The 57,671-nt window shown below is 58.8% G+C and carries 55 protein-coding genes, 3 tRNA genes and 2 pseudogenes (1 of these 60 running past the window's edge); 17 read left to right on the top strand and 43 right to left on the bottom strand.

The annotated features are described in order from the left end of the window. Together L8V22_RS08985 and L8V22_RS08980 are read right to left on the bottom strand one after the other, a co-directional pair. Positions 1-434, bottom strand: the 5' end (the start) of a protein-coding gene (locus tag L8V22_RS08985) for an MsnO8 family LLM class oxidoreductase (RefSeq protein WP_238801140.1). 523 nt of this gene lie to the left of the window's left edge; only the first 434 of its 957 coding nucleotides appear in the window; its start codon is at positions 432-434; its stop codon lies beyond the left edge, outside the window. A gap of 29 nt (positions 435-463) precedes the next feature. Further along, entirely contained in the window at positions 464-1,690 is a 1,227-nt protein-coding gene (locus L8V22_RS08980) for a L,D-transpeptidase (protein WP_238801139.1), read from the bottom strand. A 211-nt stretch (positions 1,691-1,901) separates the two neighbouring features. Between L8V22_RS08980 and L8V22_RS08975 the strand changes: the two genes are divergently transcribed. Then, positions 1,902-1,974, top strand: a tRNA-Lys gene (locus L8V22_RS08975). Positions 1,975-2,148: 174 nt separating this feature from the next. Here the strand turns inward: L8V22_RS08975 and L8V22_RS08970 are convergent. The 5 genes from L8V22_RS08970 to L8V22_RS08950 all read right to left on the bottom strand — a co-directional run bounded on the left by L8V22_RS08970 (position 2,149) and on the right by L8V22_RS08950 (position 6,817). Further along, positions 2,149-2,910, bottom strand: a complete 762-nt coding sequence (locus L8V22_RS08970) for an ABC transporter ATP-binding protein (protein ID WP_238801138.1) — start codon at positions 2,908-2,910, stop codon at positions 2,149-2,151. After that, positions 2,901-3,956, bottom strand: a complete 1,056-nt coding sequence (locus L8V22_RS08965; RefSeq protein WP_238801137.1) for a FecCD family ABC transporter permease — start codon at positions 3,954-3,956, stop codon at positions 2,901-2,903. The genes L8V22_RS08970 and L8V22_RS08965 overlap by 10 nt, the downstream gene beginning before the upstream one ends. Next, on the bottom strand, positions 3,956-5,119 hold the full coding sequence (locus L8V22_RS08960; RefSeq protein WP_238801136.1) for an ABC transporter substrate-binding protein: 1,164 nt from the start codon (positions 5,117-5,119) through the stop codon (positions 3,956-3,958). The genes L8V22_RS08965 and L8V22_RS08960 overlap by 1 nt, the downstream gene beginning before the upstream one ends. Before the next feature lie 90 nt (positions 5,120-5,209). Further along, positions 5,210-6,487 carry a glutaminase gene (locus tag L8V22_RS08955; RefSeq protein WP_238801135.1) on the bottom strand — a complete coding sequence of 426 codons (1,278 nt, stop codon included), beginning with the start codon at positions 6,485-6,487 and terminating at the stop codon, positions 5,210-5,212. Positions 6,488-6,538: 51 nt separating this feature from the next. After that, positions 6,539-6,817, bottom strand: a complete 279-nt coding sequence (locus L8V22_RS08950) for a DUF3618 domain-containing protein (protein WP_238801134.1) — start codon at positions 6,815-6,817, stop codon at positions 6,539-6,541. A gap of 96 nt (positions 6,818-6,913) precedes the next feature. Between L8V22_RS08950 and bcp the strand changes: the two genes are divergently transcribed. Then, positions 6,914-7,381 (top strand): thioredoxin-dependent thiol peroxidase, encoded by a 468-nt coding sequence (gene bcp / locus L8V22_RS08945; protein WP_005327287.1) that lies wholly within the window; start codon positions 6,914-6,916, stop codon positions 7,379-7,381. Here the strand turns inward: bcp and L8V22_RS08940 are convergent. Next, positions 7,378-7,572 carry a hypothetical protein gene (locus tag L8V22_RS08940; RefSeq protein ID WP_238801133.1) on the bottom strand — a complete coding sequence of 65 codons (195 nt, stop codon included), beginning with the start codon at positions 7,570-7,572 and terminating at the stop codon, positions 7,378-7,380. The genes bcp and L8V22_RS08940 overlap by 4 nt on opposite strands. A gap of 87 nt (positions 7,573-7,659) precedes the next feature. Between L8V22_RS08940 and L8V22_RS08935 the strand changes: the two genes are divergently transcribed. Then, positions 7,660-8,646, top strand: a complete 987-nt coding sequence (locus tag L8V22_RS08935) for an HNH endonuclease signature motif containing protein (protein WP_238801132.1) — start codon at positions 7,660-7,662, stop codon at positions 8,644-8,646. A gap of 21 nt (positions 8,647-8,667) precedes the next feature. On the opposite strand, the gene bioD is transcribed toward L8V22_RS08935, so the two are convergent. Together bioD and L8V22_RS08925 are read right to left on the bottom strand one after the other, a co-directional pair. Continuing rightward, a complete protein-coding gene (gene bioD, locus L8V22_RS08930) occupies positions 8,668-9,327 on the bottom strand; it encodes a dethiobiotin synthase (RefSeq protein ID WP_238801131.1) in 660 nt (219 codons plus the stop codon). Then, on the bottom strand, positions 9,324-10,580 hold the full coding sequence (locus tag L8V22_RS08925; RefSeq protein WP_238801130.1) for an adenosylmethionine--8-amino-7-oxononanoate transaminase: 1,257 nt from the start codon (positions 10,578-10,580) through the stop codon (positions 9,324-9,326). The genes bioD and L8V22_RS08925 overlap by 4 nt, the downstream gene beginning before the upstream one ends. A 43-nt stretch (positions 10,581-10,623) precedes the next feature. Here L8V22_RS08925 and L8V22_RS08920 point away from each other — a divergent pair, with 43 nt between their 5' ends. After that, positions 10,624-12,054 (top strand): peptide MFS transporter, encoded by a 1,431-nt coding sequence (locus L8V22_RS08920; RefSeq protein WP_269966469.1) that lies wholly within the window; start codon positions 10,624-10,626, stop codon positions 12,052-12,054. Between the two features lie 128 nt (positions 12,055-12,182). Here L8V22_RS08920 and L8V22_RS08915 read toward each other — a convergent pair whose 3' ends face one another. The 4 genes and pseudogenes from L8V22_RS08915 to pflB all read right to left on the bottom strand — a co-directional run bounded on the left by L8V22_RS08915 (position 12,183) and on the right by pflB (position 17,861). Further along, positions 12,183-13,301: an SPFH domain-containing protein gene (locus L8V22_RS08915; protein ID WP_238801128.1), complete on the bottom strand. Its 1,119-nt coding sequence runs from the start codon at positions 13,299-13,301 to the stop codon at positions 12,183-12,185. Between the two features lie 59 nt (positions 13,302-13,360). Beyond that, positions 13,361-14,599, bottom strand: a complete 1,239-nt coding sequence (locus L8V22_RS08910) for an alpha/beta fold hydrolase (RefSeq protein WP_238801127.1) — start codon at positions 14,597-14,599, stop codon at positions 13,361-13,363. Positions 14,600-14,610: 11 nt separating this feature from the next. Then, positions 14,611-15,480: a pyruvate formate-lyase-activating protein gene (pflA, locus tag L8V22_RS08905; protein ID WP_238801126.1), complete on the bottom strand. Its 870-nt coding sequence runs from the start codon at positions 15,478-15,480 to the stop codon at positions 14,611-14,613. Positions 15,481-15,482: 2 nt separating this feature from the next. After that, positions 15,483-17,861: pseudogene (pflB, locus tag L8V22_RS08900) on the bottom strand (formate C-acetyltransferase). A gap of 315 nt (positions 17,862-18,176) precedes the next feature. On the opposite strand from pflB, the gene L8V22_RS08895 reads away from it, so the two are divergent. Continuing rightward, entirely contained in the window at positions 18,177-20,087 is a 1,911-nt protein-coding gene (locus tag L8V22_RS08895) for a solute carrier family 23 protein (RefSeq protein WP_238801125.1), read from the top strand. On the opposite strand, the gene L8V22_RS08890 is transcribed toward L8V22_RS08895, so the two are convergent. From L8V22_RS08890 to L8V22_RS08880, 3 genes are all read right to left on the bottom strand, one after another. Continuing rightward, the gene (locus L8V22_RS08890; RefSeq protein WP_269966468.1) at positions 20,088-20,381 is read right to left on the bottom strand and encodes a hypothetical protein; all 294 of its coding nucleotides are present in this window, start codon (positions 20,379-20,381) and stop codon (positions 20,088-20,090) included. Next, the gene (locus L8V22_RS08885; RefSeq protein WP_269966467.1) at positions 20,372-20,677 is read right to left on the bottom strand and encodes a hypothetical protein; all 306 of its coding nucleotides are present in this window, start codon (positions 20,675-20,677) and stop codon (positions 20,372-20,374) included. Before L8V22_RS08885 ends, L8V22_RS08890 begins: the two co-directional genes overlap by 10 nt. Positions 20,678-20,755: 78 nt before the next feature. Beyond that, a tRNA-Leu gene (locus tag L8V22_RS08880) sits at positions 20,756-20,837 on the bottom strand. A 90-nt stretch (positions 20,838-20,927) separates the two neighbouring features. On the opposite strand from L8V22_RS08880, the gene L8V22_RS08875 reads away from it, so the two are divergent. Both L8V22_RS08875 and L8V22_RS08870 read left to right on the top strand, forming a co-directional pair. Further along, positions 20,928-21,350: a hypothetical protein gene (locus tag L8V22_RS08875; protein WP_238801123.1), complete on the top strand. Its 423-nt coding sequence runs from the start codon at positions 20,928-20,930 to the stop codon at positions 21,348-21,350. A 2-nt stretch (positions 21,351-21,352) separates the two neighbouring features. Continuing rightward, positions 21,353-21,697: a DUF3817 domain-containing protein gene (locus L8V22_RS08870; protein ID WP_238801122.1), complete on the top strand. Its 345-nt coding sequence runs from the start codon at positions 21,353-21,355 to the stop codon at positions 21,695-21,697. Here the strand turns inward: L8V22_RS08870 and rdgB are convergent. The 8 genes from rdgB to clpS form a co-directional block, all read right to left on the bottom strand. Then, on the bottom strand, positions 21,694-22,302 hold the full coding sequence (gene rdgB, locus L8V22_RS08865; RefSeq protein ID WP_238801121.1) for an RdgB/HAM1 family non-canonical purine NTP pyrophosphatase: 609 nt from the start codon (positions 22,300-22,302) through the stop codon (positions 21,694-21,696). The genes L8V22_RS08870 and rdgB overlap by 4 nt on opposite strands. Next, on the bottom strand, positions 22,296-23,024 hold the full coding sequence (gene rph / locus L8V22_RS08860) for a ribonuclease PH (RefSeq protein ID WP_005323955.1): 729 nt from the start codon (positions 23,022-23,024) through the stop codon (positions 22,296-22,298). The genes rdgB and rph overlap by 7 nt, the downstream gene beginning before the upstream one ends. Positions 23,025-23,039: 15 nt before the next feature. Continuing rightward, entirely contained in the window at positions 23,040-23,801 is a 762-nt protein-coding gene (locus tag L8V22_RS08855) for an MBL fold metallo-hydrolase (RefSeq protein WP_238801120.1), read from the bottom strand. A 72-nt stretch (positions 23,802-23,873) separates the two neighbouring features. Further along, complete coding sequence (gene murI / locus L8V22_RS08850) at positions 23,874-24,653, bottom strand: glutamate racemase (protein WP_238801119.1); 780 nt, start codon at positions 24,651-24,653, stop codon at positions 23,874-23,876. Next, entirely contained in the window at positions 24,653-25,306 is a 654-nt protein-coding gene (locus L8V22_RS08845; RefSeq protein ID WP_238801118.1) for a rhomboid family intramembrane serine protease, read from the bottom strand. Before L8V22_RS08845 ends, murI begins: the two co-directional genes overlap by 1 nt. A 13-nt stretch (positions 25,307-25,319) precedes the next feature. Continuing rightward, a complete protein-coding gene (locus L8V22_RS08840; RefSeq protein ID WP_238801182.1) occupies positions 25,320-26,246 on the bottom strand; it encodes a P1 family peptidase in 927 nt (308 codons plus the stop codon). Beyond that, on the bottom strand, positions 26,246-26,782 hold the full coding sequence (locus tag L8V22_RS08835; RefSeq protein ID WP_238801117.1) for a DUF2017 domain-containing protein: 537 nt from the start codon (positions 26,780-26,782) through the stop codon (positions 26,246-26,248). Before L8V22_RS08835 ends, L8V22_RS08840 begins: the two co-directional genes overlap by 1 nt. A 4-nt stretch (positions 26,783-26,786) precedes the next feature. Beyond that, positions 26,787-27,113: an ATP-dependent Clp protease adapter ClpS gene (gene clpS / locus L8V22_RS08830; protein ID WP_080971233.1), complete on the bottom strand. Its 327-nt coding sequence runs from the start codon at positions 27,111-27,113 to the stop codon at positions 26,787-26,789. Positions 27,114-27,235: 122 nt separating this feature from the next. Between clpS and L8V22_RS08825 the strand changes: the two genes are divergently transcribed. Together L8V22_RS08825 and L8V22_RS08820 are read left to right on the top strand one after the other, a co-directional pair. Further along, positions 27,236-28,564 (top strand): nicotinate phosphoribosyltransferase, encoded by a 1,329-nt coding sequence (locus tag L8V22_RS08825; RefSeq protein WP_269966466.1) that lies wholly within the window; start codon positions 27,236-27,238, stop codon positions 28,562-28,564. A gap of 18 nt (positions 28,565-28,582) precedes the next feature. Continuing rightward, positions 28,583-30,562, top strand: coding sequence for an ATP-dependent DNA helicase (locus L8V22_RS08820; RefSeq protein WP_238801116.1), 1,980 nt, complete (start codon positions 28,583-28,585; stop codon positions 30,560-30,562). Here the strand turns inward: L8V22_RS08820 and L8V22_RS08815 are convergent. The 4 genes from L8V22_RS08815 to nrdF form a co-directional block, all read right to left on the bottom strand. Next, the gene (locus L8V22_RS08815) at positions 30,528-31,259 is read right to left on the bottom strand and encodes an aminoacyl-tRNA hydrolase (protein ID WP_238801115.1); all 732 of its coding nucleotides are present in this window, start codon (positions 31,257-31,259) and stop codon (positions 30,528-30,530) included. The two genes, L8V22_RS08820 and L8V22_RS08815, sit on opposite strands and share 35 nt — an antisense overlap. After that, a complete protein-coding gene (serB, locus tag L8V22_RS08810) occupies positions 31,252-32,433 on the bottom strand; it encodes a phosphoserine phosphatase SerB (RefSeq protein ID WP_238801114.1) in 1,182 nt (393 codons plus the stop codon). The genes L8V22_RS08815 and serB overlap by 8 nt, the downstream gene beginning before the upstream one ends. A gap of 109 nt (positions 32,434-32,542) precedes the next feature. After that, a complete protein-coding gene (gene ctaD, locus L8V22_RS08805; RefSeq protein ID WP_238801113.1) occupies positions 32,543-34,237 on the bottom strand; it encodes an aa3-type cytochrome oxidase subunit I in 1,695 nt (564 codons plus the stop codon). Between the two features lie 342 nt (positions 34,238-34,579). Beyond that, on the bottom strand, positions 34,580-35,569 hold the full coding sequence (gene nrdF, locus L8V22_RS08800; RefSeq protein WP_023020854.1) for a class 1b ribonucleoside-diphosphate reductase subunit beta: 990 nt from the start codon (positions 35,567-35,569) through the stop codon (positions 34,580-34,582). Between the two features lie 142 nt (positions 35,570-35,711). Here nrdF and L8V22_RS08795 point away from each other — a divergent pair, with 142 nt between their 5' ends. After that, positions 35,712-36,407 (top strand): FadR/GntR family transcriptional regulator, encoded by a 696-nt coding sequence (locus L8V22_RS08795; protein WP_238801112.1) that lies wholly within the window; start codon positions 35,712-35,714, stop codon positions 36,405-36,407. Positions 36,408-36,462: 55 nt separating this feature from the next. Here L8V22_RS08795 and nrdE read toward each other — a convergent pair whose 3' ends face one another. The 6 genes from nrdE to L8V22_RS08765 form a co-directional block, all read right to left on the bottom strand. Beyond that, positions 36,463-38,625 (bottom strand): class 1b ribonucleoside-diphosphate reductase subunit alpha, encoded by a 2,163-nt coding sequence (nrdE, locus tag L8V22_RS08790; protein WP_238801111.1) that lies wholly within the window; start codon positions 38,623-38,625, stop codon positions 36,463-36,465. A gap of 54 nt (positions 38,626-38,679) precedes the next feature. After that, positions 38,680-39,111: a class Ib ribonucleoside-diphosphate reductase assembly flavoprotein NrdI gene (nrdI, locus tag L8V22_RS08785; protein WP_238801110.1), complete on the bottom strand. Its 432-nt coding sequence runs from the start codon at positions 39,109-39,111 to the stop codon at positions 38,680-38,682. Positions 39,112-39,133: 22 nt separating this feature from the next. Further along, the gene (gene nrdH / locus L8V22_RS08780; protein ID WP_269966465.1) at positions 39,134-39,373 is read right to left on the bottom strand and encodes a glutaredoxin-like protein NrdH; all 240 of its coding nucleotides are present in this window, start codon (positions 39,371-39,373) and stop codon (positions 39,134-39,136) included. 304 nt (positions 39,374-39,677) lie between these two features. After that, positions 39,678-40,346 (bottom strand): lipase family alpha/beta hydrolase, encoded by a 669-nt coding sequence (locus tag L8V22_RS08775; protein ID WP_238801108.1) that lies wholly within the window; start codon positions 40,344-40,346, stop codon positions 39,678-39,680. A 401-nt stretch (positions 40,347-40,747) separates the two neighbouring features. Next, positions 40,748-40,870: a type B 50S ribosomal protein L36 gene (gene ykgO / locus L8V22_RS08770; protein ID WP_003847162.1), complete on the bottom strand. Its 123-nt coding sequence runs from the start codon at positions 40,868-40,870 to the stop codon at positions 40,748-40,750. A gap of 120 nt (positions 40,871-40,990) precedes the next feature. Beyond that, on the bottom strand, positions 40,991-42,346 hold the full coding sequence (locus L8V22_RS08765) for a sugar porter family MFS transporter (RefSeq protein WP_238801107.1): 1,356 nt from the start codon (positions 42,344-42,346) through the stop codon (positions 40,991-40,993). A 27-nt stretch (positions 42,347-42,373) separates the two neighbouring features. Here L8V22_RS08765 and nadE point away from each other — a divergent pair, with 27 nt between their 5' ends. Further along, on the top strand, positions 42,374-43,195 hold the full coding sequence (gene nadE / locus L8V22_RS08760; protein WP_238801106.1) for an ammonia-dependent NAD(+) synthetase: 822 nt from the start codon (positions 42,374-42,376) through the stop codon (positions 43,193-43,195). Here nadE and L8V22_RS08755 read toward each other — a convergent pair. Both L8V22_RS08755 and L8V22_RS08750 read right to left on the bottom strand, forming a co-directional pair. Further along, positions 43,192-43,917 (bottom strand): fructosamine kinase family protein, encoded by a 726-nt coding sequence (locus tag L8V22_RS08755; protein WP_238801105.1) that lies wholly within the window; start codon positions 43,915-43,917, stop codon positions 43,192-43,194. The two genes, nadE and L8V22_RS08755, sit on opposite strands and share 4 nt — an antisense overlap. Positions 43,918-43,947: 30 nt before the next feature. Then, complete coding sequence (locus L8V22_RS08750; RefSeq protein ID WP_238801104.1) at positions 43,948-44,322, bottom strand: DUF805 domain-containing protein; 375 nt, start codon at positions 44,320-44,322, stop codon at positions 43,948-43,950. Positions 44,323-44,400: 78 nt separating this feature from the next. Here L8V22_RS08750 and L8V22_RS08745 point away from each other — a divergent pair, with 78 nt between their 5' ends. Continuing rightward, positions 44,401-45,309: an NAD(P)/FAD-dependent oxidoreductase gene (locus L8V22_RS08745; RefSeq protein WP_238801103.1), complete on the top strand. Its 909-nt coding sequence runs from the start codon at positions 44,401-44,403 to the stop codon at positions 45,307-45,309. Positions 45,310-45,362: 53 nt separating this feature from the next. Here L8V22_RS08745 and L8V22_RS08740 read toward each other — a convergent pair. From L8V22_RS08740 to pgm, 4 genes are all read right to left on the bottom strand, one after another. Continuing rightward, positions 45,363-45,435, bottom strand: a tRNA-Ala gene (locus L8V22_RS08740). A gap of 76 nt (positions 45,436-45,511) precedes the next feature. Continuing rightward, positions 45,512-46,243, bottom strand: coding sequence for a DsbA family protein (locus tag L8V22_RS08735; protein WP_238801099.1), 732 nt, complete (start codon positions 46,241-46,243; stop codon positions 45,512-45,514). A gap of 54 nt (positions 46,244-46,297) precedes the next feature. Next, positions 46,298-46,762: a MauE/DoxX family redox-associated membrane protein gene (locus tag L8V22_RS08730; RefSeq protein ID WP_238801098.1), complete on the bottom strand. Its 465-nt coding sequence runs from the start codon at positions 46,760-46,762 to the stop codon at positions 46,298-46,300. A 16-nt stretch (positions 46,763-46,778) separates the two neighbouring features. Then, entirely contained in the window at positions 46,779-48,395 is a 1,617-nt protein-coding gene (pgm, locus tag L8V22_RS08725) for a phosphoglucomutase (alpha-D-glucose-1,6-bisphosphate-dependent) (RefSeq protein WP_238801097.1), read from the bottom strand. Between the two features lie 133 nt (positions 48,396-48,528). Between pgm and L8V22_RS08720 the strand changes: the two are divergent. The 5 genes and pseudogenes from L8V22_RS08720 (at position 48,529) to L8V22_RS08700 (ending at position 54,178) form a co-directional block, all read left to right on the top strand. Further along, positions 48,529-49,949 (top strand): annotated as a pseudogene (locus tag L8V22_RS08720) (alanine/glycine:cation symporter family protein). Positions 49,950-49,959: 10 nt separating this feature from the next. Next, entirely contained in the window at positions 49,960-50,262 is a 303-nt protein-coding gene (locus L8V22_RS08715; RefSeq protein WP_238801095.1) for a fluoride efflux transporter family protein, read from the top strand. After that, positions 50,259-50,618, top strand: a complete 360-nt coding sequence (locus tag L8V22_RS08710) for a fluoride efflux transporter FluC (protein ID WP_238801094.1) — start codon at positions 50,259-50,261, stop codon at positions 50,616-50,618. The genes L8V22_RS08715 and L8V22_RS08710 overlap by 4 nt, the downstream gene beginning before the upstream one ends. Positions 50,619-50,679: 61 nt before the next feature. Further along, complete coding sequence (locus L8V22_RS08705; RefSeq protein ID WP_238801093.1) at positions 50,680-51,882, top strand: alpha/beta hydrolase; 1,203 nt, start codon at positions 50,680-50,682, stop codon at positions 51,880-51,882. Beyond that, positions 51,869-54,178, top strand: coding sequence for a bifunctional lysylphosphatidylglycerol flippase/synthetase MprF (locus L8V22_RS08700; RefSeq protein WP_238801092.1), 2,310 nt, complete (start codon positions 51,869-51,871; stop codon positions 54,176-54,178). Before L8V22_RS08705 ends, L8V22_RS08700 begins: the two co-directional genes overlap by 14 nt. Positions 54,179-54,232: 54 nt before the next feature. On the opposite strand, the gene L8V22_RS08695 is transcribed toward L8V22_RS08700, so the two are convergent. After that, the gene (locus tag L8V22_RS08695; protein WP_238801091.1) at positions 54,233-56,776 is read right to left on the bottom strand and encodes an ABC transporter permease; all 2,544 of its coding nucleotides are present in this window, start codon (positions 56,774-56,776) and stop codon (positions 54,233-54,235) included. Then, complete coding sequence (locus tag L8V22_RS08690) at positions 56,777-57,505, bottom strand: ABC transporter ATP-binding protein (RefSeq protein ID WP_200288678.1); 729 nt, start codon at positions 57,503-57,505, stop codon at positions 56,777-56,779. Between the last annotated feature and the right edge of the window lie 166 nt (positions 57,506-57,671).

Genomic DNA, 57,671 nt, shown 5'->3' with positions numbered 1-57,671 from the left:
TCTTCGCCACGCAGGTAGCGCAAGAGTGTGGTCAGCTCCGCTTCGAAGCGCTGCTTCACCTCGTCCGGCTCCCCCTGGCGCAGCGCCTTTCGCACCGGTGCAGTAAACCCGACGGAGGAGCCAATCCCTATATCAATGCGACCGGGATACAGCGCCTCGAGGAGATTAATCTGCTCGGCCACTAGAAACGGCGGGTGATTTAACAACATAATGCCGGCCGTACCCACCCGAATGCGCTGCGTGTGTGCCGCAACGTGTGCCGCGAGCATCCCTGGCTGACCCGCTGGTATTCCCGGCACACCGTGATGCTCGGCCACCAGAAAGCGCCGAAAACCCAACTTCTCTACGTGCCGGGCATGCTCAGCCACCTGATCCAGTGGGCCGGCTGCCCCGCGGTCTAAAACAGAAAAGCGCATGGCCACCACTGTAGCCATGCGCTTCTGCCTTGTGCGGCCGTTAGGCGCTACTGATTAGCGTCCGCGTTGCCCTTGGACCACTCATCCCAGGACATATTCCAGTCACCGAGGCCATCCATCGCATTAAGCGTCTCGCCGTAGGTATTGAATACGCGCACCACATCGCCACGTTTCATCGTCTCCTGAAACCACTGTGCAGCTTCTGGTGTCACGTTGATGCAGCCGTGCGAGGTATTGGTATTACCCTGCGCCCACACGGACCACGGAGCGGAGTGAACATAGATGCCGGAATAAGACATCTGCGTAGCCCAGTCCACGGTCGTGCGATAGCCGCCCGCGTCATGGGCTAAGCCAAAGGTTTCCGAGTCCATGAGCAGCTGCTGGTGCTCATCGCCAATAACATAGCGGCCATTCGGCGTATCGTACTGATAATCGCGGCCCAGCGAGACCGGGATGGCACGCAAGAATTTCTTATTCTTAAAGACCTTCATCGTCTTGGTGGCGTTATCGATAATCGCCACCGTGCGGTCACCAATGGTGAAATTGGTCTTGGCATTCTCACCGCCATAGATGCCGCCGCCTAGGTCCTGGCCGTACTGGTCGACCTTCACCTCAACCTTGGTGCCAGGCTCCCAGTAATCCTTCGGGCGCCAGCGCACTTCCTGGTTATTGACCCAGTAGAAGGCCCCCTTCACCTCAGGATTGGTAGTGACAGTAATGGTCTTTTCGGCCGCCTTGCGGTCCGTAATTGGCACACCGAAATTCACCCCAATAACCTGACCAACGCCGACCTCCGAATCCGGGATAGGAGTAAGCGAGACCTCGGCGACACCCGCTGCTTGCGGAGTGGAAAAACTGAGGTTCTTCTTATTGCCATCTACATCGGAGGCCACGATGGAATAAGTGTGGTTATAGCCCAAGTCCTCCGCGGTAGACCACGTCTTGGCGTCTTTAGAGAGCTTTTCTTTGACTTCCACGCCCATTTCATTGGTCATGGTGACGCTCTTGAGCTTGCCCGTGGTCTCCACGGTGACAGGCTTGGACGGATCCACATTCTGTGCTCCGTCTTTCACGGAGACCGAAAGGCCGCTCTTCTTTTCGGACTCTGTGCCGCTATCCTTCTCCGCACCTGCACCTGCGGCGGCGGTGGATTCTTGATCGGCAGATTGATTCTCGGCTGAGGAATCAGAAGAGCAGGAGGCGGCGGCTAGGGAAATGCACGCAACGCCCGCGGCCGCTACGAGGCGGCGCGCAATAGGGAGGGAATTTTTCACTGAGTTGCCCTTAAACACGTAATTGCTGCTTTCAAAGACCAACCTAGATTAGCGTCTCCCTCTGCCAATTACCAGAAGCAACTTCAGGCATTAACCAATTTGTTATATACCCCCCAGAACCGCTCTGACCTGGCGATTTTACACTTTTAAAGAATGACTGCTAGAGTATCTACTCGTTGCACAGAGAGCCACACGGCAGGAAGTCAACAATGCGCCATTAGCTCAATTGGCAGAGCAACTGACTCTTAATCAGTGGGTTCGGGGTTCGATTCCCTGATGGCGCACAACTTAAATCTCGAGGCATTGTTCTTGGAACGGCGCCTCGAGATTTTTCGTTTTGGAAGCCAGTTACCGTCACCGCAGATGCGCATGACTTATTTGCTAGCGATGCCCTGGACATCAACCGCCCGATGGCGCACCATTTAAAAAAATAGGCCGGGCACTTGCCCGGTCTTGTGCTACCGCACCCGCAGCGGGGCGATAAGCGGAGCACCGCCATGCTGGACGACGTCCGCCTCTACCCCATACACACCTTCCACGAGCTCCCCCGTAAGGACGTCCGCAGGCCTACCTTGGGCGCGTATGTGGCCCTGTTTGAGCACCACCAACTGGTCACACATGCGCGCGGCTAGGTTGATGTCATGGATGGCTACAAGGCCTAGGCTGCCGTCGCGCTGTGCTTTGGCCCGCACCTCATCCAATACAAAAATCTGGTGATGGAGGTCGAGGGCGGAGGTGGGTTCGTCGAGAAGCATGAGGCCCGGATTGCCCACCAGCATCTGTGCCACGGCGACAAGCTGGCGCTGGCCACCAGAAAGCTCATTGAGGTAGCGCGAGGCAATCGCGTCCAGCCCCAAGGAGTGCAGCACCTCTCCCGTGCGTGTAATCGGGTCTTCGCAGGCCTCCCGGCGTGCGGAAATCAGCACGGCTTCAAAGGCCCGCAGCGCGGCCGTGCTGGTGAGGTCCTGCGGCACGTAGCCGATAAGCTGGCGGCGTCGCTTGCCGCGCGGCGCCGTAGCGTCGACGCGGAAATCCACCTCGCCGTCGCAGCCGCGGTGCACGCCGGCCAGGGACTTAATAAGCGTTGTCTTACCGGAGGCATTCGGCCCTAATAGACCAACTAGCTGCCCGCCATGGAGCTTTTCCACATCTACAGATTCCAGCACGCGGTGCTTTCCGTAGGCCGCACTTAGCCCTGAAATTGTCAGTTCTACGTCCACAGTGCCCTCCTTCGGGTCATGACGATGGCGATAAAGAATGGCACGCCCAGCAGCGAAGTAACGATGCCGATAGGAATAGCCAAGCCGGGTTTAATCATCAGGCTCACGGCATGCGCTGCACACATCACGGCCGCGCCCGCCGCCATGGAGGCCGGCAGGAAGTAACGCTGGTCCTCGCCTACCAGCATGCGAGCGATGTGCGGGCCCACTAAGCCAATGAAGCCAATGATGCCGGCAAAAGCCACGGTCGTCGCCGCGACCAGCGAGACCACAATGAGCACCACAACGCGCAGGCGCGAGGTATTGATGCCCATGGCGGTAGCGCGGGCATCGCCAAGCCGCAAGGCCGTCAGCCGCCAGCCCAGCGCCCATAGGATAGGCAAGGCGATAATGAGCACGGCCGCCAGCACACCATTGGCTGCCCAGTTGGCGCGGGTAAGAGAGCCCATGGACCAAAAGACGATCTGCTGCAGCGCCTCGGCCGAGGACTGGTACTGGATAAGCGCCAGCATAGCTTGGAAGAAGAACACCAAGCCGATGCCCAGCAGCACCATTGTCTCCGCCTTTGCGCCGCGGATAACGGCCGCAATCACGATGATCGCGGTGGCCACCGCGGCCGAGAGCCACGCCACCAAAGCGAGGTTAAACTGCGGCTGCGTAATCAGCTGCCATTTGAGCACGATGGAGGATGCACCGCCGAACGCGGCAGCCGCTGAAATGCCCAGCGTGAACGGCTCGGCCAGCGGGTTATTAAGGATGGTCTGCATCTCCGCGCCGGCCAAAGACAAGGCCATGCCGATGAGCACGGCCATCACGGCCATAGGCAGGCGCAACTGCCACAGCACCGTGCGCGTTTGGTCATCGAGCCCCGCGGGATTGACTATGCCCTTAATGACCTCGCCCGGGCTGATATCGATCGCGCCCACGAAGTTGCTGATAATAAAAGCCACGGCCGCGATCAGGGTCAGGCCCGCAACAATGCCGATGCGTTGCCACGTTAACTTCTTGTGCTGCCGCGCCAGGGCGGCTACCTCTGCGCCCTCCATTAGTTGGTGCTAAAGAAGGTTCCCTCGCCAGAGACCGGCGAGTACTTTTCTTGCGCGTCCATCCACTGCTTGGCGACGTCCATATCGGCATACGCCTCCGGGTTAATCCATTCCGCCACCTGCAGCAGCGCCAGGTAATTAAACGGCGAATCATAGAACTGGTGCCACATACTGTGCAGGTTGTGATCCTTGACCGCACGCAGTTTATCGAAGCCGGCCTGCTTGCTCGGCAGCTTGGCGACGCTGCCCTTGGCTTCCTTTTCATCAATGCCATAGCCCACTGCCGCATAGCCAACAGGGTGGCCTTCATCGTCCTTCATCTCAGACCAATCGCCGCCGGTGGCAATAATCATGTCTGGGTCAGATTCTAGAACCTTCTCCGGGGTGATTGTGCCGGATTCGCCTGGGATGATTTCATCGGCAATATTCTCGCCGCCGGCCGCGTTGACCAGCTGGGAGATATTGGAATCGTTCCAGGAACCACAGCAATCGGACACACCGGCCGCGCGCCAGACGAAGGTCTTTGGCTTATCCTTTACCTTCTCTGCACGGTCCTCAACCAGATCCACCGTCTTTTGCCAGTCCGCGTTGAATTCCTCAGCGCGATCCTCTTGGCCAAAAATCTCGCCGAAAATATCCATGGTCTTCGGCGTATTCTCAAGCGGGTCGCGGCGGAAGTCGGTGATCGCATACTTCAGGCCAGCCTGGTCCATCTTGTCGGTCAGGCCAGCTTCGCGGGAGGCGTCGTATTGATCTAGCGAGAGCACAATGAGGTCCGGGTCCAAGCTCACGAGCTTCTCCACGGTGACATCGCCCTTGGTAAAGCCGCCGATTTCCGGAACCTCATTGACGGCCGGCAATTCCTTTTCCAGCGCGTTGTAGTAATCCGGCACGTTCTGCTTGAGGTCCGTGCCGATACCGACGACCTTATCCAGCGGATTCTCGGTATTGAGCACGCCGGTAGCAAAAAGCGATCTGCCCTCCCCCAAAATCACCCGGTCGGGGGCCTTATCCAGTTCCACGTCACGGCCGGTGATATCGGTGAAAGAAAACTCAGCGTCGCTGTCGGCGCCGCCTGTTACTTCCTCAGCTGCACCACAGCCGACGAGCGCGGTTGCCGACGCCGCCACAACTGCTATCACTTTGAAGGGGGTATGAGCCATTTTTAGTCCTTGGTCGTTGGATGCCCTCGCGGCAGCCGCGATGAGCCTTACATAGGACATCCTAACCTGATTAACTAAGGTAACCCAAAGCTAAACAGGCTCGCCGTTGATCGTGTAGTCCTCCGGCTCGCCCTTGGGCACCTGCGTGCCGTCCGACATGGTGCGATCCTCGAGCTCTCCATCCGGATCCACGATCGCGATATCGAAGCCAGACTCGCGAATCCGGCGCAGCCCCTCCTTCAGCATCCGCCGGCCCACGCGGTTTGTACCGGTGATATGCGATAGCTCGAGCACCACCGTGCCTTCGCCAAAATCCGACTCCATCAGCTCATACAAAATGGTCTCGGCCGCGTTGAAGTTAATCAAGCCCTGCAGATAAATGACGGTCAGCTCTGCATCCTGCTCTACCTTGCGCACCGGGTTCACGCCATAGCGCTCATCCGTAGACATCAGGTGCAGGCCCATGTCCTTCGACATCAGCTTGAACGCATCCACCCCGCGCACCGAGTTGCCTTCCTTATTCAACCGAGGCGAGAACGTCGCCACACCCAGCTGGCCAGGCAGAGTACCCAGGAGGCCGCCTGAAACACCCGACTTCGCCGGGATACCCACCTCGGCCATCCATCGGCCGGCGCCGTCGTACATGCCGGCCGAGCTCATCACCGACAGCGTCAATCGGCACACATCCGCATCCAAAATTTTGTCGCCCGTTACCGGCTGCACGCCACCATTGGCCAGAGTTGCCGACATCACGGCCAAATCCCGCACCGTCACCACAATCGAGCACTGCTCGATATACGTCGAGACCGCATCATGGGCCTCGTCTTGAATGATGTCGTAATTGCGCAGCATGTGCGCCAGCGAAAGGTTTCGTTCGCTGACATCGAGCTCGGAGGAGCGCATGGCGTCGTCGATATGCAAGTCGCGGCCCGCCAGGCGGGAGAAGTAGCTGCGCAGTCGTTCGACGCGCGCGGCCGGCTCCGAATCCACACCATTAATTAATTGTGTGACCGCAATCGCGCCCGCATTAATCATGGGGTTGACCGGCCGGTGGTCATCGCGGTTGAGCGAAAGTTCGTTGAAGGCCTCTCCCGAAGGCTCCATACCCACGATCTTGCGCACCGCGGAGAGGCCCAGCTCCTGGAGCGCCAACGCGTAGACAAACGGCTTGGAAAGGGACTGGAGGGTAAATTCCACCTCATCATCGCCCGCGGAATAGACGTGGCCGGTGGTGGTGCACATCGCGGCACCGAGGTACTCGGGCTCCGCCTTGGCCAGGTCCGGAATATAATCCGCCACGGCGCCGTCGCGATTATCGCGCACCTTAGTGAGGATTTCCTGCAAATAAAAAGGGATTGGTGTTTTCATCCCAACCCAGCCTACGAAAAAAGTCCCCGCAATGTGCGGGGACCTCCTTAATTAGTGGCGCTCGGACAGCAGACGCTGCAGCTCCTTCAAGTCGCTCTTGCGACGGCGGGAGCGGAAGACTGAGAAAGCAATCAGGCCAACCACAGCGGCACCGACGCCACCGAGGACCATCTGCACGTTGCGGTCCTGCAGCTTATCGGTGGCCGCGGTCTTAGCCTCGTTGGCAAAGTTCTGCGGCTTGCTGCGCTCTGCCAGCTCGTCTAGGGTGCCGGCCAGCTGGCGGCGAGTGCGCTCGATATCGCGCTGAATATCTTCAATATTGCGTGCCACGAAGTTCTCCTCTTAACTTAGGTTCGCTCTTAACGGGCTCATTCTACCCCGCCGGCCCAGCAGCGTGCAGCCTGGGCGGTAAGTAAGGTGGGGACCATGACTGAAAACCGATTGAACGTTGGAGATACCGCCCCTGCCTTTGCGCTTGCCGACGACGCCGGAAACACCGTTTCCCTCGCCGATTACGCAGGCCAGCGCGTACTCGTCTACTTCTACCCCCGCGCCAATACCCCAGGCTGCACCAAGGAAGCCTGCGATTTCCGCGATTCCCTAGAACAGCTCAATGATCTAAATATTGCCGTTGTAGGAATCTCGCCCGATAAGCCGGAAGCACTGGCGAAGTTTCGCGCGGACCATGAGCTGAACTTCCCTCTCCTGTCTGATCCGGATAAGTCCGTCATGACCGCCTACGGTGCCTTTGGGGAAAAGAAGAACTACGGCAAGGTCGTCCAGGGCGTTATCCGCTCCACCTTCTTGGTCGAACCGGATGGCACCATCGGCCAGACTCATTACAATGTCAAGGCCACCGGCCACGTCGCCCGCGTGATGAAGGGCCTTAGCTAGCGCGTGTAATCCTCCGCCACCGCGGCGTCGCCCAACGCAATGACGAATGCATTGACCAGGCTGGCCTCTTTATCCACAGCCTGTCCGTACGGCGCAATTGCGCCACTGCGGGCGACTGGAACGACTTTGATGCCGTGGTCGTAGAGATTAACTGCGCGCTCGATTCGCACCTTTTTGTCATCGCGGCCCACTGGGCCAGTTGACGCTTAAACAAGTTATCCACAGCTACGGCCATCTGCACCTCGGCTCGCCCGCAAACTTTGCTTAGGGTTGCAGCCATGAGTGCACTGCAGGCCTATGCCACCCACATAGCCTCGGCGATGGATATTCTCGCCGAGGCCCACGGCATGTCTGAGCGCGCCCTCATCGATCTGGGCTTGCCGGATGTAGAAGCCCACGACCTCCGCGCGCTTGCCGCGGTCTATTTCGGCCCGACCCACTTCAGCCGGAAGCAACGCCACGCCACCACGGCCGCCCGCTACCACGACCTCGTAACGCTCAAGCTGATTGAAAAGTACGTCTCCCGAGTGCGCACAAAACGCGATGCCTGGAACCTTCGCATTGAGCTGTGCCGTCTGCGAGGCCCCGCCTCTGAAATCGCTCGCCGCGCCAAACAGCGCCTCCGCGACCTCCGCCCGCGCCGCACGCCACCCCGCGAGGGCGTGCAACTCCTTCGCCGGCCGAACGGCCCGTGGACCATGCGAATAACCGCTCCCTCGGCCTTCCTCGCAGAACTCGACGCCGCGCTTAACCCCGCGCGCCCACTCGATTCCCTGCGGGATCTCCTTCGCGACACGGCTGCGCCTTCGGCGCGCACCACGACCAATGTCATCATCCCGCTCAACGCGCTGGACCGCATCTTGGACGGCGACGGTGAAGAAGTCACCCTGCGCCTGACAAATGGTGCCACCATCACCGGCGCCAAGCTGGTCGAACGCACCTTCACCGAGCACGGCCTCGCCACCCTTATCCACCCTGTCAAAGGCCCAGTCAACCTATATCGCACTTCGCGTTACGCCACCGAGAAACAACGGCGGATGGCCGCGGCCGAGAATCCCACCTGTCCGTGGCCGCCATGCAACCACCCGGCGGACAAGGCTCAGATCCATCACCTCAAGGCATGGAAGCACGGCGGATTGACCAATATGGACAACCTCACCGTGTGCTGCCCCTATCACAACGGGGTGAACCAAGACGACCCGAATGCTCCGCCGCTGCGCGGGCGCCTTGCCCGAGTCAATGGCAAGGTCCGCTGGGTCCGTTAGCGCTGCCTCTGCGAGGTAGCGCTACTCGGCGTGCTCTACAAAGTCCGCATAGACTTCCGCGGCTACCCGCGCGAATTCGGCCGGTGTCATGCGCGCCATACCCTCCGGTAGGCTGCCCCACAACGGACAGCCGGTCACCTCCGGCATCTCCTCCAGGTTCAGGCGAGTAGCCAGGTCCGGGTCGGCCGGCAGCGAACCACCAACCAGCCCCAGCACCTCAATTCCGCGGCGTTGGGCCTCACGCACGGTCAGCTCGGCCGCGTTGAGGCTGCCCAGGCGCAGAGAGGTGACGATGAGGAGCCTATCGGCGACGTCGGCAAGCGTATAGGCGTCCGTCAAGCGCACAAGCAGCCCGCCGGCGCCTTCCACCAGCACCACGCGGCCGGGCGTGTCAAGGGCAGCAATCCACTCTTTGAGTTCATGTAGGCCGGGTTGGGGCAAGCCAGCCCGGCGCGCGGAGAGATTTGGCGCCAGCGGTTCTGGAAAGCGCACCATCTCTGCTACCTTCACCCCCGCCAGCTTGCCGACGGTCGCTGCATCCCCCTTCCCCTCCGGCTCCCCCGTCTGCAGTGGCTTAGCGTAGACCACCTCACGGCCGCGCTGCTTAAACGCGCTGGCAAGCGCGGCCGTGGCCACAGTCTTACCGACGTCAGTATTCGTCCCCGTCACGTAAATTATCACTGTCGTCCTCCCGCCACCGCGGCGCGCACGCCGCGGCACATCTGCGCTACTTCCTCCGCGGTGCTAATAAACGGCGGCATGATATAAATCAGTCGGCCGAACGGACGCAACCACACGCCCTGGCCCACAGCCGCGGCTGTCGCTGCGGCCATATTTACTTCGCGTTCCATTTCCACCACTCCAATGGCACCAAGCACGCGCACATCCGCTACTCCCGGTTCTTGGGCCAGCCCGTCAAAGCCACGTTGCAGCTGCTTTTCGATGCCCGCTACCTGCTCGCGCCACTGCCCCTCCAAAATGAGAGCAGTTGCCTCGGCCGAAACGGCGCAAGCGAGCGGATTAGCCATAAACGTCGGTCCGTGCATCAGCGCGCGTGGGCGCATTCCCGCAGCGACCTTCGCGGTGGCGAGCGTAGCAGCCATGGTCATAAACCCGCCGGTCATCGCCTTGCCCACGCACATAATATCCGGCACAACGTCGGCCGCTTGGGTGGCGAAAAGGTCGCCAGTTCGGCCGAAGCCGGTGGCGATCTCATCCGCGATGAGCACGATACCGTGGCGGTCACAGATATCCCGGGCCCCACGCACCAGCTCATGGTCGTGAAAGCGCATCCCGCCCGCGCCTTGCACTACGGGTTCTATGACCAAAGCTGCAACCTCCTCGGTCACGCACGCTTCCAGCTCGCGCAGATAGTGTGCGCGTTCGGCCGAGCTAGCTCCGCGGGTAGGCGGGGCTGGGGCGAAAATCTGGCGCGCTAAGGTGCCTGTCCACATCGAGTGCATGCCGCCTTCAGGGTCACACACGCTCATCGCCGCGAAAGTATCGCCGTGATACCCCGACCTCCACGTCAACATTTTGGTGCGCTCCGGGTGCCCTTGGCCGCGGGCATACTGTAGCGCCATTTTGATGGCTACTTCTACCGATACGGATCCGGAATCGGAATAAAAGACCTGCTCGAAATCACCCCGCGTCAATTCCATGAGGTTGCGGGTAAGCCGCGCGGCCGGTTCGTGGGTAAGTCCACCAAACATGACGTGGCTCATCTTCTCGATTTGTTCGGCCGCTGCCGCCTTGAGCCGCGGGTGGCCGTGGCCATGGGCGGCGGCCCACCAGGAAGACATGGCGTCGATAAGCGTGGTGCCATCCGCGAGTGTTAAATAAACTCCGGCGGCCGAGTCCACCACAAGCGTTGGCTCGCCCGGCTCGGCATAGGGGTGCCAAATGTGGCGGGCGTCGAGAGCAGCAATATCCATGAATTTAGGTCTATCACAGACTTTCGGCCGTTATAGTGCTTTTATGACAATTATTAAACATCGTTCAATTCGGCGCTTACCGGTGGCTTTGCCAGCGATCGCCGGATTGGAAATGTGGGAGCGCTTTAGCTTCTACGGCATGCAGGCCATCCTCGCTTACTACCTGTACTCCACCTCCGGCGGACTCGGTATGGACCAGGGGCAGGCCACAGCGCTCGTCGGCGCGTACGGCAGCCTGCTCTACTTGTGCACCTTCGTCGGCGGGTGGGTCAGCGACCGGTTGCTCGGCGCCGAACGCACGTTGCTGGCCGGCGCAGGCCTGCTCATATGCGGACACTTTGCGCTGTCGCTGGTTCCCGGCCCGCCGGGTCTAGTGTCTGGGCTTTTGCCGCTTGCGCTGGGATCAGGGCTCCTTAAAACAGCGGCAATCACCATCCTGGGTGCGGCTTTCCCTCCCACCGCTGGCGCGCGCGACGGAGCCTTCCAGATTTTTTATCTAGGGATTAATATCGGTGCTTTGCTCGGGCCGATGCTCACCGGCTGGCTGGCACAAGAGTACGGCTACCATGCCGGCTTCCTCGCGGCCGCAGGCCTCATGTGTTGCGGGTGCGTTAGCTACGGGGTGTTACGCCGGCGAGTAATCACCGAATTCGATTCACAGCCTCCCAACCCCACCTCCACGCCGGGCAAGGCCGCAGCGGTAGCACTGGCGGCTGTGGTGGGCAGCGTCATCGTCGCGGTGGCGGTCTCCCCGGACCAGCTGGCTAGGCTTCTGCTCTTTACGACGATCGCGGCCGCCCTCGCCCTCTTCGCCAGCATGCTGCGTTCCCCACGTGTCAACGGGCCAGAGCGACGACGAGTCGTAGCATATATCCCGCTCTTTTTCTGCTCTACGGTCTACTGGACCCTCCAGCCGCAAATTTACGGCGTGCTAGCTGTGTACTCGGATCAGCGGGTAAATCGCATGGTAGGCGAGTTTGAGATTCCGGCCGCGTGGACACAGTCGCTCAACCCGCTGTTTGTCTTGGTCTTGTCCCTACCTCTGGCAGCAGCGATGTCTCGGTGGGCACGCTCGCGGCGTCTACTCATGGCCGTGGGCATCATGGTTGCCGGTTCCGGAATGTTTGTGTTGTTGCCGTTCGTCGGGGGCGGAGAAAACTCAACGCCGTTTATGGTTTTGGCCGTAACCATCTTCTTGATGTCACTCGGCGAGCTATTCATCGGCCCAGTGGGCATGGCAGCATCGGCTGCGCACGCGCCGCGAGCCTACGCGACGCGCTTTTCCGCGCTCTATTTTCTCACCATGGCCATTGGCACCTCGCTGGCAGGAACGCTATCGACGTTCTACGACCCTTCCTCGGCGGGTGCGGAACGGACCTATCTACTTATTGTCGGTATTGTCCCTGTCGCACTGGGTTTCTTGCTCTTGGTCGGCCGAAAGGATGTCGTGGACGAGGTTCCGCGCGGAGTTTAAGTCATCGGCTTCTAAGGAAGTATGAGTGTCGGGGAAAATCTGACACTCGTGATCCGGCACCACCTCCGCGCTGCGGGTAATGCCGCGCTGCTCGGTATAGGCATCAAAGAGGTTATCGATGCTCAGGGCTAGTCCTCATTCTTTAATTGGTCACGCAGCTGCTGGAAATACTCGCGGGCAGCCTGTGGCTGCGCAGTCGAGTCCGGACCCTCCTGCGGCTGCTGCTCTGCACGCTGGGCGGCAGCGATGGCTTCGCGCTTGGCACGCTCGGCCTGACGCTTAGACTCGCGCTCGATTTCTTCGGCGCGGGATGGTTTCTTCGGCTGCGGGCGGCGGCGCTGCGACGGCTCCTCGGCGGAATCGAGGGCGCGATTAGCCATGAGTACGTCGCGCATGCCGCTGAAGAGGTCACCCATGCCCTGCGGGTTGGAGGGCATGTAGAGCACGGAGGCCTGGCCGTTGTGGGAGACATCGACCATCGCATCGAGGTACTGGGAGACAAGCATGAGCGCCTCGGGGGATTCTTCCACGCCGGCGTCACGAAGCATCTCGTATTGCTGGGCAATGCCCTCGACGATTTCCTTACGCTGGTCTGCAACGCCGCGACCCTGCAGCTTCTTCGCCTCAGCCGCGCCCTCGGCTTCCTTGACCACGCGAATCTTCTCAGCCTCTGCCTGGGCAACGGCCGCCTCACGCTCGCGTTGGGCCGCGTTAATGGAGTTCATCGACTCGCGAACGCGGGAATCGGGGCGGATATCGGTAACCAGGGTATTAACGAAGTTCCAGCCGTACTCGGCCATATTATCGCGCAGGGAGGCCGCGACGTTGCGGGCGATAGTGTCCTTGGAGGAGAAGGAATCATCCAAGTCCATATTCGCCACGGAGGAGCGGACATTATCCTGCACGTAGGCCACAATCTGCTGCTCGTGGTTGGAGAGCATATAGTACGCCTCGCGCTCGCGGCCTTGCACCACCTCGTATTGCACGGCGACAGGGATCTGGACGAAGACATTATCCTTTGTTTTGGTCTCCACCATCACATCCAACTGGCGCACCTGCAGCGAAATTTTATCGCGCACACGGTCTACCCACGGCAACTTGAAGTGCAGACCAGCATGCGCCACCTTTTGGAATTTGCCCAAGCGCTCCAAGATGGCAGCTTCGCGAGTGCGAACGATGAAATAGCCGTCAAAGAGGGTTCCCAAGATAATGAGCAAGATGAGGACTATAACTATGGTGGCGATCAAAATATCTCCCTAAATGTCGTAACAATCACCAATATTTTCGCATAGGAAATAGCGAAACGCTAGTGATCGTCGATAAGCGCAAAGAGCCTGCCCAAGATGGTCGCGCCGTCCTCGCGAATGCCGTTGTGCTGGAACTCGTTGCTAATCCACGGCCGCAGATCCCTTAGGTGGGTGGCCGTAGCCAAGGATTCCTCGAGCGGAACAAAAATATCATCGACATAAATGGCTGCGGCCGTGGTAGGTACCTCGCCGAGCGCGTAGGGCGGGGAAAATTCATGGCGGGCGAGGCCGTGGGCGGCGTCGGCAAACGCGTGCAAGGCTGGGTCCTCGGCGAACTGCCAGGGGAAAATATGCTCGCCGGTCAACCACGTACCGGACTCCGCAAACTCCGGGAATTCCTCGCGCACGCGATGCGCCGCCCAGTTGGTAGCTGCCTGACCACCGACGCCCCCATAGATGGACTCATGAATAGCGGCATAAAGCGGGCCGTCTGCAAAGCTCACGCGCTGGCCGACGTCCGCTAGGAAATCGCCGCGCAGCCGCTTCTCGCCTGCCACGGTGCGGAAAGGCTCTTCCAGCAGATAAGCCAGCGAATCAAAACCGGTGCCGCGGCCGAGCTCGATGCCAATAGTACGAAACCGCAGCGAGGACAAACGCTCGCCGGTAGGAAGGCGCTCATCCGAATTGTTCAAGTGGGCAATGATCTCCGCGATGCGCTCCTCAGCCCACGGGAATTCGCGGTAAAAACGCTCCTGGCGGGCCTTGAGCTTGCGGAAAGTGGCACGATAGAGCTCGTCCGCGCCCTTTAGCGTGGGGATGCCACCGGTGAAAAAGGCATGCTCGATGCGCTCGGGTGCTTGAGATAGGTAGGCGGTAATGCAAAAGCCGCCGAAGGACTGGCCGAATAGCGACCACTTTTCGAGGCCGAGGTGCTCGCGCAGACGCTCAGCATCGCGGACGATATTGTCTTGGCGCAACAACGCTAGGTGTTCTGTGGTGCGCTCGGCGGATGGGCTAAGCGCATCGATGCGGTGCGAGCGGCCGGTGCCGCGCTGGTCCATGAGAATAACGCGGTAGCGCTCCAGTGCCTTGCCAATCAACCCCGTGGGCCCCAGTGGCCGGGGTGCTGGGAAACCAGGCCCGCCCTGGAGGTAAAGCAACGCGGGCAGGTCCTCTCCACCGGGCGGGATGATTTCGCGAGCATATAGCCCAAAAGTCCCGTGGGGATTGGAATAATCCCACGGGACTTCGAGGTGATGCTCTTTAATTATGTGGCCGAAGCGGCGATAGGAGGTCATGTCCTCCCAGGTTAGTAAACTTCCAAACCCTTCGAGCGGAAGACCTCGCGGATTTTTTCCACGTCCTCCGGCTTTGGCGGCTTGGTATCTGCCAACTGGTAGGTCATGTCCAGGCCTTCCCACTTGTCTTTGCCCATATTGTGGAAGGGCAGGACCTCGACGCGTTCGACGTTAGACTTCCAACGCGCCACGATATTGGCCACATTTTCCACATTCTCTGGCGAGTCTGTGAGGTCAGGCACCACTACGAAGCGGATCCACACCGGCTTACCTATTTTGTTCAACCTATCGCCGAAATCCAGCGTTGGCTGGAGCTGGCGTTGGGTGACCTTGCGGTAAGTCTCCTCGTCGCCCGACTTGACGTCGAGAAGCACGAGGTCGATATTGTCCAGGTCCTCGTCTCGCAAGCGCGCGCCCAAGTACCCAGCCGTATCGATGGTGGTATGAATACCCGCATCGTGGACTTCCTTGAGCACGCGACGCGTGAAGGAAATCTGGAAGAGGGGTTCACCACCGGAGATGGTCAGACCGCCACCGGAAGCTTGGAAGATGGGCTTATAACGCTTGATGCGCTTGACCACATCCTCGACCCGCTCCAGTGTGCCGGTCTTCATCTCCCAGGTGTCTGGATTATGGCAGTACTGGCAGCGCAGTGGGCATCCGGACATGAACATCGTCATGCGGGTTCCCGGGCCATCGACGGCGGTCACGAGCTCCCAAGAGTGCACGAGGGCGATATCGCCGGTACGGCGCGCCTCCATGAGCTCCGGGCGGGTAATGTCATCGAGTTGTGCATTATCCCCCAGGCCCGCAGCTACGCCGCGGACACGCTCTCCTTCTTCCGGAGAGAGGGTGACAACACCAGTAACGCCATCAGCCATGATTAAGAACCCTGGTGGAAGGTGCGGGAGATAACGTCGAGCTGCTGCTCCTTGGTCAGCTTGACAAAGTTAACAGCGTAGCCAGAGACGCGAACGGTGAGGTTCGGGTACTTCTCTGGGTGCTCAACGGCGTCCTCGAGGGTGGACTTGTCCAGCACGTTGATGTTTGCGTGGTACAGACCAGAGTTCATCTGGTGTGCATCGCGGTTTGCCTTCATTGCTGACATGCGGTCTTCGAAAGTTGGGGTTGCCATGTTTTTCTCCTTTTCGAGATGGTTGAGGGTTGGTGGTTTTTACTTCTCCATGATGAAGCCGGCATCCAGAACGCCCACCAGGTTAGTGATGCGCTCTTCTGGGGTGCGGCCCAATCCGGAAGGAGTAATGGTGTTGGTCAGCGAGATGCCGTCCAAGGCGTCCTTGTAATCCAGCTTGCCGACGGACAGCATGGACGCAACCATGCCGTGGCTGTCAGCACCGTTTTCAGGGTTAGCGCCTGGGGAGAACGGCGTGCCGGCCTTGTGGCCCGACGGGAAGGCACCTGTTGCCTTGCCGTAGACCACGTTCGAGGTAATGGTCAGCACGGACTGGGTCGGGATGGCATTGCGGTACATCGGGATGGCCTTAATCTTTTCCATCACGGTGTGGACAATGGTAGCGGCGATATCATCGGCGCGGTCATCATCGTTGCCATAGAACGGGAACTCACCCTCGGTGATGTAGTCCGTAATCAGGCCGGTCTCGTCGCGAACCGGGGTGACCTTGGCGTACTTGATAGCAGCCAGGGAATCGGCGACGATGGACAGGCCGGCGATGCCACAGCCCATGGAGCGGACGATATTGGAATCGTGCAGCGCCATCTCGACTGCCTCGTAGGCGTACTTGTCGTGGGAGTAGTGGATGATGTTGAGGGCCTCAACGTAGGTGCCAACAACCCAGTCCAGCATCTCTTCGTACTTCTGCCAGACCTCATCGAAGTCCAGTGGGCCATCGCCCTTGATGGGCTCGTAGCCTTCTACAACCTGCTTGCCGGATACCTCGTCACGGCCACCGTTGATGGCGTAGAGCAAAGCCTTTGCAGCGTTCACACGAGCGCCGAAGAACTGCATCTGCTTGCCCACTTCCATCGGGGAAACACAGCAGGCAATTGCGGCGTCGTCGCCCCACTGCTCACGAATCTGGCGGTCAGACTCGTACTGGATGGAGGAGGTCTCAATCGAGATGTGGGCACAGAATTCCTTGTAGCCCTCTGGCAGCTTCGGATCCCAGAAGATGGTGATATTTGGCTCCGGTGAGGGGCCAAGGTTTACCAGGGTCTGCAGCAGACGGAAGGAGGTCTTGGTGACCATGTGGCGGCCGTCGTTGCCAAAGCCAGCATCAGACCAGGTTGCCCAGTACGGGTCGCCGGAGAAGATCTGATCGTAGTCGATGGTGCGCAGGAAGCGGACGATGCGCAGCTTGAGAACCAGGGAGTCGATGATTTCCTGGGCGTCTTCCTCGGTGATGATGCCAGCAGCGAGGTCGCGCTCGAAGTAGCAATCGAAGAAGGCGGACAGGCGGCCGATGGACATTGCGGCGCCATCCTGGGACTTAATGGATGCCAGGTAGCCGAAGTAGGTCCACTGTACTGCCTCGTGAGCGGTCTTAGCCGGCTTGGAGATGTCGAAGCCGTAGGACTCAGCCATCTTCTTGAGCTTCTTCAGGGCCTTGATCTGCTCGGAGTGCTCCTCGCGGAAGCGTGCCCAGTGCTCAGAGAAGCCAGCGTCTGCGACGGAATCGCGGGAAGCCTGCTTTTCCTCGATCAGGTAGTCCACACCGTAGAGAGCCACGCGGCGGTAGTCACCGATGATGCGGCCACGGCCATAAGCATCCGGCAGGCCGGTGATGATGTGTGATGAACGAGCAGCGCGGATGCGCGGGGTGTAGATATCGAAGACCGCATCGTTGTGGGTCTTGCGGTAGCGGGTGAAGATCTTCTCCACCTCAGGGTCGACTTCCTTGCCTGCTTCACCGATAGCCTGCTTGACCATGCGCCAGCCACCGAATGGCATCATGGCGCGCTTCAGCGGGGTATCGGTCTGCAGACCGACGATGACGTCATCGTCGTCTGAGATGTAGCCGGCCGGGAAAGCGTCAATGTCGGTCGGGGTGTGGGTGTCAACATCGTAGACACGCTTTTCGCGCTCGACGGACAGGTAGTTCTTCTCCAGGGTCTCCCAGACGCGCTTGGTCTTTTCGGTCGGGCCCGCCAGGAAGCTGGAATCGCCGTCGTACGGCGTGTAGTTACGCTGAATGAAGTCGCGGACGTTGATGCCCTCGGTCCATGGACCGGACTCAAATCCCTTCCACGCTTCAAACTGTTGAGGCTGCGTTGCGGTAGTCATAATTCCCTTCTTTCGGGCGAATTTCTATCAGGGGATAAATGCCGCTTTTTCGAGCCACAGCACCAAGCCCCTCTGTCCCCAATTGTTGACCACTTCCCTGGTAATAACAACTCTCGCAATCGTTTGAAACTCCAGTTATAAAACGGTCGTGTTGTTTCGCTGGTAAGTGATTTCATACAGAACGCACGTACGTCTTTTATCGGGGGTGAACTAGCCCCGAACGTGTTCCGCATCACCACGAAATTTTGGCCGCTACCTGCACGAACCTCTACTGTTATTCTCGTTCAGCTTCGCTTCCGTACAAAGGAGGACTTCGTGGCTTCCCAGCCCAAGCATCCAGTAGATACCGTCCCACCGACCCCCAAACTAGCCGCCCTGGGCCTGCAGCACGTGCTGGCGTTTTATGCCGGGGCGGTCATCGTCCCACTACTTATCGCCGGTTCGCTCAATCTGGATGCGGAAACCACTATCCACCTCATCAATGCGGACCTGTTGACCTGTGGCATAGCGACGATCATTCAGTCCATGGGCGTCGGCAAGCGCATTGGCGTGCGCCTGCCCATCGTGCAGGGTGTTACTACTACGGCCGTCTCCCCGATCATCGCCATCGGCTTGGGAGCGACCGACGGCGCGGGCGGGGTAGCCTCGCTGCCTACCATTTACGGCGCCATCATCGTCGCCGGCCTATTTACTTTCTTTGCGGCGCCGGTCTTTGGCAAGGTGCTGCGCTTCTTCCCGCCGGTGGTTACTGGCTCGGTCCTGCTGGTTATGGGTACCTCTCTCTTGGGAGTTTCGGCCAATGATTTTGTCAATTACGCCGAGGGGGTACCGGCCACCCGCGATCTGCTTTATGGCTTTGGCACGCTGGCGGTCATCATTTTGGTACAACGCTTTTCCTCCGGCTTCCTGGGCACCCTAGCCGTGCTTATCGGCCTAGTCTTGGGCACTGGAGTGGCGCTCGTGCTTGGCGACGCCTCCTTTGACGAGGTCTCCTCCGCCCCCGCCCTCGGCATCACTACCCCGTTTTACTTCGGCATGCCGAAATTCGATTTGGTAGCTATCTTCTCGCTCATCATCGTCATGATCATCACCATGGTGGAGACCACCGGCGATGTCTTCGCCACCGGTGAGATCGTCAAAAAGCGCATACGCCGCGATGACGTCGTGCGCGCCATCCGCGCCGATGGCCTGTCCACCTTGGTGGGCGGCGTGATGAACTCCTTCCCCTATACCTGCTTTGCCCAAAACGTCGGCTTGGTCCGTCTGACCAGCGTGAAGTCACGCTGGGTTGCCGTCGCCGCTGCGGGGTTCATGATGGTGCTGGGCATTCTCCCCAAGGCCGGTGCAGTCGTAGCCTCCATCCCCTCCCCCGTGCTGGGCGGCGCGTCCCTTGCGCTATTTGCCAACGTGGCATGGGTAGGCCTGCAGACCATTGCCAAGGCCGATCTTTCCGATGGTCGTAACTCCGTCATCGTCACCTCCGCACTGGGGTTGGCCATGCTGGTGACCTTCAAGCCGGATATCGCAACCGCATTCCCGGAGTGGGCGCAGACCTTCGTTTCCTCAGGAATGTCCATCGGCGCGATTACCGCCATCGTGCTCAACCTGCTGTTCTTCCACACCGGGGGCAAGCAGGGAACGCAGGTGTCTCGGGCCGTCGGCAAGAGCGTAAGCCTGCAGCAGCTCAACGCCGCTTCCCGCAAGGAATTCGTCTCCGCACTGCGCCCGCTGTTTAATAACGAGACCTGGCCGCTGGAGCTGGCGTGGGAGTCACGCCCCTTCAGCGATGTCAATGAGCTGCGCGCGGCCATTCAGGTAGCAGTGCTGACCGCGGATGATTCCCGCCGCGCTGCCCTCATCCACGATTACCCGGCCATGGATGAGCTGCTGCTTGCCGACGCCGATAAGGCCGCCACCATCTCCGCCGATCGCGGTTCTTTGGGGCTGACCGACCTGGACGATGTACAGACCGAGCGCATTACCGAGCTTTCCGCCGCCTATCGTGAGCGCTTCGATATGCCGTTTGTAGCCTACCTGGATACCAATGACACTGTTGACCGCGTCATTGATGCCGGCGTGCGCCGCTTGGCCAACTCCCCGGAGCAGGAATTCCGTACCGCGCTGGGAGAGATCGTAGAAATTGCCAACGACCGCTTCGACATTCTGCTGGCCGATGCCAACCCGGTCCGCTCCTCGTGGGACCGCAAATTCACCGAGGTAGACTAGTTAGCGGAAGGAAAATTCCACTACTGCCTCAGGGTCTACGCCGGAGATAATGCCGGTGTAGAACTGCTTGGCCTGGGACTGGAGGATATCGCGATTATCCGCGATGTCCTCTTTCTTTTTGTCCTCATTGAGGATCTTGGTGATGGTTTCCGCCTTATCGATATCCGGGGTAATCCAACTCAGCGCGCCATTATCCTCCACCGCGGTTTCGAAGTCCTCATCCGAATGACCGATGAAAATGAACTCTGGGATCTGCACGCGGAAATGATGCGGGGATTCCTCTTCTACTCGCACCTGGGGCCCTCGATCCCGAGCTTTGCGCGGTAGGAGTACTTGATGTATTGGGTGCGCTCGCTGCCCGGAACCTGCCAATTCCAAACCTTGCTGGTGGCGGACTCCTCCGACAATCCTTCGATGCCCAGCGAAACCAGCACCACTTGTTCCTCGCGCTCCACGGCCTTGATGACCTTGGTATTGCTCGATTCGGTCTCCACGTCCACCGGCTCCCTTACCTGCCAGACCACCACTCCGGCTACGGCGACGGAGGCAATGAGGATGACAGCAATTAGGGTGGAAAACAGCTTTTTCATGATGCCCTTCTTAAGGTGAATATGCGGACGGCGATATGCGAAAGCGCCGCCGGCCTTGGGGGCCGACGGCGCCGATTGTGCGCCCGGTGAGACTTGAACTCACACGTCCTAAGACACTAGAACCTAAATCTAGCGCGTCTGCCAATTCCGCCACGGGCGCGGGGGACTTGACATAGTGTACACGGCGCGCGAATAAACAAGAAACCAGGGGTGTTCTGTTTTCTGGCCGCTGGTGGGTAGGGTGGAACGCGTGAGCACTCAACAGGAAAAGAAAAATGGGCGCGTGCAGGTGCGATGGTGGCACATCCTCCTCATCGCGTTTTTCGTCGTGCTCTTCCTATTCCTGGCCTATTGGCAGTGGACGCGCTTCCGCTCCGGCTCGGGCACCTTCCAAAACCTGGGCTATGCCTTCCAGTGGCCGCTGTTTGCCGTGTTCGTGGTTTATGCCTATCGCACCACGCTGCGCTATGAAAATGAGCGGCTCGCCGCCGAGGAAGAGGCTCGCGACATGGATGACACGGACACCGACTCCTCGGCCGACGCTCCCGCACAGCCGCAGGCGGAAACCAAAATTGATGAGGATTTCCTGCCTCAGCGGCCCCAGATGGATGTGGAAACGTTCAACGCCATGAATACCCCGCGCCGCCGGCGCGGCGAGAATGAAGAAAGCTGATTATGACCAATAAAGTTCACCCCGCCCGACAGGCCCGCATCCGCGGACCCTTGAAATTTTTCTCGATCGCGGCCACCGTGACCGGTATCTTCCTAATCATCCTGGTCATCCGCATGGTCTGCCAATACCTCATCGGCATGGAAATCCCGGAGTGGGCCACCTATATCGCGATCGTGCACGGCATCGCGTACATGACCTACTTGCTGTCCATCCTCATCCTCGGCCCGCGCGCGCTGTGGCCGGTGGGCAAGCTCTTTACCACCGCCCTTGCCGGCGTGGTGCCCTTCTTGTCCTTCTGGATGGAGCACAAGCGCCGCAAGGAAATCACGGAAGAATTCCAACTCTAAGAGTTGCGAACCAACTCCGCGATGGCGGGGACTAGTTGACTAAGAGCGCGGCCGCGATGCGAGACCGCGTTCTTTTCTTGTGGGGACATCTCCGCAGCCGACCGGGATTCGCCCTCCGGCTGGAAGAGCGGGTCATAACCGAAGCCGTTTTCCCCGCGCGGCTCGCGCAAGAAGCGGCCTTCCCAGCGGCCCTCGGCCACGTGCTCTGTGCCTTCGGGCGTGACGAGCGCGCAGACGGAGACAAAGGCTGCGGCGCGGCGCTCATCAGGGACATCCGCCATCTGTGCGAGGACCAGGTCATTATTGGCTTGGTCATTTCCGTGTTGGCCGGACCAACGGGCAGACAGAACGCCGGGCATGCCGTTGAGTTCTTCGATAGCGAGGCCAGAATCATCCGCGACGGTGGCAAAGCCGGTAGCTGCCGCGCCGGCGCGGGCCTTGATGAGCGCGTTATCGGCAAAGGTTCGACCATCTTCTACCGGTTCGGGATAAGGTTCCACGGCAGATAATGGCCGCAGCTCGACGCCCTCGATGCCGGCATCGGCTAGAATGCGCTCCAGCTCCGCGAGCTTCTTCGGATTATTGGACGCGACGAGAATTACCACCCCAGCGCCGCCTTCTGTGCAGCGATGAGCTCGCGGCAGCCCTTCTGGGCTACGTCAAGCATCTCATTGAGTTCCTCGCGGCCAAAGAGGCCGTGCTCGCCAGTGCCCTGGATTTCCACGAAGTCGCCTGATTCCTGCATCACCACATTCAGGTCAACCTCGGCGCGAGAATCTTCCTCATAAGGCAGGTCGAGGCAAATTTCGCCATCAATAATGCCTACCGAGACCGCAGCGATGGGATCGAGCAGCGGCTCACCGGGGACGACGCCCTCGGCCTTGAGGTGCGCGATAGCGTCAGCAAGCGCTACGTAGGCGCCGGTGATAGAGGCGGTGCGGGTACCGCCATCAGCTTGGAGTACATCGCAATCAAGCTGGATGGTGTTCTCCCCTAGCTCCTCCAGGTCCACCGCGGCGCGTAGGGAGCGGCCGACGAGGCGGGAAATCTCATGAGTGCGGCCCTTGACCTTGCCCTTCATGGATTCGCGCGGCATGCGGTCGTGGGTGGCAGAAGGCAGCATGGCATACTCGGCGGTAAGCCAGCCTTCACCGGAATCTCGCTTGAAGCGCGGCACACCATATTCCACGGATGCGGTACACATAACGCGGGTATTGCCGAACTCCACCAGCACAGAGCCGGCCGGGTTGGTGGTGAAATTGCGGGTAATGCGGACGCTGCGCATCTGGTCCAGCGCACGCCCATCGGCACGAGTAAATTCAGTCATGCCGTCCAGCGTATCTTAGAACTCCATGCCCGCGGCGCCGAGGACAATCTCGCCATCGAATTCAGAGCGGGCAGCCTCCAAAGTAGCTTGGGCATCACCCCATGGCTGAATGTGGATGAGCACGAGCTTGCCCACACCCGCTTCGCGCGCTGCCCTACCTGCTTCCGCGCCCGACATATGCATATCCGGTGCTTTATCCTGCGAAGTCTCGCCCCAGGCTGCCTCGCAGAGGAAAATGTCGGCGCCCCGTGCGGCGTCGATAAGCGCGGGCGTATAAGAAGAATCTCCGGAGTAAGTGATGGTCTGGCCCGTCTTGGTATGCTCCACGCGCAAAGCGTAGGCCTCGACCGGGTGGTTGACCGGGAACGGAGTGATATAGACATCGTCGACAAGCTGACGCTCGCCCGGCTCCCACGCGCTAAAGGCGAAGGTATCGGACATATCATCGATGCCATCGACTTCATCGGAAGACAGGCGGCCCAAATGGGTAGGCGTAGCCTTCGGCCCGAAGCACATATTGCGCGACGCCGCAGGTGCAGTGGGATGGAAGCGGCGCCACACCATTAGGGAGGGAAAATCCAGGCAGTGATCGGCGTGCAGGTGGCTAAAAGCCACGTGGGCATCGCAAGGATCCTGCTGCTGTTCCAGCTGCGCCAAGGTACCAGGGCCCATATCGAGCACGATGGACGGCGCATTATCAAAGGACAGCAAGTATCCGGAGGCGGGATTTTGGGCGGTGGGGACGCTACCGGAGCAGCCTAAGATGGTCAGCTTCATGGGCTCAATAGTTCCATGAAATCGCCCCGCATGCGTACTCAACGTGCAAAACGGGGGAGAAATTGCGCTAACTCAAGCAATCTGTGGGCCGAGAAAGCGCGCGGCAAGGCGGGCAAAGGCTTCCGGATCGCCGGTCGATTCAAAGGTGTGAACCGGCTGAGTATCTGCAGGGGCCAACATATCCGTTTCCGTGAGAATCCGCATGACGTCCTTGGTGGTCTCCTCTGAGGAGGTCACCAACGCGACGTTATCTCCCATAGCTAGTTGGATAATGCCGGTCAACAGCGGATAGTGTGTACAGCCCAAAACCAGCGTGTCTACTCCCTGGGCCTGCAGCGGGGCCAGATAGCCCTCAGCGACGCCGAGGATTTGGCGGCCGGCGGTAATGCCGCGCTCGACAAAAGGAACAAAGTCCGGGCAAGCGGTAGCAAAGGCCTGCACCTTGGGGTTAAGCGCGAAAAGATCTTGGTAAGCGCCGGACTTAATGGTGCCTTCGGTACCGATGACGCCGATTTTTCCATTGCGCGTGGTAGACATGGCACGCCGTACCGCGGGGCGAATGACTTCCACGATGGGGATATCGTAGCGCTCGCGCGCATCGTGCAAGAAAGCAGCGGTGGCGGTATTGCACGCGATAACTAGCATCTTGCAGCCGCGCTCCACGAGCCTGTCGGCCACATCCTGAGAAAAGGCACGGACTTCAGAGATAGGCCGCGGGCCGTAGGGGCTATGAGCGGTATCGCCGGTATAGATGACGGATTCGTGCGGCAGCTGTTCCATAACCGCGCGCGCCACGGTGAGCCCGCCCACTCCGGAATCAAAGATGCCGATGGGAGAGGTTGCAGAAGGCATTAACGCTTCACTGCCTTTACCGGATCATCCGAAGTGATGGTCATGCCGGCCAATATGCCGCCAATGGCGCCAAAGAGGTGCCCCTGCCAGCTCACGCCCTCATATACGGGCAACACGCCCCACACTAGGCCGGAGTAAGCGAAGCCAAGCATGATGCCCAAGATGGTCTGAATGAGCGAGCGATTAAAAACACCGCGCACAATTAGATACGCTAGCCAGCCATAGACCAAGCTGGAAGCCCCGATATGGGAGGTACCGGGGCCACCGATGAACCAGGTGCCAAGGCCTGCGACCAGCGTGGTAATCAGGGTAACTTCCCACCAAGCCTTGCGGCCGGACAGGCCAATGAGGAAGCAGAAAATGGCACCGGGCACCGAGTTGGACATGAGGTGCTCAAAATTTGCGTGCAGCAGTGGGGCGGTAAAAATTCCCCAGATGCCGTTGAAATCCAGCGGACGGATGCCGTAATCAGATAGCTGGCCGCCAAAAATGAAGGCGTTAATAAAGTGGACCGCCCACTCCACTGCAAGGAAACCAAAGGCTATAGAAAAGCCGGTGGTGATGCGGCCGCTGCGGGTGTAATTCTTAGAATCGCCGCGGTTGACCTGGCCGGCGGGCGCGGGCCGGTAGTTAGATATTCCACCTGAAGTCATAATGCGACTCATCTTAGTCAAGCAGATCGCGGTACGCGCTCAAGCCCAGGCCCGGCTCGGCGGCGGCAACCGCGTTGGCAATGGCTTCTTCCACGGCATCGGCGGCCGCGGTGCAAAGTTGGGCCATCAACTGCGTACTGAGGTCAGCCGGGCGCTGCGCGGTGGACAAGGCAAAAATGGTGTCCCCGTCCAGCGGCGAGTGAGCAGGACGCACCGCGCGGGCGATGCCATCGTGCGCGGTCATGGCCACCCGCTGGGCTTGGGCGGTGGTGACGGGGGCGTCGGTTAGCACGGCGCCGATGGTGGTATTGAGCTTGGCCTCTGCAGGGTGTGGCAAGGCGCGGTAGGCGGCGGCATTGACCGGGGTGCGCACCGGCGCGCCGTAGAGCCGGCCGGACTGCGGATCGATGACCTCACCCACAGGGTTGGCGACCATTGCGGCGCTCACCTTATAGTTTTGTACCCGGCGCGTGGCTAGGCCGAAACCACCCCGCAACTTGCCGGCGGTAGCTCCCACTCCGGCACCCACCGAGCCCATAGATTCATCATTGCCCGCCAGCGCAGCCCGAAGCGCGGCTGCGCCTTCTTCTGGCCCGGGGCGGGCAGGTCCAACCAAAAGGTCGAAGATGACGGCCCCGGGGACGATGGGCACACGCGGGCCGGGTTTCCCCTCGCCAAAGACGGGGAAGCCAATCCCCTGCTCTGCCAGCTCATTCATCACGCCGTCGGCAGCCGCTAAGCCAAAGGCAGATCCGCCCGCCAACACCACTGCGTGGACCCGCTCGACCGTATTATGCGGCTGCAAGAGGTCCGTTTCGCGGGTGCCTGGGCCGCCGCCGCGCACGTCGACGCTGCCGAGCGCTCCGTCCGGCCCGCAATAGAGCACCGTGACGCCGGTATCGGTGCCGCTAAAATGCCCGATGCTAATACCGCCCAGCATTAATCCATCAGCACCTGAAGTAGCGAATCCTGGCAAAAGGCCAGCCACTCCACGAGGCTATCGCGGTCAAACATCAGGTTGTCATCAGAAACATCGCCCGCCGCAACGTAGAGGCGCAGATCGTTTAGGCCGGCAACGAAGGCATGAGCCTCCTGCTCACTAATGGCAACCTCTACCCCGCCGGTAGGGCCGAGGGCAGTGCCGATCACCTGAAGGTTTTCCAACTTGGCACGGGCAATGTCATTTTCGTGCAGCGAGCGCAGCAATGAGGCATCGCCTTCGTACTCCTCATCGCCGGGCATTTCGAAATCCGGGAAGAGGCGAGCCAGCGAGGGGTCCTCTGGGGCCTCGGTGTGGCCGGTCGGCATGTCCAGCATCTCCGCCAGCTCGTCCTTCGGCGCGGACTGGGCACGCTTAATGATCGCCTCGGAGACGGTAGCGGTGAGATCTCCCAATACTTCGCGCTCCATCGGCTCGAATACTGCCGTAATCTTCGGCGCACGCATGAGGGACTTCTTTTTCTTCCACGGTTGCATCTAGTTAACCTGCCTGCTGCATCGTTGCCCACAGCCCCGCGATCTGGAGCTTTTTCACGTCCGCTTCAATCTTGTCACGCTCGCCGCTGGATACGGCCGCCTTGCCCTCAGTATGGACCTGCATCATGAGTTCATTGGCCCGCTTTTTGTCGTATCCCAAAACGGTTTGAAATACATAGGACACGTAGCTCATTAGGTTGACGGGGTCATCCCACACGATGCACATCCACGGCAGGTTTTCGCTCGTGGCCACGTCTACTTCGAGTTCTTCATCCAATTCGGGCGTAGCCATGGGAGAGCTCATCCGGACTACGGGAAATTGCGCCTTCATGCCTTCTAGCCTAACCATATTTAGGAATTTATTGTGGGCCCGGGCATTCTGGCTTAAGACATTCCGGTGGGAAAGAATCTAAACCCCTGAAAAGCACCTAGTCAGTGGGTAATATCACTCCCGTGAATGACAAAGCTATCCCTAATGATCGCTCTACTGCACTGCTCACAGATAAATATGAGCTGACGATGCTCCAAGCCGCGCTGCGGGACGGCTCGGCAAACCGTCAGGTCACCTGCGAAGTATTCGCCCGCCGCCTACCCAATGAGCGCCGCTACGGCGTGGTGGCCGGCACCGAGCGTGTCCTGCGCGCAGTGGAAGATTTCCGCTTTTCGGCCAATCAATTGGCGGAGATGGACTTCCTGGATGAAAAAACCAAGGAGTACCTGCGCCACTACCGTTTTTCGGGCCAGATCGATGGCTACCGCGAGGGTGAACTCTATTTCCCCAACTCCCCCATCTTGACGGTGCGCGGCACCTTTGGAGAATGCCTCATTCTGGAGACCGTCATCTTATCCATCATGAATGCCGATTCCGCAGTGGCCTCGGCTGCCTCCCGCATGGTCACGGCCGCCGACGGCCGGCCCATCATCGAGATGGGCTCACGCCGCACTCACGAGTATGCGGCGGTGACCTCCGCCCGCGCGGCCTACCTGGCCGGATTCGATGCTACTTCCAACTTAGAGGCGGGCTACCGCTACGGCATCCCGGTTTCCGGCACCGCGGCTCACTCGTGGACCTTGGCACACACCAACCCGGACGGCACTCCGAACGAAGAGACCGCCTTCCGCTCCCAGATCGACACCCTTGGCGTGGACACCACTTTGCTAGTTGATACTTATGACATCACTAAGGGCGTAGAAACCGCCGTCAAGGTCGGCGGTCCGAAGCTCGGCGGCGTTCGCATCGATTCCGGTGACCTCGGTGCGGTGACCCGCCGCGTGCGCAAGCAACTGGATGATTTGGGCAACCACAACACCAAAATCGTGGTCTCTTCCGACCTCGACGAGTTCGCCATCGCCGGCCTACGCGGCGATCCGGTAGACGTCTACGGCGTCGGCACATCCGTGGTGACTGGCTCTGGTGCCCCTACCGCCGGCATGGTCTACAAGGTCGTAGAGGTGGATGGCATTCCGGTGGCAAAGCGCTCTACTTCCAAGCAATCCGTGGCTGGTGCCAAGCGCGCCCTGCGCACTTACCGTTCCTCCGGCGTGGCTGTGGAGGAAATCGTCTACCCATACGACGCCCCAACGCCAGATACCGGCCAGCTCAAAACCCGTGAGATGACCATTCCTCTTATGCGCGATGGACACATCGTTGACGACCTGCCAGATCTGCATGCCTCCCGCGAATATTTGAACCAGGCCCGCAAAACCCTGCCCTGGGAAGGCCTGGCGCTCTCCCGCGATGAAGCGGCAGTGCCCACGCGGATGGTGGGCTTTAAAAAGTAGGCCGCTAGACTGTGTGGGGTGAGTAAGCACGCAGATGAGCCTTTAAACCTCGACACGGAAACGCTGCTGGACAAGGCAGTTGACGCGCTGGGCGGCAGCCGGCGCGACGGCCAGGTGCGTATGGCTACGGCCGTTTCGGCCGCCCTCGAGAAGGAGCGCCACCTAGCGGTGCAGGCCGGTACCGGTACTGGTAAATCCTTGGCTTACTTGGTCCCGGCTATCCGGCATGCAATGAACTCGGGGTCCACCGTCATCGTCTCCACCGCGACCCTGGCCTTGCAGCGTCAGCTGGTGGAGCGCGATCTCCCGCGGCTCACGGAGGCCCTCGCCCCCGTCATGGAACGCACGCCCACCTTCGCCATTATGAAGGGCCGCAATAATTACCTGTGCATGAATAAGATTGCGGCTACCCCGGATGACCCGGAAGCTCTTATCGACGAATCCGAGATTTCCCACCGCGGCAAGGCCGTGCGCCGCATCCACGAATGGGCGCAGGAAACCGAAACTGGTGACCGCGATGATCTAGAGCCGGGCGTTCCGGACTTGGTGTGGCGCGCGGTTTCCGTAGCCTCCAACGAATGCTTGGGCGCTTCGCGCTGCCCGCACGGGCCCGACTGTTTTGCAGAGGAAGCCCGCAGGGCGGCTGCCGATGTCGATATCGTCGTCACCAACCACGCCATGCTTGCCATTGACGCGGTTTCGGAGGCAAATATCTTGCCGGAGCACGACGTGGCCATTATCGACGAGGCCCACGAGCTCGACGGCCGCATTACCTCCGTGTCCACCGCAGAGATTACTACCCGCGCCATCAAAATGGCAGCCAACCGCGCGAAGTCTCTCGGAAATGCCGGCAGCCTCTCCGACCTGGCAGAGGAGTTCGATGACCTGATGAAAATTCAGGAGCCGGGCAGGTGGACCGATTTGGATGAAACCTCGCAGGCACACCTGCGCGCGCTTGCCGATGAATTCCTGCGCGTTAAGTCCCTCATCTCTCGCGCACCAGAAGGCGAGGCCACCGATGACCCAGAAAAGAACGCCGAGCGCCAGAACTTAAGCAATCACCTCTCCGACCTCGCGCAGGCCGTAGCGCGCATGCTGGAGGTCTTCGCCACCGATGACCCGGCGAAACAAGACGACGTAGTCTGGCTAGAGCGCGATCCGCGCAGCGACGCCGAGACCCTCGCCGTGGCGCCCCTGTCCATCGCCCACATGCTGCGCGAGAACCTCTTCGGGGAACAAACAGTGGTGCTTACTTCGGCCACCCTCGCCCTCGGCGGCCGCTTTGATGCCATGGCCGCCCAGTGGGGCATGCCGAGCGGCACCTACGACACCTTGGACGCAGGCACGCCCTTTGACCCGGCCAAATCTGGTATTTTGTACACAGCCAAGCACCTTCCTGCTCCCGGTCGCGATGGCCTGCCCAAAGAAACGATTGATGAGATCTACGAGCTCATCATGGCTGCCGGAGGGCGCACTCTCGGGTTGTTTTCCTCCCGCCGGGCCGCGGAAGAAGCAGCCACCGCACTTAAACCCCGTATTCCCTTTGACCTTTTCGTGCAAGGTGAGGATTCCATCGGCGCACTGGTAGAGAAATTCTCCCAAAAGGAAAACTCCTGCCTCTTCGGCACCCTCACCCTGTGGCAGGGCGTGGACGTGCCGGGGCCAGCGTGCTCGCTGGTTATCATCGACCGCATTCCATTTCCCCGCCCAGATGATCCCCTCATGCAGGCGCGCGCCCAAGCAGCCGATGCCGCGGGACGCTCCGGGTTCATGGAAGTCTCCGCCAACCATGCCGCCCTGCTCATGGCGCAGGGCGCGGGACGCCTGCTGCGCCACGTCTCCGACCGCGGCGTGGTGGCTGTGCTCGATAACCGTTTGGAATATAAGCGCTATGGCAGCTTCCTCAAGGCCTCTATGCCGCGTTTTTGGCAAACCACCGATGCGGACACGGTGCGTGGCGCGCTTAAGCGATTGGTCGCCGCAGGGCGCACACGGTAGCCGAGTCGGGCGCAATTTCCGTAAATCCAGCGTCCACGATGACCACCGCACCGTCCTGTGCGCAGGCGGTGCGAAAATCTATCCCGGACACCTCGCGGACAGAAAGCTCAAAACCGGTTTCCGCCCAGTCGCGCGCTTCATCCACCGACATTGCTGCGGCAAGCATCATCGACCCGTGGCCTACCTGTGCCGCGGCCTTGCCCGCAGACATGCCGAGGCTGCGGTCGACGTAGATAACTGGGGCATCGCCAAGCGGGGCTCCGGGCTCGTCATAGGCAAGGTCGGTGTGGCCGATCTGCAGCTTGGCAATGAGCGGATCCACCTCCCCTACGGCGGAGGGCGCAAAGGCGCGGGCGCGGTCCGCCACGGTCACACCGGGCAGGTTTTGCACCTCGCGCCAAGCTTTATTACGTGCGCGGCGGGCAATCTTGCGGATGCGATGACCATACCACTGGCCCAATGCCTGAGCGAATGCCCCGTCCTCGCCTGCGCGTTCGTCTAAGCACACCGCCACGACGGCGCGTGCGGCCGCCTCCAGCACCTCCGTGCGTGCCGGTGGCTCTTGCTTTGGCAGGTTCAGAGCAATCTGCATGGCTTGGACGGTGGCGGGCTCGTCCGGGTTTTCTGGGTCATCGCGCCAGGAGCGCGAATCGCACGCTGCTACCAAGCGTTGGTGGGCGGTCTCAAACTTATCCACGAACAACCTCCTCGGCCGGGATTCCCAAAATCTGTAATACCTCGTCCAACCGCCGATGGTTCACAGAGGTATCCGCTACTTCTTGCAGCGCTGGCTTAGCATTGAAAGCAATACCCAGCCCCGCGGCGGTGATCATATCGATGTCATTGGCACCATCGCCCACGGCGACTGTCTGCCGCATGCCGACGCCGGAATCTGCAGCGAATTCCCGCAAGAAATCCTCCTTGGCCTTGCGGTCAACCACCCTGCCTATTACCCGGCCGCTAAGCTTTCCATCTACGATTTCCAACGTATTTGCGCGGACGTAGTCCAATTCCATCTCCGCAGCCAGGCCCTCTAGAACCTCAATGAAGCCGCCGGAGACCACAGCGGTGCGGTAGCCAATGCGGTTGAGCGTCGCAATGGTCTCTCGGGCGCCCGGGGTCAGCTGAATCTCGCGTGCCACCTCATCAATGACGGAGGCATCCAGCCCGGCTAGCACGGCGACGCGCTCACGCAGGGAAGCCTCAAAGTCCAGTTCCCCACGCATTGCCCGCGCAGTCACGGCTGCCACCTCTTCTTCCTTTCCGGCATGAGCGGCCAGCATCTCTATGACCTCACCTTGGATCAGGGTGCTATCGCAGTCGAAACATACCAGGCGCTTGGAGCGCCGGCCCAGACCCGCAGGCTCAATAGCGATGTCGATACCGATCTGCTGTGCCAATTCCGCCAGCGCCTGGCGCACGGGCGCAGCGGAACCATCGAGCGACAGGAATAGCTCCAACCCGGTCAACGGAGAGGTCGAAAGCCCGCGGATGCGATCGATATTGGCATCGAAGTTGGCCAATACGCGTGCGACTTCCTCCATGTGATGGGCGGTAACCTGCGTACCCATGAGGACCATCACATGGGTCGATCGAGCTCGGGCGGAGGATTCTTCCTCCCGCAGATCTACGGATACCTGCTGCCCATAAATGCTCAACGTATTGCGCAGTCCCTGCGCGATCTGTTCGGCGCGCGCACTAGGAATGCGGGTATGGGCAGCAAGAGTGATACGGCCAGAAAAGATGGCCTGCTCGACGTCGACAAGCGTGGCGTTATGTGACGCCAACACGCGGAAGAAGGCCGCCGACACCCCGGGCTTGTCCGGGCCACTGGTGGTGATGACGGCATGGATATCAGCTTGGGTACTCACCCGTCCATTATCGCATGTGGGGCACAGAAGAAACGCCAAAGCCGCCTCCCGTGGCCCATTTAGGGCTGGGAGGCGGCTTAAGTCAGGAGTTGGTGCGAGTTATATCGCTTTAGTGGCTACCCACGTGTGCTTCTTCGCGCATGCGCTGAACCATGTGCGGGTAGTGCAACTCAAAGGCCGGGCGCTCAGAGCGGATACGCGGCAGGGACACAAAGTTGTGGCGTGGCGGCGGGCAGGAGGTTGCCCACTCGAGGGAGTTGCCGTAGCCCCATGGGTCATCCACGGTGACAATCTCGCCATAGCGCCAGGACTTGAATACGTTCCACACCAGCGGGATAACAGAAGCGCCGAGAACGAAGGAGAAGATGGTGGAAATCTGGTTGAAGACCGTGAAGCCATCGGACTCCAGGTAATCAGCGTAACGACGCGGCATGCCCATGTTGCCGACCCAGTGCTGAACCAGGAAGGTACCGTGGAAGCCGATGAAGGTCAGCCAGAAGTGAATCTTGCCCAGGCGCTCATCCAGCATGCGGCCGGTCATCTTCGGGAACCAGAAGTACAGACCCGCGAAAGCGGAGAACACAACCGTACCGAACAGGGTGTAGTGGAAGTGAGCAATCAAGAAGTAGGACTCAGCCAAGTGGAAGTCCAGTGCCGGGGAAGCCAGCATGACGCCGGTCATGCCGCCGAAGAGGAAGGTTGCCATGAAGCCCATAGCGAAGATCATCGGGGTATCCCAGGTGATGTGGCCCTTCCACATGGTGCCGACCCAGTTGAAGAACTTAACGCCGGTAGGCACCGCAATCAGGAACGTCATGAAGGAGAAGAACGGCAGCAGGATAGCGCCGGTGACGAACATGTGGTGTGCCCAAACAGCCATGGACAGGGAGCCGATGGCCAGCAGTGCGAAGACCAAGCCGATGTAGCCGAAGACCGGCTTGCGGGAGAAGACCGGAACGACCTCAGAAACAACGCCGAAGAACGGCAGCGCGAGGACATAAACCTCAGGGTGGCCGAAGAACCAGAACAGGTGCTGCCACAGGATGCCGCCACCATTAGCGGAATCGTAGATGTGGCCGCCCAGCTTACGGTCATACAGGACGCCCAGTGCGGCAGCGGTCAGCAGCGGGAAGATCATCAGCACGATGGCGGATGCGGTAAATACTGCCCAGCTGAATACCGGCAGGCGGAACATGGTCATACCCGGTGCACGCAGGGTGAGAATGGTAGTGATCATGTTAATGGCGGAGGCGATGGTACCGACACCGGTAGCACCCACGCCGACGATCCACATATCCGCGCCGATGCCCGGGGTGTGGACGCCATCAGCCAGCGGCATGTACATGGTCCAGCCGAAGTCAGCTGCACCACCCGGGGTAACGAAGCCCAGCAGCATCACGGTGCCGCCCAGCAGGGTGACCCAGAAGCCGAAGGCGTTCAAACGTGGGAAAGCCACGTCCGGCGCACCAATTTGCAGCGGCAGGATGTAGTTACCAAAGCCCCACACAACTGGGGTTGCAAAGAGCAGCAACATCACCGTGCCGTGCATGGTGAACAGCTGGTTGAACTGCTCATTGGACAAGAACTGGAGACCCGGGGTGAATAGCTCCGCGCGGATCAACAGTGCCATAAAGCCACCGAGGAAGAAGAAGCTGAAGGACATGATCAAGTACATGATGCCCAGCTGCTTGTGGTCAGTGGTGGTTAGAAATACCCAAGCCTTTGAACCGGTCTTCGCGTTACCGGTTGGCTCTGGACGTGTGGGGGCGACGTAATCGTCGACCCGTGGCGCCACAGCGGTCATAAAATCCTCCTGAATAACAAAGTGTCTGTGGGATGAGCCCACCTACACCTAGGTTTACTCGCCTTATATTAGGCCATTTTCCCCTGTTCTTTCCAGCTTCCCCCAATACATGACCTTAAAGCTACGCCCTAGCACTAACCACATCTGTCACATAGCCCCTGCACGTGGCGCGGCCGCCAATATCGACATTGGTTTTTAGGCAAGCTCCACCGTGCTATATGTCACAGAGATGTGGAATTGTGCGCCCCCAAAACGTAAAAACACACCCCCGCTCGTTATCAACCTTTCGGTTGAGTTAGAGCAGAAGGTGTGCCGCTAGACCACGCTGATCAGCGAGAATGCTTAGAAGTCCCAGTCATCATCCGTGGTGTCCTCGGCCTTGCCGATGACATAGGAGGAACCAGAGCCAGAGAAGAAGTCATGGTTCTCGTCGGCGTTCGGCGACAACGAGGACAAAATGGCTGGGGAAACGCGGGTCTCATCGGCCGGGAAGAGCCCCTCAAAGCCCAAGTTATTGAGCGCTTTATTGGCGTTATAACGCAGGAAGCGCTTAACGTCCTCGGTCCAGCCCAAGTCATCGTAGAGATCCTCGGTGTAGTCGATCTCGTTGTCATATAGATCGTAGACCAAGTCGAAAGTGTATTCCTTCAGCTCCGCCTGACGCTCCTCATCCAACTGCTTATACGCCTGCTGGAACTTGTAGCCAATGTAGTAACCGTGCACGGCCTCATCGCGAATAATCAGGCGAATGATATCGGCGGTATTGGTGAGCTTCGCGCGGGAAGAGAAGTACATCGGTAGATAGAAGCCCGAGTAGAACAAGAAGGACTCCAGCAAGGTGGAGGCCACCTTCTTCTTCAGCGGATCCTCGCCCTTGTAATAGGACAAGATGATCTTGGCCTTCTTTTGCAGGTTCTCATTTTCTTCGGACCAGCGGAAGGCATCGTTGATCATCGGCGTGGATGCCAAGGTCATGAAGATATTGGAATAGGACTTGGCGTGCACGGACTCCATAAACGCAATGTTGGTGTAGACCGCCTCTTCGTGCAGGGTCTGGGAGTCCGGTAGGAGGGAAATCGCACCCACGGTGCCCTGGATGGTATCCAGCAGCGTCAGGCCGGTAAAGACCCGCATGGTGGTTTCCTTTTCCTTCTCCGTCAGCGTCTTCCAGCTGGGAAGGTCATTGGAAACCGGGACCTTTTCTGGCAGCCAGAAATTACCGGTGAGGCGCTCCCATACCTCGAGGTCCTTTTCATCCGGGATGCTATTCCAGTTAATGGCCTTAACTGGCTTTTCATGACTAGAAACGTAGTCATCGTACTCGTGCGACACGCGGCGTCACTCCAATACTAAAAACGGACAAATTCAGGTCTCCAGCATACCCAATTCACCCGCCCTCTAAGCCATTGTGCTGGATACCACTTACCTATACTGATCCCAGTTACTTCGGAGCATGCAAAGAAAGGATTTCCGCATGAGTGCCACCCCTCCCCTGCTGGGTTCCGTGGTGGATAGGCTCGGCGCCGAGATCGTAAGCGGAGACATCGCCGAGGGCGAGCGGTTCCGTCTGGGGGACGTCGAAAAGCGCTTTGGCATCTCCCGCACCGTGGCCCGCGAAGCCATGCGCGCCCTGGAGCACCTCGGCATGGTCAGCTCCGGGCGTCGCGTGGGAATCACGGTACTGCCGATGGACAACTGGGCGGTATATGACCCGGCGATCATCGGCTGGCGGTTAAACAACGACAAAACCCGCGGGCAGCAAGTGGCACGCCTCAACGAGTTGCGGCTAGGAATCGAGCCGGTGGCGGCCCGACTCGCAGCCGGCAACGCCAGCGCCGGGCAGCGGGCGGAGCTCCTTCGCCTCGCCGCGCGTTTAGCCGAGCTAGAGTCCACTCCTTCCCCGCGCGTGGGCGAGGAACTGGAAACCGATTTGCGTTTCCACACCCTGATCCTGCAGGCTTCCGGCAATGAGATGCTGGCCGCGCTCGCCCCCTCACTGGTGGCCATGCTCAAGGGCAAGTCCGTCTTTGGCTCCCGCAAGCGCGATCCCATAGGCGGGACTACACAACTGCACATGGAGCTGGCCCGGGCCATTGATGCCGGGCTTGCCGACGCCGCCGAAAGCACCTCCCGCACCATCCTCGACCGCACCCGCGCAGAAAACGGCTAAACGCCTCGATGCACGTCCTTCCCCACGACGTGCATCGAGGCGCCCTAGCTGCGGTCTAAAGCATGCAGGATACGCAGCCCTCGATCTCGGTACCCTCCAGCGCCATCTGGCGCAGGCGGATGTAATACAGGGTCTTAATGCCCTTGCGCCACGCATAAATCTGCGCACGGTTGACATCGCGGGTGGTTGCGGTGTCCTTGAAGAAAAGCGTAAGCGATAGACCTTGGTCCACATACTTGGTGGCTACGGCATAGGTATCGACGATCTTCTCGAAGCCGATCTCATAAGAGTCCTTGAAGTACTCCAAGTTGTCATTATCCATATGCGGCGCCGGGTAGTAGACGCGACCAATCTTGCCTTCCTTGCGGATCTCAATCTTGGAGGCAATCGGGTGGATGGATGAGGTGGAGTTATTGATATAAGAAATCGAGCCCGTCGGTGGCACTGCCTGCAGGTTGCGGTTATACAGCCCATGCTTGGCCACATCCTGCTTCAACTCCTCCCAGTCCTGAGCGGACGGGGTATGGATCGAAGAGGACGCGAAAAGCTCTTGGACCTTCTTTGTCTTCGGCTTGAACTCTTCCGGATCATAGCGGTCGAAGAATTCGCCGGAGGCATACTCGGACTGCGGGAACTCCTTAAAGTACTCCCCGCGCTCGCGGGCAATCTTATTAGAAGCACGCAATGCCGCATATAGCACGGCCGCGAAGTAGGCATTAGTGAAATCCAAGCCTTCTTCCGAGCCATACTCGATGTGCTCGCGGCCCAAGTAGCCGTGCAGGTTCATCTGACCCAAGCCGATGGCATGAGACTCATCGTTTCCGCGGCGCACAGACGGCACGGAATCGATGGACGTCTTATCCGCCACAGCGGTCAGGCCGCGGATGGCAGTCTCCACCGTAGTGGCAAAGTCCGGCGAGTCCATGGTCATCGCGATATTCAGCGAGCCCAGGTTACAAGAGATATCGCTACCCAGCTCTTCATAGGTCAAGTCTGCATTGAACTCGGATGCGGAGTTAACCTGCAGGATCTCGGAGCACAGGTTGGACATATTGATCCACGAGGTCTTTACCGGGTTGGCGCGGTTCACGGTGTCCTCGAACATGATGTACGGGTAACCGGACTCGAACTGCAGCTCTGCCACGGTCTGGAAGAAGTGACGGGCGTTAATCTTCTTTTTACGGATGCGTGGGTCTTCCACCATCTCCTCATAGTGCTCGGTAACGGAGATATCACCGAAGGCCTTGCCGTAGACGCGCTCAACGTCATACGGCGAGAAGAGGTACATATCGTCATTGCGCTTGGCCAGCTCGAAGGTGATATCCGGCACGACGATGCCCAGCGAGAGGGTCTTAATGCGGATCTTCTCGTCCGCGTTCTCACGCTTGGTATCCAAGAAGTCCATGATGTCTGGGTGGTGCGCATTGAGATAGACCGCACCAGCACCCTGGCGGGCACCAAGCTGGTTGGCATAAGAGAAGGAATCCTCCAGCAGTTTCATCACTGGGATCACACCGGAAGACTGGTTCTCAATGTGCTTAATGGGCGCGCCGGATTCACGAATATTAGATAGCAGCAGCGCCACGCCGCCGCCGCGCTTGGAAAGCTGCAGCGCGGAGTTGATGGAGCGTCCAATGGACTCCATATTGTCCTCGATGCGCAGCAGGAAGCAGGACACGAGCTCGCCACGCTGGGCCTTGCCAGCGTTGAGGAAAGTGGGGGTGGCCGGTTGGAAACGGCCGGTCATAATCTCGTCCACGAGGCGCTCTGCTAGGCCAGTATCACCATCTGCCAAGAATAGGGCGGTCATGGAGACGCGATCCTCAAAGCGCTCGAGGTAGCGGCGGCCATCAAAGGTCTTCAGTGTGTAGCTGGTGTAGTACTTATACGCACCCAGAAAAGATTTGAAGCGGAACTTATAGGAATATGCGCGCTTGAAAAGCTCCTTGATGAAAGCGAAGTCATACTGCTCGATGACCTGCGGATCATAGTACTTATTATTAATCAGGTAATCGATCTTTTCTTCCAGATCATGGAAGTAGACCGTGTTTTGATTAACGTGCTGCAGGAAGAATTGGTTAGCGGCCTCGCGATCTTTATCGAACTGAATCTTGCCGTTTGCATCGTAGAGATTCAGCATCGCATTCAGAGCGTGGTAGTCCAACTGCTCTTCAGGCTTAACTGGCTCGGCGACGGTCTTCCCCAATTGCGTACTCACAGCTGACAAGGCCTTTCTTAAAAATTAGGATCTTTATTTAAGTCGTAGTGGGCGCTAGGCCGCGGCCTCGAGCCCGAGCTCGGCGGCGTTAGCCAATAAGCCTTCACGACAAATTTTTATATCGTCATCGTTTCCCAGCAACTCGAAACGATATACATAGGGCACTTTACATTTGGCGCTGATGACGTCACCAGCCTTGCCAAAGTCGGCGCCGAAATTGCTATTACCGCCCGCGATTACCGCGCGAATGAAACTGCGGTTGTGCTCATCATTAAGGAACTTAATTACCTGGGTGGGCACGGGACGGGAGTTTTGGTGGCTAATGGATGCGCCCCCGCCATAAGTGGGGCACACCAAGACATAAGGTTCGTTGACCTTGAGGGGCTCCTCCGTGCGGCGCAGCGGAATGCGCGCGCTGGGAAAGCCCAGCTTCTGCACGAACCGGTGCGTATTTTCCGTCGCGGAGGAAAAATACACGACCAACATCGCTACTGGCCTCCCCTACCCCTTAGGCGGATGCCGCTAGGGAAGCCAAGCCCTTGATACGGTCTGGGCGGAATCCAGACCAGTGCTCACCGTTGGCCTCAACTACTGGGGCCTGAACATAACCCAATGCCATAACGTAGTCGCGAGCCTCTGCATCGGTCGAGATATCAACTAGGTCATACTCGAGTCCGGCACGATCGAGAGCCTTCTTGGTGGCGTTGCACTGGACGCACGCTGGCTTGGTGTAAACGGTGATAGACATATAGATCCTTAAAGCTCCTGCATTGAAAACTCGTCAGAACGGGGAGCGTTTCCCGCCTATTCGGGCGCTTCCTGCGCCGCTCTGAGCAACATCAACGACACTATACTTTGGGGGAATTACCCGCAACCAACACAATATGTAGTAGTTACAGGCATGGTATTCCCAGGATGACACACCCCCAGGCCCAACATGTTGACCACACCCAAGGACAGCCATGAAACTACATCAATGAGATTCCTGCAGGTTTACCTGGAGTTCATCATTTTGTGTGTCAAAGTTCACATTTTCGGTATGGTGTTCCGTTTTAAGAACCGACCACCGACGGCTCCTCAGAGACGCAGGTAGACGGCTCTGGCTCCTCCCCCGGAGCGCGCTTCAAGCCAAAAATAACCTGACTCAAGGCCGCCCAATCGGTCGGCAGCTTATCGTGCCGAGGAGCCACGCCGCAGACCTCACCTAGGGCGAGGTTCACAACATCGGCGCCGTCAACGGCCGCCAGCTGCGAGGAACTATTCGGAGTTACCGTCATATCCGCCGGCGAGTAGATGGAGGTGTAGAGCACGCCTGGCGCGGTGTCTGGCAAGGCGTTCAGCCGTTGCATAAACTCCGACCCCACTACCTGTTGGGTGCCGGCCGTGCTAGCCAAGAAGGCGGCGAGGCGGGGCGCGAAAGCGATGAATTTGGCCAGAACTTCACTCTGCCCGCCCAGCGTGGTGCCGTGGAAGTTACCACCCAGCGCCACCGCATGGAACACATGATTCGCCCCATCGTGCATCTGCGTATAGGTCTTGATGTGCATGCCGCCCTGGGAGTGGCCCACTAAGTTTACTTTCTCCGCGCCAGTGACCTCGCGTACATAGTCCACCTGGTCTGCAATTTCCGCGGCAGAATCATCCAAGTCAGCAATTGCCTTGACGCTCGGAATCATATTCTGCAAGGTGACGTCATCTGCACCATAGTCAAAGGCCCACACGCATGCCCCCTGGTCCTACAAAAGGTGAACTAGATTGCCCCACACGGAAGCATTATTCGAGGTTCCATGCAGCAACACAACGGGCTCTGCAATGTCTCCAGAAGGCACACAGGACGGGTCATTGATACCAAGAGACTCCAGCGCAGAGGACTCCCACTCCGGCTCAGCAGCCTGAGCGATTGGGACGGATAATCCGAGGGCGGCAGCAACAAGCGCAGCAACGATTCGCTGGGATATTATTCTTCTTTCTTACGGTATGGATAGACAAAATAATTATATTCATATATTTGCCTTTATACTTACCCGATCTTAAAAGAATTTATCCTCGGCGCCAGAGCCCACGCATAAAAAATCCGCCCCACTCCGGATAGCCGGAGGGAGCGGATGGAATCGCGAATCAATTAGCCCTGACGAGCCTTGAAACGGGGATCCTTCTTGTTGATCACGAAGACCTTACCGTGGCGGCGAATAACCTGGGCGCCCGGCTTCTTCTTCAGCGACCGAAGGGACTTACGGACCTTCATCGGGCGCTCCTTTCGTTATGCGCAATCTACATGCGGTTGAATAAGTAAAGCACGGACTGGGAATCCCCAGCCATGACACGAGGAAAAATTTTACCTCACACGGCCGTCAATACCAAAACACTAAGGCTTCACGGCTGCGGACTCGCGCTCGTAGCGCGACTTCATCTCCTCGCCTACCTCATCCAGGCTACGTCCCATCGTCTCTGGAACCAAAACCTTGGTGTAGCCGATGGCGATGAGACCAAAAACTCCGAAGACGATGAACGCCACGGGGCCGGTCAACCATTCCACTAGCGGCAAGAAATACTGCGCCACGGCCCAGTTGGTTGCCCACAAAGACAATCCGGCGATGCCCATGCCTAGACCTCGCACCTGCAGCGGCACTAGCTCGGAGATGAGCAGCCATGTTGTGGGTGAGACCGCCGCTTGCTGGAAGGCGATAAACAGCGCCATAAATACCAACGAGACCATTGCCATAGTGGTGGAATCCTGGGCGTGGGAATAAGCAAAGGAGAGGATAAATAGCGAGACCACGTTGCCGGTCAGGCCGATGAGCAATAGGCGCTTGCGCCCAATGCGGTCTACCACCTTCAGCCCCACCCAGCAGGCGAGCACGGATACCGTGCCGATAACGATGGAAGTGTAGACCGAATTGGCCGTAGAAATCCCCACCTGGTTCATCATGGTCGGCGCGAAGTACACAATGGCGTTGACACCGGTAATCTGCTGTGTGAGCCCCATCAGCATGGCCAGCAGCACCGTAACCTGCATCCACCGGTTGGCGGCAAGCGCCTTCCACTCAGACCCGCTGGACTTGCGGGCGGTCTCCTGCGAAGTCAGCTCCGAAATATCCATCCCGGCGCGCCCGGCAATTTCTTGGGCACGAGCCATCTTGTCGTTCGTCGCTAGCCATACCGGCGTCTCTGGCAGAAACACCATTCCCAGCGCCAACGCTAGTCCTGGCACGGCGGCCAAGCCCAGCATCCACTCCCAGCTGCCAGTAGAGGCTAGCGCGGAGTTGACCAGGTAGGCCATCAACTGGCCCACCACAATCGCCAGGGTATTAAGTGAGACCATGCGCCCGCGCACCTTGGCGGGCACGATTTCCGCGATGTACATGGGGGAAACGATGGATACCGCACCCACGGCAAAGCCCAAGAACGTGCGTGCCGTGGCCAGCATCCCCACCGATCCGGACAGAGCGCACCAGATGGAGCCCAACACGAAAATGATGCCACCCGCAATCAGTGTGAAGCGGCGGCCAAACCTATCGGCGATGCGCCCAGCTGTCAGCGCCCCAACAGCCGCCCCCACAAGCAGCATCGAGGTCACCCACCCCTCTTGGTGGGCGCTCATGTCGAATTCGGGGCTAATAAAAAGCAAGGCACCGGACATCACTCCGGTGTCGTATCCAAAAAGCAGCCCACCGAGGGCCGCTATGCCAGCTACTACCTTGACATAAACTTCCTTATTCACAGCACAATATTGTGTCAGGCGGCTACCATGAACGTCATGTCGAACGATGCCGAAAACCTGCAGCAAACCATCATAAAAGCCCTGGGTGTACGTCCCTTTATCGATCCAGAAGCGGAAGTCCAGCGTCGCGTAGATTTCTTGGTTGACTACCTGCGCACCACCGGTGCTAAGGGCTACGTGCTGGGAATTTCCGGTGGCCAGGATTCCACCTTGGCGGGAAAGCTCGCGCAACTGGCGGTGGACCGCGTCGACGGCGCGGAGTTTTGGGCCGTGCGCCTGCCTCACGGCGTCCAAGCAGATGAGGACGATGCCCAGATTGCCCTCGATTTCATCCAGCCCGATCACCGCCCCACCGTCGATATCAAACCAGCTACCTTGGCTCTCGACGAGCAGGTGGCGGATGCTGTGCAGCTTGCCGACGTCACCGATTTCAACCGCGGCAATACCAAGGCCCGCCTGCGCATGACCGCCCAGTACGCTATCGCCGGCGAGGTCGGCGCCCTCGTCATCGGCACCGACCATGCAGCGGAAAACGTCACCGCATTCTTTACCAAGTGGGGCGACGGCGCGGCAGACCTCCTCCCCTTGGCTGGGCTCAACAAACGCCAAGGCGCCGCCCTCCTAGAGCACCTCGGCGCCCCGCGCTCTACTTGGGAGAAGGTCCCCACCGCGGACTTGGAAGACGATAAGCCCCAGCTTCCCGACGAGGAAGCCCTCGGCGTCACCTACGCCCACATCGATGACTATCTAGAGGGCAAGGCGGTGCCAGACGCCGCGCGCGAACGCATCGAAACCCTATGGCGCCGCGGCGCTCATAAACGCATCATGCCGCAGGGGCCGAACCTTTAGGCCAATGCCTCCAAGGTTGCGGCAGCCGCACGCTCCAGCGGCCGGTTATAGCTTGCACCATGCGTGAGCGCATGCACTGCCAGCGGATGCAGTTGGTGCATAGGAATCCACTTTTCGATGTCCTTCGGCGCACCATAACCTCGGAAAATCTCCTCTAGGTATGGTGCCCCGAAAAGGGCCAGCATTCCCAGATCCGTATGCGGATGCCCACCGTGGGCAGCGGGGTCAATCATGATGCCGCCGGCAGAACCAAAGAGCAGGTTTCCTGCCCATAGATCACCGTGGATGCGAGCCGGCGCCACATCCCAACTGCGCGCGGCAATGGCATCGCAGGCTCGCCGGACCAAGTCCAACTGCGCCGCGCTAATCCCAGCCAATGCCGCAAAGGGAAGCACGCGCTGTTCGACATAGAACTCGCCCCAGTTATCCGTCGGGTTGCAGTCTTGCTCGATGCTGCCGATGAAGTTCTTTCCCTCCCATCCGGCAGGAGGTGCGCCAAACGCTTCGACTCCTGCGCGGTGCATGCGAGCCAACTCCGCACCAAACTTCCTCGCCGCCTCCGGCGTGGGCATGACCTCGTCCACGCGCTCGGTAACGATCTCTAACCCGTCGGCGCTTACTACGCTGACCACCGCATCGGTAGCTTCCCCAAGCCACCGCAATCCTGCCGCCTCCGCGCCAGCTTGATCCGTGTCACGCACTCGCTTTGAAAAAGTCTGCATGTCGCCCAGCCTAATCAGGCAAGAGAACTTTTAAAGCGTTCCGCGCTCCCGCGTGGGCAAACACATCATGAATAAGAGCGCTAACCCACCGAACACAGGGATAAACCCGATCAAGCATAAGAACCCCGTTCTCCCAGAATCGTGCAACCGCCGGAAAATTAAGGAAACGACCGGCATAGCAAGAAATCCTTTTACAACAAGCTTGATATTCACGCCATAATGCTGATCGATGGCGCTAATTGGCACTGAAATCAACACTAGAAAGCCAAATACCCACCAGAACTCACTCACAGACGCTCGACCAAGGAAGTTGAAGTATCTCACAAAGAACCTGCCCACTGCCTGCGCAGGAGACGCCCCGTAAAGCGCATCGCGTGTAAAGAACCCCGTAGATTCGTAAGTCATGACGCGCGGGCCCCTTCGACGTTGACTGCATATACTCGGCTGCGAACCATGCTACCCACTTCCCATAAAGGATGAGCAATGCAATCAGACGTCATCATCATCGGCGGTGGTTTTGCCGGCACAGCCGCAGCCATCACCTTGGCCCGCGCTAACCGGAATGTTCAGCTTATCGATTCCGGCGCTCCCCGCAACCGTTTCAGCGAACATTCCCACGGCATCCTTGGCCTCGACGGCGTAGCTCCCACCGAGCTACTCGAGCGGGGCCACGCGGAATTGCAGAAATTTGGTGGAAATATTTCCCACGACACCGTGGAAAGCCTCTCCCGGCCTTCCGAGCAGGCCCCGTGGCAAGTAAGTCTCACCGATGGCACGCTTCTAGAATCCCGCCATGTCCTCGTTGCTACTGGTCTCACAGACAAGCTCCCTGAGGTGCCCGGCCTTAGTGATTTGTGGGGAACGCGTCTCTTTCACTGCCCTTATTGCCACGGCCACGAGGTCAAGGGGAAGAAGGTTGCGCTCATTGGCGGCGCGAATCCGCCTTTTACCATCCGCATTAGCAAACTGCTTTCTAAGTGGACGAGTGCTCTGACCTTCTACCCCAACGGGCTTGAGCTCACCGAGCTTGACCTCACTCAGCTCGCCGGATTGGGCGTAGAAATAAACGATGCGAAGGTGACCCAAGTCCAGCCGGATCAGGCATCGCCCACCGGCGTAGAGGTACGCAGCGCCGATGGAGTAGACATCTACGAAGCATGCTTTACTGGGCCCGATTTTCTGCCCAACAATGCACTGTTGAGGGATGCTGGTTGCGAATCGGCCAATGGCTGGATCAAAGCAGAGCGTGGCCAAACTTCAGTACCGTGCCTCTGGGCAGCAGGCAATGTAGTCAGCTCGCCGGATCAAGTCTCCCAAGCGATGGGTAGCGGAGCCGCCGTAGGCATTGCTATCGACCAGTGCATGCTTGACGAGGACTTATCAAAACTTTAGGCACCCGAGGCAAGCAAAAAGGAGAGGAACTAATGTTCCTCTCCTTTATTTTGTGGAGCTAACGGGATTCGAACCCGTGACCCCCACACTGCCAGTGTGGTGCGCTACCAGCTGCGCCATAGCCCCTCAAACGAGGTGCAACCTTGTGGGCTGCAACTCGCTTAAATATACATGGAGGGTATTTAACTCTCCAAATCGCCTGCTACTGAGTGACGATCTCTACCCAATCGCCCAGGTTCTTGCCGGCCTTTTGATCCTTCTCGGATGGAACATCCTTGCCATTTTGAACAATACGCGGCGAGGAGACAGAGCCGGTTTCTTTATCCAGCTTGTCGTAGTTGGTCTTTGCCACCTTATTGCCCTGCTTGATGTCTACGTCCTTCATGGACTCAACAACATCATCTTCGGCGCCAAGCTCCTTGGCTTGGTTAGCAATGTCTTCGATGCCCCACTTATTAGCAACACTTTGCTGGTTTTGCATGAGGAAGTCACGCAAATTCCAATAGGTTTTGATGTCGCCGGACTTTGCCAACTCCGACATAGCGGCTGCCGCCTTTGTGGAGTAGCCTTCCTGACCTTCAATATCCTTGCCATCCAGGAAGTTGAGGGTGCGCACATGAACGATCAGCTTGCCCTCTTCGATGGCATTCTTCATGTCGCCGTCGGTAGCCTGAGCCAATTCAGCACAGTGCGGGCAAGAGTAATCTTCGTACAGATCTACCTTAGGGGTATCGTCCGTAGCGCTCTCGCCCTTCAACGTGATAGCACCATCAGAGAACTCCATAGTCATATTGACGTCTTCGATGCCATCATCAGATTGCTTACCGTTCCACACGATATAGCCAATAACAACGGCAATGATGACGAGAAGTACACCGACTCCCCAGATAAAACCGTTGCCACCCTTATCGTTCGGGTCAGTTACTTTGCTCATTTGAACCTTGCCTTTGAAAATCTTCGGACCAATACAGCCTACCTTGCCCACCTATTAGGGGTGAAGGGCAAACTTGGTGAAAGGGCGCTTGATGGTCCATACGGTCAGGAATAAATACGCGGCATCGCGCAACAGCGTCTTCGCATAATCCATTCCGCGGTCAGGATTTTGGGTGTCATAGCCAAAGCAGCCGCAGTCAATATCTAGCCCGCGGGCCCAAGCCTGCGCGATGCCCACCATAAACAGCAGCAACACGATGGTTGCCACGATGGAGGACCTACGCAAAAACAGCCCGAGAAGCAAGAGCAAGCCACCGATAACTTCTAATGGACCAATGACCGTTGCTAGGTAAAGAGCCCACTCAGGCGTAAAAATGCCATAGCCCTTGATGGCTTGGGTCATGTCTAGAGTTTTGCCGAGCTTGTGCACGCCGGCTTCAATCCACACCCAGGCCATGCCGAAGCGGGCGATGAAGCTGATGACGTCGAGCACCAGCTTCCCATTAATCTTGCTACTCACGAGGATGAGTTTAGCGTTAACCCTCTAACACATGGGTGACAACTGCCTGTGCTTCTGCTTGTACCTGTCTGAGATGTTCCTCACCCAGGAAAGACTCCGCATAGATTTTGTATTTGTCTTCCGTACCAGAAGGGCGGGCAGCAAACCACGCATTCTTTGTCGCCACCTTCAAGCCGCCGATGGCAGCACCGTTGCCGGGCGCCTCAGTTAGCTTGGCCACGATCTCCTCCCCTGCCAGCTCCGTAGCGCTGACTTTCTCGGGAGATAGCTTCTTCAGGATGGCTTTTTGCTCGCGGTTGGCTGGGGCGTCGGTACGGGCATAGGCTGGAGCGCCGAATTTATCCGCCAGCTCGGCATAGCGCTGAGACGGTGTCTTGCCCGTTACCGCGGTAATCTCTGCCGCAAGCAGATCCATGATGATGCCATCCTTATCGGTGGACCACACGGAGCCATCGAATCGCAGGAAGGAAGCACCGGCCGATTCTTCGCCACCAAAACCAATGGTGCCTTCAACCAACCCCTGCACAAACCACTTGAAGCCGACGGGAACCTCCACCAGCTCGCGCCCTAGGCTGTCCACCACGCGGTCAATCATGGAGGAGGACACCAAAGTCTTACCCACACCGGCATTCCCCCACTGCGGCCGGTGGCTGAAGAGATACTCAATAGCCACGGCAAGATAATGATTGGGGTTCACCAGGCCCGCATCGGGCGTGACAATGCCATGGCGATCCGCATCGGCGTCGTTGCCGGTGGCAAGGTCGAAGCTTGAGCGGGCGTCGATAAGCGAGGCCATGGCATCCGGCGAGGAACAATCCATGCGGATCTTGCCGTCCGTATCCAAGGTCATAAAGCGGAAGGTGGAGTCCACATCAGGGTTGACCACGGTCATATTCAGCCCGTAGTGATCCGCAATGGCCTGCCAGTAGTCCACCGAGGCACCACCCATGGGGTCGGCACCGATGCGCAGGCCGGAGTCCTTAATAGCCTGCATATCCACCACGTTCTTTAGGTCAGCAACATAATCGCGTACGTAGTTGTGCTTCACGCAGCGCTCATCCAGCACGCCGTGAACCGAGGTCCGCTTGACCCCCTCCAGCCCGGCGCGCAAGTAGTCGTTGGCGCGCCCTGCAATCCAATCGGTTGCCTGCGCATCGGCCGGGCCGCCGGTTGGCGGGTTGTACTTGAAGCCACCATCGCGCGGAGGGTTATGCGAAGGGGTAATCACAATGCCGTCGGTACCGGGATTGGTCAAAATCGCGTGGGATACCGCCGGGGTCGGGGTATAGCGGCCGCGGTCATCGACGCGAACCTCTAGCTCATTGGCCAGCAGCACCTCGAGGGCGGAGACCATGGCGGGCTCGGAAAGCGCGTGGGTATCGCGGCCGATGAAAATCGCCCCGGTAACACCCTGCTCTGCACGGTAGTCCACAATGGCTTGGGTAATCGCCAGGATATGCGACTCATTAAAAGCGCAGTCGAGTGCGGAGCCGCGATGCCCGGAGGTGCCAAAGGAGACCTGCTGGTCAGGGTTATCCGCATCCGGGATGCGGGTGTAGTAGGCGGTGACCAATTCTGCGATGTCAATGAGGTCCGATGGTTGTGCAAGCATGCCGGCGCGCGCGTGAGCCATGGCGTACTCCTTGGGGTTGGGGTCCGTATAGTTATAGCTTGCCTTTTCCCCGGTGATTGCGCAGGACGAATATTCCCACGGCTGGGGGTATGGACAAATTTACTCCATTTCTATAGTTCGCTAGATTTACAGAATGGACTCGCTTAATTCCATCCTCTCCGCCATCAGCGCCGTGGTCTGGGGACCATTCATCCTCATTCCGCTCCTGTTGGGTACGGGCCTGTGGCTGACCATCCGCTTGGGCGGTCTCCAATTTCGGGCACTGGGCCGCGCGCTGCGCCACGTCTTTGCCACAGACTCTGATGATGAGTCCACCGAAGGAGATATTTCCAACTACCAGGCGCTGACCACCGCTCTTGCTGCCACCGTAGGCGTAGGAAATATCGTGGGCGTGGCCACCGCACTATCTATTGGCGGCCCGGGCGCGCTGGTGTGGATCTGGATTACGGGTCTAGTGGGCATGGCATCCAAATACACCGAGGCATACCTCGGTGTGCGCTTTCGCACCACCGACTCTAAGGGCGAAATGTCCGGCGGCCCGCAGCAATATCTCAAGCGCGGTATCCCCGGGCCGCTCGGCTCCGTGCTAGCTGTCTTCTTTGCCATCTTTGCAATCTGTGCCTCTTTTGGTATTGGCAACCTCGCCCAAGCCAATGCCGTGGCTACCAATATGGAATCCACTTTCGGCATCGCCCCAGCGGCCACCGGTGCAATCCTGTTCGTCTTGGTAGGCTCCGTACTCCTCGGTGGAATCCAGGCCATCGGCCGCATCACCGCGGCCTTCGTGCCTTTAATGATCATCGTTTATGTTCTTGGTGGACTGTTTGTGATCTTCTCGCACGCTAGCGAGATCCCCGCCGCCTTCGCCATGATTTTCAGCGATGCCTTCACTGGAACGGCCGCCGGTGGCGGCTTCGTAGGCTCGACCATCATGATGGCTATTCAATACGGCGTCGCCCGCGGCATCTTCTCTAATGAGTCCGGCATGGGCTCCGCCGCCATCGCCGCGGCGGCCGCCAAACCCCCCACCCGGCGCGCCAAGGGCTAGTCTCCATGACGCAGACCTTCATTGACACCATCATTGTGGTCACCATTACCGGCTTGGTCATTGTGGTCGGCGGCACCTGGGATATGGGCCGCGACGAAGCCGGAATCATGACGGCCGAGGCTTTCTCCCGTGTATTGCCTGGCGACTGGGGCGGCACCATCGTTTCGCTCTCCATTATTTTCTTCGCCTTTTCCACCATCATGGCCTGGGCTTATTATGGCGAGCGTTCTTTGGAATCCCTGTGCGGCCGCAAGGCTTCGATCCCCTACCGCATGTTCTTTGCCTGCCTGCTTTTTGTCGGTTCCGTCTCGGAGCTCGAGCTTGCCTGGACCTTCTCCGATCTGGCCAATGGCCTCATCGCCATCCCGAACCTCATTGGGCTACTCCTCCTTTCCGGCCTAGTAGCCCGCGAGACTAAGGCGTACCTCGCTTTTGATCCCAAGCTCACTAAACCGGTAGATGAGGTGCGCGCGTTCGTAGAGTCCCAGGGAATGGACTGGAAGTAACATAGGCCGCATGCCTCAATTCCTCGTCGTAGGTGCTGGCGCCGCGCTCGGTGCGGCTGCCAGATACCTACTCTCCGCAGCGCTCGGCGGCGGGATGATCCCGCTGCTCATCATTAATATTCTCGGCAGCGCGCTCATGGGCTACTTCCGCCCCAGCCCATTTTGGGGCACGGGCGTGCTGGGCGGTTTTACTAGCTTTGCCACCTTCGCCTTCCTCACCTCCGAGGCACACTGGACCATCGCTTTGGCTTATGTCCTTGCCACCGTCGTTGGCTGCGTGGGCGGCTACCTGGCAGGTGACAAGCTGCGATGAATCTTCTTTGTGTCCTTCTCGGCGGCTTCATAGGCGGTAGCCTCCGCTATGGTTTCACCCGGCTTTTACCCGCCCCCTATTGCACTTTCGTGGCAAATATCTTGGGCTCCCTCGCCCTCGGCCTGGCTTATGGTTTCGCCCAGCTTGCCGACGTCCCCCTCATCCACCCCTTCCTCGCCCTCGGCCTCGCAGGTGGCCTGTCCACCTGGTCCACGCTGGCCAAGGAACTAGGAGAAATGACCAAACGCAAACAATGGTGGCGGCTTAGCAAATATCTCTTCTGGACCATCGGACTCGGCATCGTATTAGCTTGGCGCGGCACCATCTGGGCGGCCCGCATTTATCACGGGATTTAAGGGGTAAACTCCCAGCTAACTAGCAGTTACTTTCGGCTCGCTCGAGCCTAATATTTTTCGGGTGAGTTTCCTGTTGAATCTGCCTTTGGCGGATCCCATCAATGGCGTGATCTTCTACGCCATCCTCGCGATTGCGGGCATCATTATTCTCCTCCAGCGCAAGGTGTGGCCGCTGGTCATCGCCGCCCTGTTGTGCATTATTGCCTGGTTCTTGCTGCGTCATTGGCAAGTACCGTGGTACATCTTCTTCGCCGCCTTCGTCCCCGTGGCAGCGCTGGTACGCAAACCTAAAATTGTCACGGTCACCGCCGGAATCTTTTCCCTTTTGGCCACGGTCGGCATCGTCAACATGGAATACCAAACCTATCCCGATATTGCGTCCCTTGACCCGCGCCCTGTGGCGAAGGAAATGAGCTACGAAGAATTTTCCCACACCAAGTCTGGTGCAGCCATCGTCCATGTGAATCTTCCCGGCACCACCTCCCATTTCGCCGCTCGGCAAGCAACGGCGTATATTCCGCCGGCATACTGGACGAACCACACCCTGCCTGTCATCGTGCTCCTGCACGGCAACCCGGGCGGCCCGGATCAGTGGTTCGGTTCGGGCGAGGCGGCCGAAACTGCAGACCAATTCCAGGCGGCTAACGGGGGCCGCAGCCCCATCGTCATAGCCGTGGACGCCACCGGCTCTGAAACCGCCAACCCCATTTGTGCCGATAGCTCCCAGGCCAAGGTAATGACCTACCTCAGCCAGGACGTGCCACAAGCCATTAAGCAAAAATTCAAAGTCAACCCGGATCAGCGCACCTGGACTGTGGGCGGATTAAGCTACGGCGGCACCTGCTCCCTACAGATCGCCACCAACCGACCCGAAGCCTATGGTTCCATCATCGACATTTCCGGCGAGGCTGAGCCCACCATTGGCAACCACGCGGCAACGGTGAAGAAATTCTTCGCCGGGGACGAATCCGCCTTCAATGACCAGGACCCCGCCCACTTGCTCGCCCACAAGCACTTCTCTACCCAGGCCATCTTCATCGCTGGTGATAAAGACACTGCTTCGGTCAATGCTTTGCGCTCGCTTTCCGATGCCGCCCGCACCGCCGGCATGAAAACCTACTTTGGCACCCGACCCGGTGGACACTCCTTTCAAGTATGGCGCCCGGCCCTGCGCGAATCCTTCGCATGGGCCGCTAGCCGCGGTGGAATGACCGCTATCAAGGATCCCTTCGATGGAATTGGAGGCAACGATGTCCGTTCTTAAAACCATCCTGACCAGGTTTCCCGTTTCCCTAGCCGTCTTAGTCATTATGTGGTCGCTTCACCTAGTGGACTTCCCCACCTCCCACTGGCTGGCGCTGACTACCGCGCACCCCGGTGGCGCCATTATCTTGTCCGTACTCATCGTGCTGTGGCTCGTTCCCGCTGAATGGCGCTTAGGTTCCTTGCGCACATTGGCGGTAGGAGTTGTCTCCCAGCTCATCAGCGTCCCGCTGTCCATCGTGCTCGCCCGCGGCATTGAGACCGTAGGCCTAAATCGATGGGGAAATGACTTATTGAACGATACCTTCCTCACCCCTATCGGCTTCATTGCCGGTGCCGCCGGTTTTGCTTCCGGCTTACTCCCCCGCTTATGGCGCCGCCGTCTGCGCGTTTCGCTTATCGTGCTTACCACCACTTTTGTGCTCTATTCCGGCACCATGTCAGATGTTCTCGGCATTGTCGCCGTCACTCTGTCTATTACGGCTGGCCAATTGCTCTTTAAGCCCGAATCCGCACCGCCTTCCATCAGGGAGCGTCGCGTGCTCCTCGCCGTCGGTGTCGCCTGCGTAGCCATTGGCCCCGCCTTCGTGGCACTCGACCCCATGGCCGAAGGTCCTTTCTCCCAAATCACACAGCTCTTGTGGGCACCGCACCTTTCTGCTCTGGAGGCGACTCAAGCCTGCACAGATTCGCTAACTTCTACCAGCTGCACCGCCGCAGTCGATCTCGCCCGTGCCCAAGGCATCGGCGCTTTGGTAGCCAATATCATGCCGTTTATCATCCAGCTGGTGGTGTGCTTTGGTCTTATGCGCGGCCGCGTGCTCGCTTGGTGGATGGCGGTTATCACCCAAGTACTGGCCATCGCCCTGCTGACTTACCAGCTTTGGGATGATTCCCGCCTGAGCTATCTCCTGGCCAACCTCGTGCTCGTCATCCTGCCCTGGCTCTTGGCGCTGTTCATGCTGCTTATCAATCGTTCGCTCTTCCGGATCCGAGAAAATCGCGCATTTTTCACCCGCACTATTGCCTTCGCTATACTTGCCGCCGCTCTCGGCGCGGGCTTCTGGATCCTTATCGCCTCGTTGCACAACACCGTTCCTCCAGCAAGCCTTTCCGACATCCTCGCAGAGACCCCATTGCGCTTCGTGCCGGCCGTCGTTGCGCTTATCCTTCCCCACCACGTCGCGCCGGCAACGATGTTTTCCTGGTTCGTCTACCTATGGGTTGGAAACGCCTTCTGGATCCTTTTGACAGTCCGCCTCTACCTTGGCTTTTCTCGGCCCGTTGACCCGGCCCAAGAGTCCGACCGCGCCACCGCACGCCGCTTACTCGAAGCCGGTACCGGCGATCACCTCTCCTTTATGACGCTGTGGAAATCCAACCGGTACTACTTCCACGGTGACTCCTATGTGGCCTATCGCGTCTCCAATGGCATCGCGCTCACGCTGGGCGCCCCCATCGGTCTCGATATCAGCGCCGAGTTCGAGCGCTTTGCCGCCGAGCAAGGCTGGGCCGTGACGTGGTATTCCGTCAGTGCGCAGTTCGCCGATGCTCACCCGCAACTCAAGCGTCTCCAAGTTGCAGAAGAAGCAGTCCTCAACTGCGAATCCGTGGAATTCAAAGGAAAGAAATTTCAAAATGTGCGCACGGCCCGAAACAAAGCCGCGAAGGAAGGCGTTAGCACTCGGTGGACCACGTGGGAGGAGCTAGATATTGCCTCTATCGCCCGCATTAGCGCACTCAGCGAGGACTGGGTTTCCGACAAGGCCCTACCCGAGATGGGCTTTACCCTCGGCGGCTTAGAAGAAATGATGGTGACCGGCACCCGGCTTTTGCTTGCCGAGTCCGCCGACGGCACTTTGCATGGTGTGACCAGTTGGATGCCGGTATATGAAAATGGTGCTATTGCCGGCTACGTTCTCGACGTCATGCGCCGCAACGAGCACGGCTTTAAGGGAGTAATTGAACTCCTCATCTCAGAAGCGATGCTCATTGCCCAGTCCGAAGGTCTTGCTTGGATCTCTTTGTCCGGTGCGCCTTTGGCTGGACAGCCTGACGAGCCTAACTGGCTCGACGTCGCCCTCAATCGCATTGGGGAAGGAGTCGAACCGCTCTACGGCTTCCGCACCCTCGCAGCCAGTAAGCGCAAATTTCAACCGGAGGAACACCCGTGGTACCTGTGCTATCACGATGAATTGAAGCTTCCTTCCATCGCGCTGGCCACCATGCACGCATACCTGCCTGATATGAAGACCAAGGATGCGGTATCTGCAGTCAAGGCATGGATGGCCGCGTAAAAGCAATAAGGCCTCCCTTCAACGTGTGATGAGGGGAGGCCTTAGACTAGGCAGCTAGTCGGCGATTGCTTCCAATGGCGGCGTCTTCGCCGCGCGGTGCGAAGGCCAAACTGCTGCGATAATGCCGACGATGGCCGAGCCCACCAGCATAATGAGCACCATCGCCCACGGAACCTGCGCAGAGTCTAGTCCCTCATCACCGAGGATCTTAATGAAAGACCAGCCCAAGCCGAGGCCAATGAGGATGCCCATCACCGCACCAAAGAGCGCGATCTGCACGGACTCAAGGGTAATCATCGTGCGAATCTGGCGGCGTTGCGTGCCCACGGCCCGTAACATCCCGATCTCCTGGCGGCGCTCAATCACGCCCAAGGTCAAGGTATTAACAATGCCCAGCACTGCAATAACCACCGCAAGGGCGAGCAGGCCATAGAGGATGGAGAGCATCTGGTCGATGAAGCCTGCAGCTTGGCCCGCATACTCCTCACCGGAATTAACCTGAACCACAACCAGATCCTTAACCGCATCCTCCAGGTTATGGCGCAGTTCTTCCTTGTCGTAGCCTTCTTGACCCAAGACGCCCACCATCTGGACGGTAAAGGACTTCTCCGGTGCAACCTTTTCAGCTACCTCCTGCGAGAGCACCATATTCTGCACAACATCGGTGGGCTTAAAGATGCCGACCAATTTGGCCTCGGCCTTCTTGTCCTTTTCCGCAGAAGCTACCTTATAGGTCTCTCCTACCTTCCAGCCGTTTTCCTTGGCAAAGTCTTCGGTAGCAATGAATCCCTTATCCAAGTTGGCATCGCCCTCGACCATGTCGAGCGCAATCATTGACGACGGATCTCCATCCGCAGTCGTAGTCTGTTGGAATTGCGGACCATAATCCATCGATGCCTGACCATCAACGGTCACTGGAGCCATACCGATGGTGATGGCCTTATCTACGCCCTCAGCCTCAGCCGCACGCTTACCAGTGTCCTTCGGTGTTGGGAATTCACCGGAGCTAGGGCCAGAAAGGAGGTAATCCGAGGTGATGTTCTGCTCCACGGTATCGGCCACGGAGGACTTCATCGTCGCACCAAGCATGCCAATAGCCGTCACCAAGGCCACCCCCAGGGTCAGCGCAAATGCAGTGGCTGCCGTGCGGCGTGGATTGCGACGAGAGTTCGTCGCCGCCAAAGAACCGATAGCACCGAAAGGCGCACCGATTACCTTGCCTACCGTCGGCACCAAAGGCAGCGACAAGGCCGGGCCAGCCAAGAAGAATCCGACAATGACCCCGAACGCGCCCACACCGACGAGGACGGCGCGGACGTTCGTCTCGCCGTCGGAAAGCACGCCTGCCAACGCCGCAACAATGCCAACCAGCAAAATAATGGCACCGAAAATCGTGCGGACCTTCAGGGACGTTGCAGAAGCAGACTCGGTGGTGCGCATCGCTTCAACCGGCTGCACGCGACCTGCGCGCCGTGCCGGGGCCCACGCGGACACGACCGTCACGATGGTGCCCAAAATAATCGGGACCACGATGGCCGAAACGCTCAGGCCCAAGCCACCGTCGAACGGCATTCCTTTCGCGCTCATTACTGCCTTAATGATGGCCACCAAACCCATGCCGGCAACAACGCCGACAATGGAACCCAGAAGTCCCACGATGGCAGATTCCACCACCACCGAGTTCGTAATCTGGCGGCGGGAAGCACCCAGCGCACGCAGAAGTGCGAATTCCTTGGTGCGCTGCGCGACAATCATGGAGAAGGTATTAGCGATGATAAACGTGCCCACCAGCAGCGCAATCAAACCGAATGCAATGAGGAAATAGTTAATGAACTTCAAGGCGGAGGACATCATCTCAGAGGTTTCCTCCGCCAGGCGCTCGCCCGACTCCGCCTTGACGTCATACTTGTCATTTAGGTGATCCACCAAGGCGTTCGCATCCACGCCTTCGGCCGCAGAAACCTTGAGCTGGCTCGGATCGCCGTAGCGCTCCAGGTAGTCCTTCTCGGCCATGCTCAGCACGATGCTATCGCCCTGGTCTACGGCTGGTTCCGAGATACCAGAAACGGTTACCGTATCCTGCTCATCGGGGTGAACCACAATGAGCTTTTGTCCCACGGAGATTCCATATTTATCCGCCGCGGAGGAATTGACAAGGACTTCGTCCTTACCGCTCGGCTCCTCGCCCTCCTTCAGCTTATCGGCGCCGCCAACGACCTTATCCTCTGGATAAAACGGGACAACGCTGGCCGTACCGCCCTGAGTCTGATAGGCCTCCGAGTCCTCATTGGCTGCGACGACGGTCTCCGAATCCGCGATGTTGATGTTCTTGACATCTTCATCATCCGCCAATTTCTGGCGAAGCTTTTCATCCAGCTTCCCGCCGTTATCGTCCTTCTGGCTCACCACCGCATCCACGCCACGAAATTCATTATCCACGGCGGAGTCAAAAGTAGACTTCAGCGAATTGGTGAACATAAACGAGCCGGCAATAAACGCCGTGCCCAAGACCACCGCGAGAATTGTCAGCCCAAGGCGCAACTTATGCGCCACGATATTGCGCAGGGACACCCTGCGCATTGCATTTCCGCGTGCCATTTAGCCCTCAATCTCCGCCATTACCTGGTGAATGGCCTCCATCGTCGGATTGTGCAACTCGTTGACAAGCTTGCCGTCAGCAAGGAAAACCACTCGGTCCGCGTACGACGCTGCCTTCGCATCGTGCGTCACGATGACCACGGTTTGGTCATCCTTGTCCACTGCCGTCCGCAAAATATCGAGCACCTCGGCCGAAGAATTGGAGTCCAGGTTGCCGGTTGGCTCATCGCCGAAGATAATTTCCGGACGGGAAACCAGCGCGCGGGCACAGGCCACGCGCTGCTGCTGGCCGCCTGATAGCTCAGCCGGTCGGTGCTCCAAGCGCTCTGCCAAGCCTAGACGGCGAGTTACCTCTTCGAACCACTGCTTATCGACGTCCTTACCCGCAATGTCGGTCGGCAACGTGATGTTTTCCGCGGCAGTCAGCGTAGGAACAAGGTTAAAGGACTGGAAAATAAAGCCCAGCCGATCACGGCGCAGCGCCGTAATGTCCTTGTCGTTGAGCGCCGACATATCGGTATCGCCGATAAACGCCGAGCCGGAAGTCGCTGAATCCAAACCAGCCATCGTGTGCATTAGCGTCGACTTACCGGAGCCCGATGGGCCCATGATCGCAGTGAATTCGTTCTTGCCGAATTCAATGGATACATGATCCAGGGCCACAACGGCTGTGTCATCGCTTCCGTATTGCTTGAACAAGTCAACGGCGCGAGCCGCAGCATCAGTCATGAGACAAATTCTCCTTGTAAATGGGAAATTACCTCTTATAGTTTAGCTACCCTGAACGACGGCCAACATCATCCCAGAGGAGGAAAACTGCACATTAAAGCGAGGCACGATCGTTCACACAACCGTGCACCGGATGCTATCAACCTATTGTGTTGCTGCCTTTCTC

Origin of the sequence: Corynebacterium yonathiae, assembly GCF_027570195.1 — a bacterium.
GTDB lineage: Bacteria > Actinomycetota > Actinomycetes > Mycobacteriales > Mycobacteriaceae > Corynebacterium > Corynebacterium yonathiae.
Note: the sequence above shows the minus strand (reverse complement) of the source record. Positions and strands in the feature narration are given on the sequence as shown.

Coding starts and splice junctions, on each gene's coding strand:
- L8V22_RS08965 (WP_238801137.1), bottom strand. CDS start 3,956: ATGGAGGGCGCAGAGGTAGCCGCCCTGGCGCGGCAGCACAAGAAGTTA.
- L8V22_RS08960 (WP_238801136.1), bottom strand. CDS start 5,119: ATGGCTCATACCCCCTTCAAAGTGATAGCAGTTGTGGCGGCGTCGGCA.
- L8V22_RS08955 (WP_238801135.1), bottom strand. CDS start 6,487: ATGAAAACACCAATCCCTTTTTATTTGCAGGAAATCCTCACTAAGGTG.
- bcp (WP_005327287.1), top strand. CDS start 6,914: ATGACTGAAAACCGATTGAACGTTGGAGATACCGCCCCTGCCTTTGCG.
- L8V22_RS08935 (WP_238801132.1), top strand. CDS start 7,660: ATGAGTGCACTGCAGGCCTATGCCACCCACATAGCCTCGGCGATGGAT.
- L8V22_RS08925 (WP_238801130.1), bottom strand. CDS start 10,580: ATGGATATTGCTGCTCTCGACGCCCGCCACATTTGGCACCCCTATGCC.
- L8V22_RS08920 (WP_269966469.1), top strand. CDS start 10,624: ATGACAATTATTAAACATCGTTCAATTCGGCGCTTACCGGTGGCTTTG.
- L8V22_RS08910 (WP_238801127.1), bottom strand. CDS start 14,599: ATGACCTCCTATCGCCGCTTCGGCCACATAATTAAAGAGCATCACCTC.
- pflA (WP_238801126.1), bottom strand. CDS start 15,480: ATGGCTGATGGCGTTACTGGTGTTGTCACCCTCTCTCCGGAAGAAGGA.
- L8V22_RS08885 (WP_269966467.1), bottom strand. CDS start 20,677: ATGAAAAAGCTGTTTTCCACCCTAATTGCTGTCATCCTCATTGCCTCC.
- L8V22_RS08870 (WP_238801122.1), top strand. CDS start 21,353: ATGACCAATAAAGTTCACCCCGCCCGACAGGCCCGCATCCGCGGACCC.
- rph (WP_005323955.1), bottom strand. CDS start 23,024: ATGACTGAATTTACTCGTGCCGATGGGCGTGCGCTGGACCAGATGCGC.
- L8V22_RS08855 (WP_238801120.1), bottom strand. CDS start 23,801: ATGAAGCTGACCATCTTAGGCTGCTCCGGTAGCGTCCCCACCGCCCAA.
- murI (WP_238801119.1), bottom strand. CDS start 24,653: ATGCCTTCTGCAACCTCTCCCATCGGCATCTTTGATTCCGGAGTGGGC.
- L8V22_RS08845 (WP_238801118.1), bottom strand. CDS start 25,306: ATGACTTCAGGTGGAATATCTAACTACCGGCCCGCGCCCGCCGGCCAG.
- L8V22_RS08840 (WP_238801182.1), bottom strand. CDS start 26,246: ATGCTGGGCGGTATTAGCATCGGGCATTTTAGCGGCACCGATACCGGC.
- L8V22_RS08835 (WP_238801117.1), bottom strand. CDS start 26,782: ATGCAACCGTGGAAGAAAAAGAAGTCCCTCATGCGTGCGCCGAAGATT.
- clpS (WP_080971233.1), bottom strand. CDS start 27,113: ATGAAGGCGCAATTTCCCGTAGTCCGGATGAGCTCTCCCATGGCTACG.
- ctaD (WP_238801113.1), bottom strand. CDS start 34,237: ATGACCGCTGTGGCGCCACGGGTCGACGATTACGTCGCCCCCACACGT.
- L8V22_RS08795 (WP_238801112.1), top strand. CDS start 35,712: ATGAGTGCCACCCCTCCCCTGCTGGGTTCCGTGGTGGATAGGCTCGGC.
- nrdI (WP_238801110.1), bottom strand. CDS start 39,111: ATGTTGGTCGTGTATTTTTCCTCCGCGACGGAAAATACGCACCGGTTC.
- nrdH (WP_269966465.1), bottom strand. CDS start 39,373: ATGTCTATCACCGTTTACACCAAGCCAGCGTGCGTCCAGTGCAACGCC.
- ykgO (WP_003847162.1), bottom strand. CDS start 40,870: ATGAAGGTCCGTAAGTCCCTTCGGTCGCTGAAGAAGAAGCCGGGCGCC.
- nadE (WP_238801106.1), top strand. CDS start 42,374: ATGAACGTCATGTCGAACGATGCCGAAAACCTGCAGCAAACCATCATA.
- L8V22_RS08755 (WP_238801105.1), bottom strand. CDS start 43,917: ATGCAGACTTTTTCAAAGCGAGTGCGTGACACGGATCAAGCTGGCGCG.
- L8V22_RS08750 (WP_238801104.1), bottom strand. CDS start 44,322: ATGACTTACGAATCTACGGGGTTCTTTACACGCGATGCGCTTTACGGG.
- L8V22_RS08745 (WP_238801103.1), top strand. CDS start 44,401: ATGCAATCAGACGTCATCATCATCGGCGGTGGTTTTGCCGGCACAGCC.
- L8V22_RS08735 (WP_238801099.1), bottom strand. CDS start 46,243: ATGAGCAAAGTAACTGACCCGAACGATAAGGGTGGCAACGGTTTTATC.
- pgm (WP_238801097.1), bottom strand. CDS start 48,395: ATGGCTCACGCGCGCGCCGGCATGCTTGCACAACCATCGGACCTCATT.
- L8V22_RS08715 (WP_238801095.1), top strand. CDS start 49,960: ATGCCTCAATTCCTCGTCGTAGGTGCTGGCGCCGCGCTCGGTGCGGCT.
- L8V22_RS08710 (WP_238801094.1), top strand. CDS start 50,259: ATGAATCTTCTTTGTGTCCTTCTCGGCGGCTTCATAGGCGGTAGCCTC.
- L8V22_RS08700 (WP_238801092.1), top strand. CDS start 51,869: ATGTCCGTTCTTAAAACCATCCTGACCAGGTTTCCCGTTTCCCTAGCC.
- L8V22_RS08695 (WP_238801091.1), bottom strand. CDS start 56,776: ATGGCACGCGGAAATGCAATGCGCAGGGTGTCCCTGCGCAATATCGTG.
- L8V22_RS08690 (WP_200288678.1), bottom strand. CDS start 57,505: ATGACTGATGCTGCGGCTCGCGCCGTTGACTTGTTCAAGCAATACGGA.